This is a genomic window from Maridesulfovibrio sp., assembly GCF_963666665.1.
Taxonomy (GTDB): Bacteria; Desulfobacterota; Desulfovibrionia; order Desulfovibrionales; family Desulfovibrionaceae; genus Maridesulfovibrio.
Genome location: NZ_OY762999.1, coordinates 105,172 through 162,842, shown reverse-complemented (window position 1 = coordinate 162,842; position 57,671 = coordinate 105,172). Strand labels below are relative to the sequence as shown.

Below are 57,671 nucleotides of genomic sequence, written 5' to 3'. Positions count from 1 at the left end.
AATGTATTCGAAACCCACAGCAACACCTGCGGAAACTGAACCGCAAAAGAAAGCTGAAAAGCCCTCTCCTGCCCCCAAACCGGAACCTGAGCCCGAAACTGCGGAAGCTCCTGTTGAAAAAATTCAGGAAAACGAAATTCCGGCAGAAAAACCCAAACCGGGCAAGAAACTCAGCCCGGCAGCTTTTCGTAAAAAATACGGAATCAAGAAAGAAATCGATCTTGCCAGCAATTCCAACCCGCTGGGAGTATCAAAGGCCGTTTCTAACGCCATCGTCAATATGGCCAACAATTGCTCCGCCTTTGAGAACGGTTCTGCGGACAGCCTCAAATTCGGTCTTGCAAAACAGCATGATGTTCCGGAGGAATGTGTACTCATGGCCGGAGGAGCTGTTGAAATTCTTGATCTGACCCTGCGCTTAACCGCCATACCCGGGGTCGACCATGTACTCAGCTATGAATACGGCATGCCCGAATACAGCAGCGTCGCGGCCTTATGCGGTGTCGAACTTCTTCGCCTGCCCAGAGGCCGGAACTATTCACCGCCCTTGGACCATCTGGTGACAACCGCAAACGAAAACACTGCAGCAGTAATCATCACCAACCCGGATGAACCATCCGGTTACGGCCTGCCTGCTGAAGAACTGGCAACCATGGCCAACCTGCTGCCGAAAAGGACCATCCTTATTGTCGATGAAAGGTCGATTGAGTTTTCATGGCCTGAAGACGATTACTCCATGGTCAATTTTCTGGAAAAGGCACCCAATCTGGTTATCCTGCGCAGCTTCTCATGGTCTTTCGGACTCAGGGGAGTACGGCTTGGATACGCTCTCATGAACAGCGAAAGAGCCAGGGAGTTTGAAGAATCCAGACTGCCCACCCCTATCAGTCCTTTGAATATCGGGGCAGGACTGGCAGCACTCAACCATAACGAATTCTATTACTCCACCATAGCCCTGATCATAAGAGGCCGGGAACGCGTAGAGAAAGGTCTGGAAGAACTCGGTTGCACAGTTTACCCCAGCCAGAGTAATTTCATCATGTTCAGTGCTCCAATTGCGACAAAGAAACTATATGCAGAAATGCTGGACCTTGGATTCAAACTCAGGAAACTCGATGACTTCGGACTTCCGGACCTGATGACTGTTTCCATCGGCAACAATTCCCGTAACAGAATGTTTCTCGCAGCCATGAAAAACATTTTATAAACTTGGAGGATTCCATGTTGAATAAAGTTCTTCTGAGCAGCATCTTGCTCCTGTTTCTGGCCGGATGCTCAGGGCACCCCACCAGCATGCAGGATGTTAGCTCATTTTGCAGATCACTCCCCACGGAAGAAATGTGCGACGCTCAGGATTCCATATGTGCCAAGTATTCCGAAATCACACTTGCCCCATACAAATCCGCCAAAGAATGCCGCATGAGCTGTGAAAGTGTACGTATGAAAATAAATTCCAGTCCCGACCGGCAGGAATGCCTGCAGCTGATTCAAAGTGTGGAAGGTAAATGTACCGAGTTCTGCGACTCAAACTACGAATAATATCGTTTCAATTCCAGCGCACCTTGCAAGTCAGAACTCTCTGGCGTAATGACTAGGCAAATATACAGGCAGTGCTTCTATAAAAGAAGCACTGCCTATGATTAATTGCTAAACAAACAAAAGGATTTTTTGCGTCATGCTGAAAAGGTTTACTGTCGGACAAAAAATATTCTGTAGCTTTATTGTTGTTTTCGTCCTTTTTGGAATTGTGAGCATGGAATCTATGCTGGCACTGCAAAAATCCTCTTCCGGTTTTACTGACTACCGATTCTTTGCCAAGGATTCCAACCTGATCGGCAAGATTCAGGCCAACATACTGCAAGGTCAAACTCAGGTTAAGGATTACATCATTACCGGCGACAAGAAATACAGTCGCAAATATTTTGAAAATGCAAAAACAATCTTCCCCCTGCTTGAGCAGGCTGAAAATGAGCTCGCCTCAGACAGCAGGGTAAGAATCATAAAAGAGATTAAAACACTTCTGGCAGATTATGACGCAAGCTTTGCTGAAGTGGCAAAAGCCCAGATAGAAAGAGACAATCAGGCATACTCCATACTGGTTCCGGCAGGAGACATCATGGAGCAGAATTTTGCTCGCATAATCAACAATCTAGGGAAATCCCAAAGTAGTTCCGCTGCCCTTTACCACTGCGCCAAGGGCGTTCGCCACTTAGTTCTTGTACGACTATATACTACTAAATTCATTGAAAAAAGTTCTGATTCTCATCAAAAAAGAGCCTTAGCTGAAATGAACTCGGTCAATGAAGAACTGATCCAGCTCAAATCTATTTTAAAAGGACAGAACCAACTGCTGCTTAATGAAATAGAAGAAGCAAAAGACGCTTATGCCAAAAGTCTCAACGAACTTTTTTCTCAGACTGCCACCCGTGACAAGCTGCTTAACACCGAACTGGATGTCATCGGTCCCAAGATGACCACCCTGATCGAACAGGCTAAATCTTCTGTCATTTCGGATCAGGAAAAACTAGGTCCTTCCTTGCAGGCACGCAACAACAGGGCCATAATGAACACTTGGATATTCGGAATTATTGCCTTTGTCCTTGGCGTTACTGCTGTTGTAATTGTAGGACGTAATATCACCCTTCCCTTACGCAAAGTTGTTGAAGCAGCCTACCGCATTGCCGAAGGCGATATGAGCATAGGGATTAAAGGAACTGACCGTCATGACGAACTCGGTTCACTGGCTCGCGCTTTCAACAAAATGACTGAATCGCTCAATAATATGGCTGAAGCCATGGAAAGAGTCGCCAACTCCGATCTAACCGTGGATGCAAAACCCCGTTCCGAAAATGACACCATCGGAAAAGCCCTTGCGACCATGGTTGAAACCCTCAAAGACGATAACCAACGTATTCATGAAACCGTGCGCACCCTTTCTTCATCGTTGAGCCAGATTTCAGCTGCTTCAGCAGAATTAACAGCTAGTGCAGCGGAAACAGCAAGTGCTGTAGCTGAAACCAATGCCACAGTTGAAGAAGTAAAACAGACCGCCCATCTCTCCAACGAAAAATCAAGACAGGTGGCCGATGTAGCCCGTAAAGCAGTTCTCACTTCACAGCAAGGCAAGAAGGCAGCGGAAGAAGCATCCTCTGGCATGAAAGATATCCGCACCCAGATGGATACCATTGCTCAGTCTATCGTAAAACTTTCCGAGCAGTCCCAGCATATCGGCGACATTATTTATGTAGTGAACGATCTTGCGGATCAGTCCAATATTCTGGCGGTAAACGCTTCGATTGAAGCATCCAAGGCCGGGGAAGAAGGACGTGGATTCACTGTGGTAGCCCGGGAAATCAGGAACCTTTCTGATCAGTCCAAACAATCCGTGGCTCAGATCCAATCAATCCTTGCCGACATCCAGAAAGCCACAAGCTCTGCGGTAATGATCACCGAGCAAGGCGGAAAGGCGGTTGAAACAGGTGCAGCTCTTTCTTCTCAGACCGGAGAGGCAATCCTTAACCTGAGCACCGTAATCAACCAGTCAGCCCAGTCCTCTGCCCAGATCGCAGCCTCCAGTCAGGAACAATTGGCCGGACTGGATCAGGTGGCAGTGGCCCTAGGCTCTATAAAACAGGCAGGAGAGCAGAACCTTGACAGTTCACGCCAACTTGAAGAAGCAGTCAAAGATCTCGACCAGCAGGCTCGTTCTCTCAAAGATATGATGGACAGATTTAAGCTTTAAAACTTCAACTACATACAACCGTAAGGCCCCTTAATGCTTAGCATTAAGGGGCCTTACTTTTTTCGAAGAGCATTGACTGCGTAATCATTCAAAAACTGTCAAACAGTCAAGGAACCATAACTACCTATATTAAAACAACTAAAACAACAAAAACATTTTTATTATGTTTTAAAAAAGACCTTCCTTCATAACAAATCTTTCAACTGAACTTCTCTCCAAATACTAATTTTCATTTTTCCAAAATTTATCCCTATATTTTTTTTGAAATAACAAAATGAATTCTAAAATTTCTATTTTTTACAATTTTATACCGAACAATGATACAACCGAGACAACAAGGACATTTCTTCAAACACTCACTCTTCAATACTTTACACTTAATTTACTGATTTATATGTATTTATTTTAATTCAACACGCATTTCGTATTATTTAATATCTAAATCGTATAGAATATCACAAAGAAAGACCATTGTACAATACACTGAAATAAAAGAATATTAGTCGAAACACATGCTTTTTTGCAAAAATGTCTTTTTAAAATCTTCCATTTGCGATATTTTTTTTTCACTTAACGACAAATTCAGAATTCTCAATGAACACTTCAGGAGGTAAAGAATGAAAAAATTGATTATCAGGTCGCTTCTGGCTTTCATGGTACTCGGACTGGCTATGATTGTTGTCAGCGGCTGTTCAAAAAAGGACGAAAAAATCAAGATCGGCTTCAACATTCCGCTCACCGGGGATATCCCCAAAGTTGGCGAGGCTTCCAAGAACGCAGCAGAAATGCTTCTTGCTGACATAAACGGACAAGGCGGCCTTGAAGTCGGCGGCAAAAGAATCCCTCTCGAATTCTTTTATGAAGACAACGAATCCAAAGCAGAATCAGCAGTAAACGTTGCCCTGAAACTTATCGAACAGGATGGCGTAGTTGCAATCATCGGCCCCAACTCCTCCAAACAGGCTGTCCCCGCAGGTGGAACCTGTAACGACAACCGCACCCCCATGGTATCTCCGTGGTCCACCAACCCGGACACCACTAAAAACCGCCCCTGGGTTTTCCGTGCAGCATTCCTCGATCCTTTCCAGGGTCCTGTTGCAGTAAACTTCGCCACCAAACAGTTTAAAGCAAAAACAGCTGCTGTACTCTTTGACATTTCAAACGACTACTCCAAGGGACTCGCTGAAATTTTCAAGGAAGTATTTGAAAAGAAAAACGGAACTAATGGCATTGTAGCTTTTGAATCACACGGAACCAAAGATCAGGATTTCTCAGCCCAGCTGACCAAAATCATCAACTCCAATCCTGATTTCATCTTTGTTCCCGATAACTACAACCAGGTTGCACTTATTGTTAAACAGGCCCGCGACCTCGGCTACAAAGGCCCCTTCATGGGTTCTGATGCATGGGGTTCCGCTGAGCTGATGAAGCTTTGCGGTGACGACTGCAAAGGCCAGTTCTTCTCAACCCACTACGCTGCAGCCGGTGCTAAAGGTGCAACCAAGGAATTCATTGACCGCTACGAAGCAAAATTCGGCGAAACCCCTGACGATGTAGCCGCCCTCACTTGGGATGCCGCCCGCCTCGTGCTTCAGGCTATTCAGGACGCCGGTTCTTATAGTTCCGACCTGAAAACCGAACGTAAAGCTATCCGTGATGCCCTGAGCTCCATCAAGGAATTCGCAGGTATCACCGGTTCCATGAAATTCGACAGCCAGGGAGACCCCATCAAATGCGCCGTTGTTGTACGCATTGACGAAAACGGTAATTTTGTATTCGCCGAATCCGTCTGCCCCTAGTTCATTGAAATAATCTCAGGCGGCGGACCTAATCCGCCGCCTGATAATCCCCCACAACAGCCCAAAACAGAAAAGAGGAAAGACGGAAAGTGGATATCCTCATCCAGAACCTGCTCAATGCCCTGCAGTGGGGCAGCTTTTATGCTCTCATTGCGCTGGGCTACACCCTTGTTTACGGTGTTCTGCTCCTGATCAACTTTGCCCACGGCGATATTTTCATGGTCGGAGCCTACATCGCTTTTTTCGTTGCCACCGCCCTGCTCGGCTTTCTGGACTTTGCCCCGTGGATGGTGCTGGCTTTAACCGTTCCACTGACCATGATCCTCACCGCCGGAGTAGGGGTAACCATCGAACGCATCGCCTACCGCCCCCTGAGACGAAAAGGTGCGCATCGGCTTTACGTGGTTATTACTGCCCTTATGTGCGGCTTGATCCTTGAAAACGGCAACCTCGCCCTGCTTGGCGCCAGCCGTAAAAAATTTCCGGAACTGCTCGACAAGGTGGTCTACACCTTCGGCAATGTCTCGGTGACCAACCTGAAGATAATTGTTATCTTCGCAGCTATTGCCGTCTTCCTGCTCCTGCAGTTTATTGTCACCAAGACAAAAATCGGCATGGCCATGCGCGGCATTTCCTACGATAAATTTGCCATTCCGCTCATGGGTATCCCCATCGATAATGTAATCGTATTCACCTTTGTGCTCGGTTCCGGCATGGCCGGTCTTGCAGGGCTGCTCTTTGCAATGTCCTACCCTATCCTTGAACCGTACATGGGTGCCCTCATCGGCTGGAAAGCCTTTATCGCTGCGGTTGTAGGCGGTATCGGAGATATTCGCGGGGCTTTTATCGGCGGATTTCTGCTCGGCTTCATCGAAGTCGGAGTTGTCGCTGTATTCCCCTCAACTTTCCGGGACCTGTTCGCCTTTTCCATCCTGCTTATCATCCTCTGGATGAAGCCCACCGGAATATTCGGCGTTGCCAAGACAACCAAGATTTAAGGCGGACACAGAATGCAGAAGTACAGTTTTAATATCGGACTCTGGGCCATGGCCGCCATTGTTGTTGCCCTCTCCCAGTTCGGCGCGCTCGACCTCTATATCCAGTCGGTAATCATGTTCATCGGCATCAACATCATCCTTTCCTCAAGCTTGAATGTTGTGAATGGATACATGGGTGAATTCTCATGCGGTCATGCAGGTTTCATGTGTATCGGAGCCTACGTATCCTCTGTCTTGAGCGTAATGTTATTCACTCAGGACAAGATTTTCGGCACTCCAATCCTGCCCCCGGAACTTGCTCCGCTGGGATTTCCAATTGTGGTAATTATCTCAGGACTTGTTTCCGCAGTGGCCGGACTGATCGTGGCTGTCCCTTCCTTCAAGACAAGGGGTGACTATCTGGCCATCATCACCATTGCCGCTAACTACATGGTCATATCCGCCATTGAAAACATGGACATCATTGGAGGACCTCGCGGTTTCATGGGCATGAAACGGGTAGTCAACGCCATGGAAGATGTGATCGACATACCGTGGATGATGATCTGGGTAATCCTCGGCACTTTCATGAGCATCTGGATGATCCGTCGCTTTGTGTCATCCACCTACGGCAAAGGTATCATGTCCATTTGTCAGGATGAAGTTGCCGCCGAGATCATGAGTGTTGATACCAACAAAATGAAAATGGCTGCCTTCATGCTTTCCTCCGGCCTTGCCGGGGTAGCAGGCGCACTCTTTGCCCATGTACTCGGTTATGTAAACCCGCAATCCTTCAACATCATGAAATCCACCGAATGCCTTGTAATGGTTTATCTCGGCGGCATGGGATCACTTGGAGGATCAATACTTTCGGCCATATTCTTCACGGTAATGCTCGAGTTGCTGCGTTTCATCATCCCGGCCCTCGATACCGGAATGCATTTCCTGAACCTGCTTCCGGACACTTACCATCTCAGTCAGGTCTGGAAATGGGTACTTATCCCGTTGACCCTGATTCTGCTCATGCAGTTTAGACCCGAAGGAATCATGGGTAACAAGGAACTGCCCGGCCTGTTCCCGCGGCTCAAGAAATTCTACAAATTCAAGTAGGCAACACCGCGAGAAAAGGAGATAAAATGTCACTATTAAGTATAGACGGACTTACACAGAGATTCGGAGGGCTGCAGGCCGTATCCGATTTTAATATCGAACTTGAGGAAGGTTCCCTTACCGGGCTGATCGGCCCTAACGGAGCAGGTAAAACCACTATCTTCAACCTTATATCCGGATTCTACCAGCCCACAGAAGGAACCATAACCCTCGCAGGAAAGACCACACGCGGACTCAAACCGCACCAGGTGACAGCGCAGGGCGTGGCGCGCACGTTCCAGAACATCCGGCTCTGGCACGACATGACCGTCATGGACAACATCCGCATTGCCCAACATTACCGCATGGGCTACGGCTTTTTCGATGCCATCATGCGTACGAAGAATTACTACCTGCGGGAAAAGGAAATTGAGCGTATATCCACCGAACTGCTGGAATTCATGGATCTTAAGCAATACGCCGAGGAGCTGCCCACAAACCTGCCCTACGGATTACAGCGACGGGTTGAAATCGCCCGGGCCATGTCCATCCAGCCCAAGCTGCTGCTCCTTGATGAACCTGCAGCAGGTCTCAACTCTTCGGACGTTGAAGGTCTGATCAAGCTCATCAAGTGGATTCACGATGAATTCGACATTACCATCCTCATGATTGAACATCAGATGAAGGTGGTTATGACTCTCTGCAAATGGATTAAATGCATTGATTTCGGCGCAACCATCGCCGAAGGAACCCCTGAAGATATCCAGTCCAGCGAGACTGTTATCAAAGCTTATCTGGGAGATGATTCAATCTGATGACTACTCTACTTGAAATCAAAGATCTCCGCGTGAAATACGGTAATATTGAAGCCCTGCACGGCATCTCGTTCAATGTTAATGAAGGGGAAATCGTTACCCTGATCGGAGCCAACGGTGCGGGCAAAACCACCACCCTGCTTTCCATCAGCCGCCTTCCCCCGCCGGAAGCTCCCAAGGTCATCTCAGGCGAAATCTCATGGAAAGGAGATTCCATCCTCGACATGCCGCCGCACAAGGTCATTTCCGACCTGCATCTGGCTCTAGTACCTGAAGGAAGGCATATTTTCGGCAACCTCACCGTCGAGGAAAACCTCAAGTTGGCAACATACGCCCGCAAAGATTCCATCAAGGAAGTTCATGGTGATTACGACCGCGTCTTCGCACTCTTCCCGCGCCTTGCGGAACGCCGCAAGCAGCGCAGTGAATCCCTTTCCGGCGGTGAACAGCAGATGCTTGCCGTGGGCCGTGCGCTCATGTCCAAATGCAATTTCATCATGCTCGACGAGCCTTCGATGGGCCTTGCGCCACTGCTCATGTACGACATGTTTCGGACCCTCAAGGAATTGAACGAACAGGGACTCACAATTCTCTTAATTGAGCAGAACGCAAATCTTGCACTCAAGTTCGCCCATCGCGGATACGTGCTTGATACCGGAGAAATTGTCGCCCAAGGTTCGTCTGCAGAACTTATAAATGATCCTGAAGTGAAGAAAGCATATTTGGGAGGCTAATGCCTCCGACTGCTTAAACCCTTTCTGTAAAAAGAGTTTAAGAATCCCAAAAACTTTTATTAAGCTTCGCTGCGTCGTTTATAAATAGTGCTCTAAAAAAAAGGGCTGGTTTGACTTTTGGTCAAACCAGCCCTTTTGAGTATTTTTATGTAATGCAAAAAATTACTTCACACGCCCTTTTGCCGTGGCATGTTCAATATTGATTTTGAGCACCCGCGTCTTGTCCATATCATTATTAATGTACTTTTCTCCTGCGGGGATATGATCCGGGGAGAGCCTGTGCACCAGTGCGAGCAGGGCTTCCTTCTTCTCGCTGCCGGAAACTTCTTCAGCCTTTCCGAAGACAACAACGGACCTGAACGTAATGCTGAATTTTGAAGGCAAGAGCTCTGTATCAACATAAACGCAAAACGAAACTTTGGGATTAAATGCAATGTTATCCAGCTTATGTCCGGTCAATGCACAATGGAAATAGATGGCCCCGTTGTAATACACATAATTTAGCGGGGTGACACATGGATAACCGTCTTCACCGCAAGTAGCCAGGACCCCCTCTTCACCGGCTTCAAGAATTTCTTGAACAGACCCTTCGGGTAATATCTTCTTGGTATTCTGAATTTCTCTAAACATAGTATTTCTCCGGTTTGAACTTACACCCAGACAACTACTTTAGAAGTCAGCCAACATAAAGATACAATTTACATCAATTTAATGGTGTCAGTTAAAAAAGGCCCTGAAAAACTACCTGCTGCGTCCGCCGACTCTTACAAATTCACCGGGAGGGCCAAGACGGATATCAAAAACAACTGCCGCTCCCCGCAGAACCAGAGTAGCCATGAATCCCGAGGCCATGGCAACTTCTGGTTGCACATGTAATGTCATCATGCCCACGTTGACAAACGCTCCGGCAAGGGCAGCCACAGCATAAAGCTCGCCGCAAAGGATCATGGGCCGGTTTCCGGTCAATACATCACGTATCACCCCGCCCCCGGTTGCAGTCATAACTCCCATAAACACAGCAACTGTCCACGGCACCTGCGACTGTAGAAATGCGACAGAACTTCCGGTAACAGCAAATGCACTCAATCCGAGGGCATCAAACCATGCAGTAGCCTTGTAACGGTCCTTGATCTCAAGACGGCAAAAATATGTGAACATAGTTGCCATTATGCACAGATACAACTCTACCGGCTCATGAGTCCACCAGACAGGATGATCCAACAGGACATCGCGCAGAGACCCGCCACCAAGCCCGGTAATGGTTCCGATCAGCACGTAGCCGACAATATCCATCCTGCGCCTTCCAGCAGCCAACGCTCCACTGACCGCGAATACAATATCGCCGAAATACATAAATCCGTTGATTGCGGACTGGACCATTTCACCGTTTAAAACACTCATATCCAACCTCGAAAGCAGATAGACTGCATTTATTTTTTATATGTTCACTTTTCCTAAAAGCGAAAACGAGCCTGAGATAATTTCTGATTCAATAGTTGTAAAGGCGTTTTTTTATAATTTCGAAATTTTTAAATGCATTTTTTAAAAAAACTTAAAATTTCATATATATCACACACGCTACTTTGACTTGCCTGCCATGAGCTGAATTGGTAGAAGAATTCCCTTTTTTTGGAACAAATTTATTTTTATATCGAGTTAAACAATGACATCATCAAGAGAATCAACAGCGTATTTGACTGTATCCTGCAAGGACAGACCCGGAATAGTTTCAGCGGTTTCCGGCTTCCTGTTTTCCAAGAATGCAAATATCATCCATTCCGACCAGCATTCCAGCGACCCCGTTGGCGGACGTTTTTTCCTCAGAATGAAATTTCATATGAACGGAATTGAAGACGGCCTTGAAGAGTTCAGACAAGAATTCGCCGAAAAGGTTGCTGATAAATTCGATATGGAGTGGAACATCAATCCGGCATGGATCAAAAAGAAAACAGCCATCCTTGTCTCGAAGTTCGACCATGCACTCATGGACCTGCTCTGGAGGGCCAAGCGCGACGAACTCCACACCGAGATCACCATGGTCATCAGCAACCATGATGATCTGCGTAAGGCGGTTGAGTCATTCGATGTTCCCTTTCATCACGTTCCAGTCGAAAAAGACAACAAGGAAGCTTCTGAAAAGAAAATCCTTGAGCTTCTGGAAGGCAATGCCGATCTGGTCATCCTCGCCCGCTACATGCAGATTTTGACACCCAAATTGATTGATGCCTATCCCAACCGCATCATCAATATCCACCACTCCTTCCTGCCTGCATTCGTTGGCGCCGACCCCTACCGCAGGGCCGGAGAGCGCGGTGTTAAGCTCATCGGTGCAACCGCCCACTATGTTACTGAAGAACTGGATCAGGGTCCGATCATTGAACAGGACGTCATCCGCGTTTCCCACCGTCACGACTACGAAGAACTCAAAGTCCTCGGCCGGGACATTGAACGTCAGGTACTCAGCAGAGCCGTTAAATGGCACCTCACCGAAAGAGTACTGGTAGACGGCAACAAGACTGTTGTATTTACTTAGTATTTATTGACTTGAGAATAAAAAAACTCTCCTTGCATGCGCAGGGAGAGCTTTTTTATTGCTTGAAATACAATTTTTTACTTTGTGGAAGCCGACAGTTTCTTGGCCAGTTGCTCATCGCTCTGCTCACCGATACCGAAACGCATGAACAAATCATTGAGCTTACCGCGAATATCTTTGGTAGCTTTGGCAACAGCCTGCAAGCTGATGAAGACAAGGAACTCGACCTTGTGATCGCCCTTTTCATAAAGCCTTAGAATTGCAGTAGCAAGTTCTTTCTCAAGTGCCAACAGCTGCATCTCTTTTACCAAATCTTGAGCGGTGTTCTGCTTAAAAAGCAACCAGTTTTGATTTGCAGAATCTTTAAGCCAAAGTCTGGCCATACGGATACGGGTCATCCCAATTTCATTAAGCGCCAACACATCCTTGGTCGCAGCACGCCTGCGTTTGAGTACCCGCAGCTGCATCTTGCTTTCCTCACCCTGTATTTTCCTCTTAAGCAAAGCGGAAAATTTAACTTCAGTAAGGTAAAAGAACAGCTTATCCAAGGCTTCCACGCCGAACATACGCAGAAAAACGGACAGAACCTTTTCATCTCGCTGGGTAAAATTTTTCAGGCCCAGTAAAAATTCACGGACAACAATATCAAGAGTAAGACTGACCCCGACAGCACATGCCCCAATCTGATCCTGCGAGAATTGCATATTACGAGCCATTTCCGCCTCTTTTTCCGCACTATCCGCTGAATAAGCAGACTCACGCAAGGCTTCCATGGCGGCATCGTAATCCTGCTTGAATTTGGTAGTAGCCGGATCAATACAGACAATACGGGCAATACGCTCAACAGTATCATTACTTACCGGATCATCGCCCTGAACCAGAATACCGCTATCCAGCAGAGAGTTATAGGTCATCTTCAGGACTTGCACCGACTCCTCATCTGAGCCAACCTGTTCAAATGCATTTTGAATTCTTGTTTTATCAATAGCAGGGAGATCAGAAGAAAAACGCCCGGTGACATCATCAAAAGGGAAACGCAGTATAACGTAATTCTTATCCCGGGTCAGGGTGTAGCGCTCATTGGTGATTATCTCGTTAAGGGAAGATTCGACTTCCTGAGTAATGAACTGCTCAATCAGGGCATTCCAGAAATTCTTATCCAACTCATACTGCTCAAGCAAAGCATTATACTTCTTGAGCGCGGGTTCGCCCAAATGACGCAGGGTTACTTCCTCAAAATTATCGGAAATAAGACAGGAGGCATAAACCACCCCCTGAACAGTCTTGATCAGCAAAGTTTCAGCATTGATCAGCCGGGAACGAATGGCATCCAAGGCATCCTTATCCTTGCCGTCCTTAAGCTTGCTGAAGCGACCGATCATCAGGATGAATTCACTGAGGATCTTCTTGATATATTCATGAGACGGAAGGTCAATGGAACGGTGACATAAAAGCGCGATAATCCCGCTCTGCTGTTTTTCCAGCAAAGGGAATTCATTAATGCGGTTGTTATTGTACTTGATAAACTCAAGGAAAACCTCACGTTCAAGTACTTCACGCAGGGTACTGCGCTCCTTTAGGCGAGTCAGTACCTTCAAATAAAAATCAATCCGCTTATCTTTATCAGGAACCTGCGCATTTTCCTGGGACACGTCACTCATGAAAACTCCATCAACAATTTCTTAAATTATTTGAATGAAAATGTCTCAATTCAGCTATAATAGTCAAGAAGTTTAGAATTATAAGCCTTAGCTTACACCACTCATGCAAGAAAGATAACTGAGCGACCTCACGAAATGATCGATTATAGAAAAAGAACCAGTTGAAAACAATGGTACTTTTCTTGCTTGAACCAGATAAACAAATAAAATATTGACGATCTCGCATATTTTATTATTTACCAAGACCACCGAACCTTAATACTAGAAACATACCCATGGGGTTACAGCTTAATGATAACCTGCAACAAATGCGGCCAAAAAAACAACAATGCAGCAAAAGTCTGCTCCAAATGCGGACATAAACTGCAATCCGGCAGAAAACGGCTGGAATCTGAATTAGCTCAGCAGGAGCGCCGCAACATGTTTCATCTGAAACTGGAAAAGGACAAACGCTTTTCCAAGCATGGTGAAGCATGGGTCTACGCTCTTTTCCTCCTCGGTGCCGTAATCTTTTTTACCTATAATCAATTATACTGGCCCCTCTACGCCCTGACCCCCGCTATTGCGCTTCTGGCTTGGTTTCGGAAGATTTAGAAGTCTTATTCTGCAACTCCTTAAGTGCATTTTCCTGATCTTCCTTCAACAAGTCAGGTACGGAACGCTGCCAGAATTCTGCTTCCTTATCAGCCTTCAGTTCTTTCTCAGACTTTGGAAAACAACACTTGATCACTGAACGCTTTGTGCAGGAAGCAGGGAAATATTCAATAACTCCGCACTCATTCTCATCAATATAATACTTAACACTGCGCCGGAATTTCTTTTTCCGAGACATTATCGCAATCTCACCATCCTCTATCTTACAGAAGAAATCCGTATACTTAGCACCATAAAAAGAATTATAGATGTAAATATTACCTTGTTTTTTACCAACATAACTAAATTCATGGGGATCCTTGCACTGAGCCCGGGCAAGGGCGCTTCTGGTCAGACACAAGGCCCGCTCTTCCTCCATGCTTCTGGCCTGTGCCGGTGACGAGACATAACAAAGAACTGTTAATATAGAGATGAGCAAAAGGCTTCTCATAATACCTCACGAAAAAGGATCTGTTTCAGATATATAATTTTTCGGCCGGAATGACGTCCGGCTTTAGCCTTAAATAGACATAGCTGCACACAATAATTTTTAATTTCACTACAAAAAATCTTTTCAAATCATACGCTGCCATGCTAAAAGAACTGATCATTTTGTGCAACTGCACAACCTTCCTTACTATTTTCCCATACCTTGTCAAAAACTGACCCCAGACATTAAGAACAAGTTTTTTTTCTAAACTTTGTTTAGAAAAAGTCCTGTTTTTTCGTGCTCTTTGAAGGTTATGAACTTGTGGAAAACTTTTACGGTTTTTCATTATTTAGCAATATTTACTCATAATCGACAGTAATGACAATGTAACAACAATTTTTCTTTCACCCCCCTGTACAAAACTAGACCCCTGAGTTAGTATTCTTTCCGAAGTTGATTCAACCCATAATTCATGGGACCTGAAACAAATCAAGGTCGAAAACTTTCTCTAAAAAACACAAAATTCAATAAATAAATATCATGAACGATCTCTCTTCTGGATGGAATCATCTCCGCGGTATTGAGCCGCTCAGTCTTTGCGACTGGCCCGGCCGGACCAGCTGCGTATTCTTCTTCGGCGGTTGCAACTTAAACTGCCCCACCTGCCATAACTTCGACATGGCGTGGAATATGGAGCGTCTGCCCCTTCTGTCCAGAGAAGACATGAAATCTTTCCTAAGGAACCGAGCAAAATGGCTTGACGGGGTCACTATCACTGGTGGCGAGCCTACAACGGTACCGAACCTTGGTGAAATTCTTTATGAAATCAGGAAAGTATCCAAACTACCCATTAAGATGGACAGTAACGGCATGCTTCCTGATATTCTTGAAGATATTCTCCAGCAGGGATTGGCGGACATGTTCGCCGTTGATGTTAAAGGACCGTATGAGAAGTATCCTGCCCTGACCGGGCAGGCCGTTACCGCTGAAGCGGCACAGAAAAATCTTGAAAAGATTTTCGAGCTTGCCGAAGCCAACCCCAAAGCCTTCTATTTTCGTCTGACCAAGGTGCCTATCCTTACAGATGAAGATGTTGAAACTGCCAAGAGTTATCTTCCGGATGGCTTTGACCTGACCATCCAGAACTACATTCCTCCAAGGAGAGATCATGCCCACGCAGATAATGAAGCGAGACGGCCGGTTGGAGACCTGGTCGACTGAGCGAATTGCACAGGCCATTTTCAAAGCACTGAGCGCCAGCGGTATTAAAGACCCGCTCATGGCCAAACGTATGGCCAGAAAGGTTGAGTACAAGCTCGAAGGAGTCGACATCCCTGAGCAGGAACATGTTCAGAATATGGTCGAAGAAGTGCTTATGGATTCCCGTCTGCACTCCGTTGCCAAAAAGTTCATTCTCTACCGCGACAACCGCCGCAGGCTCAGAAATCAAAAAGACGCCTATCTCGACATCAAGGAAACAATTGACGAATACCTTGAAAAAAGTGATTGGCGCGTGGCTGAAAATGCCAATATGACCCATTCCTTTCAGGGTCTCATGCTTCATCTCTCCGGAACAATTCAGGCTCGTTACGCCCTTGAAAAATACCCAGAGGAAATCAGGCAGGCTCACGAACACGGCTATTTCCACATTCATGATCTTTCCTACGGATTGGCTGGTTATTGCGCCGGATGGTCCCTGCGCGACCTTCTACTCGAAGGTTTCAACCTTGAAGGCCGCTCCTGTGCCGGACCGGCACGTCACTTTGACGCTGTCCTCGGCCAGATGGTCAACTTTCTCGGCACCCTGCAAAACGAATGGGCCGGAGCTCAGGCCTTCAACAACGTTGATACCTACCTCGCCCCGTTCATCCGCCACGACGGCCTCAGCTACGAAGAAGTGCTTCAGGCCATGCAGAAGTTCGTGTTCAACCTGAACACCACCTCCAGATGGGGAGGCCAGAGCCCGTTCACCAACCTTTCTTTCGACCTAGTTCCGCCCAAGCACATCGCCAAGGAAGCGGTAATTATCGGCGGAGAACTTCAAGACAGCACCTACGGTGAATATGCAGAGGAAATGGAGATGATCAACCGCTCCTTCCTTGAAGTCATGGTTCACGGAGATCAGCATAACCGCATATTCTCCTTCCCCATCCCCACATACAACGTAACCGAAGATTTCCCGTGGAATTCCAAAATCGGCCACACCCTGCTCGACCTGACTGCCAAGTACGGCGTGCCCTATTTCCAGAATTTCATTAACTCCGACCTCAACCCCGAAGACGTGCGCTCCATGTGCTGCCGTCTGCAGATGGACCTGCGTGAACTACGCAACAAAGTCGGAGGCCTCTTCGGAGCCGGAGACCTGACCGGGTCCATCGGCGTGGTCACCCTCAACCTGCCTAAGCTGGCTTATCTGGCACAGGGCGAAGAGGATTTCCTCGACCTCATTGAGGAGTATGCCATTCAGGCCAAGAACTCCCTTGAGTTCAAACGCAAACTGATCCAGACCAACCTTGATAACGGCATGTTCCCGTGGTCCCGCCGTTATCTCAAGAACGGCTACAAAGGACACTTTTCCACCATCGGTCTGCTGGGCGGACATGAAGCCTGCCTGAACCTGCTGGGCAAAGGAATCGAGACGCCTTCAGGAATCAGACTCATGACCAGAGTGCTCAACCACCTGCGTGATCTGACCTCCCAATTCCAGGAAGAGACCGGCAGCCTTTACAACCTTGAAGCCACCCCGGCTGAAGGCACAAGCTACCGTCTGGCAAAAATTGACAAGTCCCTTTATGCCGACATTAAGACCTCCGGTAATGGAACTCCGTATTACACAAACTCCACCACCCTTCCGGTAGGAGTTTCCGATGATGTTGTTCTGGCTCTCACCCATCAGAACAAACTACAGCCCCTGTACACCGGGGGCTCGGTATTCCACACCTTCCTCGGAGAATCCACAGCCGATCTTGATGCTCTGAAAAGCTTTATCATCAAAGCTTTTCGCAACACCAAAATCCCGTACCTCTCCATCACTCCGACCTTCTCCATCTGCAAGGAACACGGATATATTCAAGGCGAACACCATACCTGCCCTGAATGCGGTTCTGAATCGGAAGTCTACACCCGAATTGTCGGTTACTATCGTCCGGTTAAACAATGGAATGAAGGCAAGAAGGCAGAATATAAAGACAGACAAGTATACAATACATTCTGCTGCTAACAATCCATACGGCATTTTAGAATGACAAAGGGAGATCTTTAAAAAAGATCTCCCTTTTTTCATTTCACCCCACAAAGGATAACTTTGCGCTCATTTTCATTGCCAAGAAAAATACATTGCATTATGGTTAACAGTGAAAATGATACAAGTCTGAGATTAATTTCATTGGACTTCATTGCTCAAAGAATCAAAGATGATATGAGATGGAGAGTATATGCGAATTCTGGTTGTAGATGATGAGCAGATGGTCAGGGAAAACCTTGTCGATTACCTTGAAGACGAAGGCCTTGATGTCATTTCGGTAGGAAGCGCCGAAGAAGCCCTGAATCTGATGAAAACCGAACATGCCGACATCGCCATTGTAGATATGCGCCTTCCGGTAATGCATGGCAATGATCTCATCATTCACTTAAAAGAACTGCACCCGGATATGGATTTCATCATCCATACCGGATCCGTTGACTATGCTGTTCCGCCGGATGTCCGGGCTTACGGCATTTCCTCTGATAACGTATTGCTTAAGCCTGTTGCGGATATGGATATGTTCATCCAGAAGATCAGAACCTTATTCGGCACAAAATACGATATTTAACGGATATATATCTGAAAAGAATCACCGCCGCTTCTTTAAAAGAAGTTGGCGGTTTTTATTTTATTCCACGCAATTTACGATAAAGAAGTACAGCCCCCATATGTTCGGTGGCAAAACGGTCTGTATGCCCGGCCAGTGTTTCAGTAGATCCGAGCATGAGATATCCTTTATCCGGCAACAAATCGTGAATGCGGTGCACAATATCTACTTTTGTAGCATCATCAAAATAGATCAGAACATTACGGCACATAACAAAATCAAATTGTCCCAAAGACCTAAAAGAATCCAGCAGGTTGAACTTCTTGAAAGCAACAAGAGACTTCACAGAAGGAACTACCTGCCAGTGAATGCCACTCTTCTCAAAATACTTATCATAACCAGCCGGCAATCCCCGCGACTTCTCCAGACTGCTGAAAAGCCCATTTTTGGCCCTTTCAATAACTGCCCCTGAGATATCCGTGGCAAGGATCGAAAAATCAGTAGGTGAGATTCCTCCAACAGTTATGGCCCACTCGTGGATAAGCATGGAAAGAGAATACGGTTCCTGCCCGGTGGATGATGCAGCACACCAGATTTTTATCTTGGCCCCCGGCCTGCGTTTCTTCAAAAGTTCAGGAAGAACCTTGTTCCTGATAGATGTAAAGGGATGATTGTCACGAAAAAAACTGGTCTCATGGGTACTGATAGCTGATACCGCTTCTTCCTTGAAATGGGTATCACCTGACACTAAAAGCTTATAGAACTCACCCCATGAACGACAATTACGGGATTGATACAATGCTTTGAAACGATGTTGGATCAGGTATTCCTTACCCTCGGAAATAGTCAGACCGCACATGCGGTATATCTGCTGACGCAGCAGTTCAAAATCTTTTTTATCCAGTTTAACGTATTCCCTGCTCACGATACTATCTTTACCTGTTCTTGATCAGATTAATTTTCTCGTCCCATCAGGACAACCTCATTGGCCCACTGCATGGCAGCCAGATGACTTCTTGCCACTGCAAGAGAAGAAAGATTATTCCCCATGATCAAACGCCCCAATTCGTCCCATTCTGCTTTCTCAAGACATTTGACCAGATCAAGATATAACGAAACTTTATTTTGCTTACCAACCAAGGCCTGAATGAGTTCTTTTTCAACTGGCAATTCTTCCATCAATTCTTCCATAGGTCTGCCCAGCAGGACATCAAGCAAGGAAAACAGCCCCAACATGAACATTGATTCAGCTGGAAGTGGACAATGTTTAATTTCCAAGCATACCAGTTCTAGGAATTTGGCTCTTTTGATGGACAGGAATGCAAGCTCGTTACCTGCAGGTCCTGAGCTCATATCTGAGAGCAGGATCATACGCAGCCAACCGGCCAGTTTCCTGTATCCGATCAAGGTGATCGCCTGTTTGATGGAATGAATTTCGTTGGGCAATCCAAAGGCAGCAGAATTCATGAACTTTAACAGACGATAACTCACCGAAACATCAGAGTTGATAGCCTCTGTCAGATCATCAACATCAAAATCGTCACCACTGATGGAACTCAGGAGCTGCATGCGGTTGAGATTGCTGGTGGATACTTTCTTTCCGGGTATAATCTCCGGACGACTGAAAAAGAACCCCTGAAAAAGATCAAAGCCGAGTTCCAGACAGCGCTGGAACATGTCATTATCTTCAACCTTTTCAGCCAGAAGCATCACGTCCAACTGTTTAAGATTGCCAACGACATTGGTAAGCTCATCAGGACTCAAATCGAGACAATCAACTTTAACAATATCAGCCAATTCAATAAAAGGCTCGAAACCATCCTGTCCGATATAGTCGTCAAGGGCCAGCACATAGCCACGTTCTTTCAGGTCTTTAAGGGCTTCGAGAACATCCGGTTCAGGTTGAACATGCTCTAGAATCTCAACGACACAAACTTCGGAGGGCAGAAAATCAGCAGCACCCTCCAACAGCATATTGCGGGGAAAGTTGACCAGCAATCTCTGCCCTTCTTCGATATCTTCCTGTATCAATCCGAAACCATCAGCAATAACCTGAGATGTGGCTGCATCCTCATCACCGATATCAGCAACATTACTTCCTTCGGAATTGCGAAAAAGCAATTCATACCCCCAGACCCCTTTATGCACGTCAAATACAGGCTGTCTGGCAACAAAGAAAGAATCTAGAAAAACATCTGAACGTTCCGCCATAACTTCGCATTCCCAAAATAATTTTAAAAAGGATACTGTTTAGTTAGCAAAGCTATACCTCAGCGTTTTCCTAATATCAATCGGGATGGATTATAAAGATTCCTGAATTAAGGCATCATCGGAGCAAGAGACAAGCCCCTGATTTCTTCAAACCCAAGCATCAGGTTGGCATTGGCAACAGCCTGCCCGGAAGCACCGCGGCAGAGGTTATCAATGGCGGCAAGAATGATCAGCCTTCCGGTGCGTTCATCAGGAACAACAGCAACGTCACAGAACATGGTTCCGCGAACCCAGCGTGTTTCCGGCAACTGCCCCTCGGCAAGGAAGCGGATCATCTTTTCATTGCCGTAAGCCTTTTCATAAGCAGCCCGAACATCTGCAGCAGTCACGCCCGGCTTCAACTTGGTATAGATGGTGGAGAGGATACCGCGATCAATGGGCAGCAGGTGAGTGTTAAAAGAGACGGTCATATCTTCTCCGGATGCAACCGCAAGCTCTTGCTCAATCTCCGGGGTATGGCGGTGAGTGGTCAGACCGTAAGCGCGGAAAGAATCCGCCACTTCGCAGAAAAGGGTTCCAACAGCAGCCTTACGCCCTGCTCCGCTGGTACCGGATTTAGAGTCGATGACAATGTCAGAGGTCTCAACCAGACCTTCACGCAAAGCGGGGGTAAGCCCGACAATTACGGAAGTGGGATAACAACCGGGGTTGGCAACCAGCTTGGCATCTTTAACTTGATCACGGTAAAATTCGGGGAGGCCGTAAACCGCTTCGGAAAGCAGGTCTTCGCGGGTGTGGTCCACCTTGTACCATTCTTCGTAAGTCTCACGGTCACGAATCCTGAAGTCGGCACTGAGATCCACAACCTTGATGCCCTTATCGTAAAGCTGCCCGCCGATGTTCATGGCTGTCTTGTGCGGAACGGCAAGAAATACCAGATCACAGGACTCAGCAAGGTCCTCAACATCCGGTGCGGTAATTTCAAGGCTGCCAAGCTCCATGCCGTTAAGGAAAGGATAAATATCAGCCAATTTTTTACCGGCCTCAGCACGGGAAGTAACCCGGACAAGCTTCATCCCGTCATGATTGCTCAAAATACGGGTAAGTTCCATCCCGGTGTATCCGGTTACGCCTACAAGTCCTACTGGTACGGCACTCATAATTATCCATCCTTGCGATAAATATTTTAGAAAAGGGCACGACTGAGCGCGCCCGGAAGATCGGTATGTAAAGAAATGCCCGCACGGGGCACAAAGGAAATGTCGAAAAGTCGGCTATTTCTTGGTCTTCTGCACATATTTCATGCGCAGATTGTAAAGCATCTCACAAAGGAGTCGTTCTTCATCGGCGGTCATGCCGTTCTTGATTTTATCTTCAAGCACAGCAAGAACATCAATGGACTGTTTGGCAAGCACCGGAGAAAACTCAACCTTACCGGTTGAAGGATCAGGAACTTCGCCCAGATGAACCAAAGCGGAAGAACTCATGGACATGACAAATGTTGAGAAATTAACCTCGGGGATAGGCATATCCTTGGCGTATTCGCTGCCGCAACCGCACTTTTTAGCATCAGACATAATTGAACTCCTTAAGTAATCTGCCGGATTCTAAAAATATTCATCGTAAGATTCAAGCATTTTAAAAAAATAAACCTCTCAAAGCTGAGAGGTTTATCAAAAAAGCAAAGTCTAATAGACTGGTTAAACCGTCATAGGCCTTAATGCGCTTGCGCCCAGTTGCGTCCCAAGCCCAGATCAACTTTGAGCGGCACAGCAAGCGTAGCCACAGTCTGCATATCCTTTTGCAGGAGCTTACCGATTTCCTCGATATTCTCCTCAGGGCCTTCAACTAAAAGTTCGTCATGAATCTGCAGGATCAACCTGCCGCCGAGATCCTTTATTTGACTATTATCAGCCACCTTGATCATGGCCATCTTGATAATATCAGCGGCGCTGCCCTGAATAACAGTGTTGATAGCCTGCCTGCGGGCCTGTGAAAGAATCTGCTGATTTGTGGAATGAAGTTCAGGCAACAAGCGACGACGCCCGGAAAGAGTGGTTACATAACCTTTCTCGCGGCCCTGTTCCACTACGGAATCGTAAAAGCCTTTAAGTACATCCAGCTTTTCAAAATACTTGACGATAAATTCCTTAGCCTCGTTGATCTTAATACCCAGCTCACGGGAAAGCTTCTGCGGTCCCATGCCGTAAATCAGGCCGAAGTTAATGGTCTTGGCATTGCGACGCTCATCGGAAGTAACATCCGCCGGATCACGGTCAAAAAGGAGCGCAGCTGTACGGGAGTGAATATCCTCATCATGCTCGAAAGCTGAAACAAGGGCCGGGTCACCGGAAAAATGAGCCAGTACGCGCAGCTCAACCTGAGAATAGTCGGCAGCGGCTAAACGCAAGCCCTCCCCGGCAGTAAAACAGGCCCGCATACGCTTGCCCTGATCACCGCGAATAGGAATGTTCTGCAGGTTGGGGCCGGAACTGGAAAGACGTCCGGTGGCAGTTGCCAGCTGATTGAAATTGGTATGAATACGCCCGTTGGCATTGACCAGCTTGGGCAAAGGTTCGAGATAGGTGGAACGCAGCTTCTCCATCTTCCGGTATTCAAGAATATCGGTGATAATTTCATGCTGCCCGCTAAGCTTTTCCAATACGGAATTGGCAGTGGAAAGCGCTCCTTTAGGAGTCTTGCCGCTCGGTTTGAGACCGAGGGTATCAAAAAGAACAGTCGCCATCTGCTGACTGGAACGGATATTAAACGGCTCACCGGCCCGCTCGTGAATGATCCGGGTAAGTTCATTAATACGTTCATTCACCTCGGACAAAAAATCAGCAAACGCATCCAGATCGATGGTGATTCCGGCTTTCTCCATATCAGCAAGAACAGGGATAAGCGGGATTTCAAGATTTGCTGTCAGCTCATCAAGACCTGCGGATTTGATACGGGGCCCAAGCACATGCATAAGAGCCAGCGCAGCCAGCCCCTGAGCATCGGGATGAACTTCATCTACAGCATCGGGAAGCTCTTCTCCGGCAAATAGCATGGCCCGCAAACGGTCCCAGGCATAATTGCGTTCTTCAGGATTGAGCAGGTAGGCAGCGAGACTTAAGTCGAACCAGCTGGACAGCTGAATCTGCCCCCATGCATCATCTGCACGCAGGAAAGATTTTACATCAGCCACAACAATTGTCTTTGCTGATTGCAGTCCGGCGGCAAGTTCTGCAGCAGTGACCTTGCACATCCATTCATCACCGTCCAGCCCGATGAAAAACATATTGCCCTCACGCACCAAACCGACGTCCTTACCTGTGAAATCAGGAAGTTCAGCAGCAGAGGAAACTTTCTTCAATTCAAGACGGTTTTCAGGAGCAGCAGGAGCCGGAGTAGCTTCGCCGAACAGGGAAAACTGTCCGCCCCCGGCGGCAGATTTATTGGACTTGGCAACATGAGCCGAAGCTTCTTCGCCAAACAGAGAGGCCTGACCGGAAGTTGATTTCTTGGAATTTCCAGCAGGAACTGCAGACCCTGAAACAGCGGAAAACAAAGCTTTTACATCGCGCACAAGTGAACGGAATTCGTAAGTAGTCATGAATTCCGCAGCACGATCTCCATCCACAGAACGAAGCTCGCACTTCTTGAGGTCGCAATCGGTGCAGCTACCCAACCGCATGCGGGTAAGCTCACGATAGACAAAAATATTTTCCAGCTCATCCTTCATCTTCTTCTGTATGGCAGGCTTGAGCTTATCGTAGTTGTCACGGATATCTTCCAGAGTCGGATATTCGGCCATTATCTTGGTGGCAGTCACCTTACCCACTCCCGGCACACCGGGAATGTTATCAGCCGAGTCGCCCACAAGGGCCTGAAAATCAGCCCATTGTTCAGGCTCAAGCTTGGTTTCTTCACGAAAATCAGCGAGAGAAGTGATCTTTTCCTTCTTTCCTGCGGGGTCCCACATGAAGACATTTTCATCAAGGCACTGCTTGAGGTCCTTGTCCGCTCCGAGGATAACCACCGGACGTTCAGACTTATAGCGGGCAGCGAGAGAAGCAATGCAGTCGTCAGCCTCTTCACCTTCGGAAACAATAAGCGGCACACCGATAACACTGAGCGCTTCTTTGAGCGGCTCAATCTGGGAACGCAGGTCATCAGGCATTGGCGGACGCTGGGCCTTGTACTGGTCATAAAGTTCGTGACGGAAGTTCTTACCCTTACCGTCAAGGATGAAAACCAGATATTTCGGTTTCTCCTCTTTGATAACCTTGAGCAATGTCCGCAACACAAAAAACATGGCATTGGTCGGCACACCGTCGGAACGCTTAAGGTCCGGGTAGGCGTGGAAGCCGCGGTAAAAAAAAGCTGAACCGTCAATCAAGTACAGGGGTTCGTCATCAAAATTCAATTTATCTCTGAGTGCCATTATATGCCTTCGGGTTCAAACCCTGCATTTATGTAATTGAGAAAGGATTAGATACGCTTTACGGTCTTTTTTCCCTTGGTCAATTTCTTGAGCACAAAGGATTCCGGGTCGGCACCTTCCAGCGCTTGCAGCTTGATTTCAGCACGCGCAGCAGCTTTATGACCACCGGCAGAACCTATTTCATTAAAAAGCTTGGCTGCCATTTTGCCCATATCCTTGCGCATGCCGTCACCACGGAAAATAACCACAAGGGTATCCTCGTAAATACCGGAAACAACGTCCCACGAAACGCCGTGAATACGCATGAGAAAATCAGCAAGTATAACCAGTGTATCCGGGTTTTCCACCTTGCCGATATGAGAAAAAAGGCCGGGGCCGATGCGACGCAGATTGTAAAAAGCGCGGGAGAAGTAACGCAGCCAGTCAGGATGGATTTCACTGCGTGTGATGCGCTTGATAAGGTCCATATCCGCATATTTTGTCAGATACCTGAAAGCCTTGACGTCATCATCAATGAAGGGACGTTCAAAACTCTGGGTATCGGTCTTGATGCCGTAAAGAAGTGCGGTGGCCAGAAGTTTGGCCGGGCGGATATTCAGGTTGTAGAGATATTCGGTCATCATGGTGCAGTTGGCTGCATACTTGGGCCGGATGTCCACATACTCCGCATGGGGGTATGGGGTTTCCGGCAGGGGATGATGATCGATTATCACGGAAAATCTCAAATCCTCGAAATCAGGATGGTGGTGCGGCTGTGAATCAAGAATCGCAAACTTGTCGTATTGGGCCACAAGAGTTGGAATCATCCTCTTGGCCGGAATGCGCAGGTAATGAATCATGGCAAGGTTATCAAGACGCTTGACCTCGTTGATATGGGCAATACCCACTTCAGCGACCCTGCGCCCGATTATGCGTTTAAACGCCATTGCCGAAGCCAGTGAATCCGGGTCGGCATTAACCACTACCAGCCAACGCTCTTCCTTCTTACAAAGGGCGAGCAAATCCTGAAGCTGATCTTCAAGCTGTTTAAAATAAGCCATAGCTACTTCTTCAGGGTCAGGGGTAACCCTGCGGCCACAAGATAAACTTCATCTGCGATTGCGGCCATTGTACGGTTGAGTGATCCGAGCCTGCGAACAAAACTGCGGACTTCACGTGTCATTGCCAACGGGCCGAGCCCCACCTCACATGACACTAAAACAACATCCGGCCCTTTCCATTCAGATAGAAGCCGGACAACCTCCCCGATTTGCTGCTCACCGTCCGCAACTTCGGAACAGGAAAACAGCCAAAAATCCAAACTGTCCACCAGCAGGTGGTCGTACCCTTCTCTAGCCTTAAGCAGAACCCGACGCAAGTCCGCGCCGGCTTCAAGAACCGGAATGGACGGATCCCGCTCCAGCCTATGGTCCATAATCTGCTGCCGAAAAGCCATATCACGGGCTTTTCCGGTAGCAATGAAACATTTACGGCCGGAATATTCTGCAAACAGGTCGAGGGCGTAGTCTGATTTTCCCGACTTATTGCCCCCCAGCACAAATGTAATCAAGATTTCTCCTAGGTACATGAGTACAAAAGAACGGGAAAACTATCTTTACGTACTCTATTTCCAGCAAAGACTGCAACCACAAGAAAAATTTCACAAGGTACTACTTGATTTTTCTTGCAGTACAATAATCACTCAATAATTGCAGAGAGTTAAAAAAGGATTCCTCCTCAAAGACCTCTACAGTGACCGTGCCGCCCTTGTTTAACTTTTCAAATAAAACATCAAGAGTTTCAAACCCATCACTATTAAGATGGTCCAATCCCAGATGCCGTCCTTTCGGTCCCGGAGCATTAAGATGCAGCATGGCAACCTGCCCATCAAGATCAGGGTCACGCAGAAGGTCATGTTGTGCGTAAGCCAGTATGTGTCCTAGATCAAGGCATATTTTCATCCCGCAATCAGCAATAACCCTGGTAAGACCAAGCAAAGAATTTTCTTTTATATTCTCTAAAAGGATCGTTTCAGGCCTTACCCCGCCACGGGAAACAACGGCTGCAAATTCCCGTATTAAACCTGCTGCTTCAGGACCCATAGACGGAGGATGGACAACATGGGCCGTAGGATTCAAATGCGCAGCTTTTTCATTGAGGGCTATTACTATTTCAGCAACTCTGCCTCCACCTTCTTCCCAGGGCAGATCAAGAGGATGATGAATATGGAAAGCTAGCCCTGTATCAATCAATTCCTCAGGCAGATCAGTTTTTGTGTAAGCAAGGCAGGATTCTGTTTCAAAAAACAGCAATGCGATCTCGTCCACTTTGCCTTCCAGAAAACGACAGTTCTCAAAAATGGTACCGGAAATTACCCATGAGGGCGCAGATAATTGAAAACGAAAATCAGTATTATTCAAAAAAATGGACATTTTTGCCGCGACTCATTCATTAAAACTATAATATATGTTCCACTAATAAACCCAACACACCGGACCACAGATCCTTTTTATATACGGCATAAGTATTGCTTAAAACAAAGTAGATTCAATTATGTCAGGAGAAATAAAAATGAAACGGGTAAGAAATTTTTTTCAACATCACTTCAACCCGTTGCACATTTTCTGCAGGCTCCGGGGAGCAGGGTTGAGCGCTATGGCCGCAAGAAGAATGTCAATGGTTTATGAAAAGGTGGTTTACAAGGTTTTTCTGTTGTAACCCAGAAACCTTCTCCACTCTTATTCATCAGCACGGAACGACAAGAAAAGCCTACATATCCAACAGGCTGATCTTCTTCTCCTTCTGGACCTTTCGTGCAACCATTGCAGACTTCTTCACTGATTCAGGAAGATTCTTCAAAAAACGCGACACAGGCAACATCAGAGTCCGTCCGTACAAAGGTCTCTTGCCCGCATGGGACATGTAAAGATTTTTCTTGGCTCTGGTCATCCCCACATAAAGAAGCCTGCGTTCCTCTTCGGTATTTTCCTGCACCAACGGCGATTCTCCGGAAATCTTTCCGGTCAGAATATCCGGCCCTGCAAAAGGCACAATCCCGTCATCAAGACCAGCCAGAAATACGGCTTCAAACTCCAGCCCCTTTGCGGCATGCATGGACATGATTCGCACTTTCTCCGCTTTATTGCGTACCTGATCCAGATCATTCTGCATATGTATCCAGTTCAACAGACCGGACCACCCGCCATGCTCCTTATAGCCTTTAACCATATCGCGGAAAGGTTTGCTCTCCCAGAAAAGCTGGTCAAAAGGAGGCATATCGCTCAGGTATGCGGAAAGTCCCAAAGGTCCCCGGGCAATAACTTTCTCCGGAACCTCAGGCACTTCATCATCTGCATCCTCAGCAAAACCGAGCATACGGCGTGCAGCAGCAAGAAGCACCTCCACCCGTGGATCATGCCAGAAACTCTCAGTTTCAGGCACACTGCAAGGAATTCCCTGCCGCTTAAGCATGGCCTCAATGGGACCGATCAATCCTTTAAAACGAACAAGAATCGCGATATCTCCGGGGCTCAAAGTGCCCTGTTCGCCAGCATCCACAAGACTGTGGCTGGTGGCTCCTATGAGCAGCTTGATACGCTCCCCGATCCAGGAAGCCTCGCGTCCGCTGTCTGGAGCGGAAAAAAGATGGATATCAGCCTCATAATTTCGATGGGCTTTAAGCTGCGGCGGATTATCCAGTACCGAAGCCGATGCATCCAGAACCCCTTGTGCAGAGCGGTAGTTATCCTCAAGTGTAATCAGAATCAAATTTTCCCAGAAAGCGCGAAAACGGTTCGCCACATTCCCGGCAGCACCGCGGAAACCGTAAATGGACTGGTCAGGGTCGCCGATAGCAAAAAGCCCTTCACCGTCATCCCCGGCCAAACGCTGGACAATTGCCAGCTGCAGGGGAGAAAGATCCTGCACCTCATCCACAAGCACATGGGTGAAGGTCCGCACATACTTGTCGGACTTCAACTCCGAAAGCCAGAATTCCAGTAAGTCAGTGTAATCCACAAGATTATACTGATCTTTCTGACGGGTATAATTGGCTAAAATTTCAGCAGACTTTTCACTCAAAGGCTTCAGGGTCTCGCGGGAAAGATTGATGGAATCCCATGCAGACTTGAGCTTTGCACCGCTAAGCTCAGGATTGGCTCTTCCAAAGACACGGCGTGCGGTCTCTTCATTCAGTATAATAGGATCATGATCAAAGGCCGAAGCCCAGTATTCGAGGGCCAAAGCATGCAGAGTATCAGCACGGGGCAGGACTTCGTCATCTCCGAGCATATTGCGCATGCGGTCATTCATTTCCTCGGCAGCCTTACGGGTAAAGGTCAGGGAAAGAATACGCCGTGCCCGGGTTCCCCTTTCAAGCAGATGCTTGATACGGCCCATGAGAGTCTGTGTTTTACCTGTTCCCGGTCCGGCAATAACCAGCACCGGATCCGGCCCGGCTTCAACGGCTTTTTTCTGGGCCTCATTAAAGCGGACCACCCCGCTTTCCTGTTCCGGATCGGATGTTCTGCGCACCTCAGCCTCAGGCTTAGGGGTATCAAGATCACCTTTGGGTTTGCGAACCACAACAAGTTTCACGCCGTTGATAATTTCATCCCGCTCCTGCGCGGAAAAAACGGAAATTGTTCCGTACTGTCCGTCAAAACCGGGGTTACGGATGACCTGTCCCTCACGCATGCGGCGGATGCCCTCGGCAAGGTGGACATTGTGTCTGCGCAAATCCTCAACAGGAACCTGCTGCAGGATAAAAAATTCAGAACCGAATTCCTTAATCAACGGAGCGTAAACGCCGAGAACCTTCTTGGTTTTGGGTCCGGTGCCCACGATCTCGGAAATAATTTCTTTGAGCGGCACTAGAGAATCGAATCCGGGCTGTCCTTTGGGCTGCTGTGCTTCCTCTCGGTCCGCAAGCTCCATAACCCTTGAATAAACACCCATTGTCAAAGGCTTGCCACAGACCGGACAAATGCCGCCGCGCATCTTTGATTCATGTGGATCAAGCATGATCCCGCACTTGCGGTGCCCGTCCATGTGGTATTTGCCCTCTTCCGGAAAAAATTCAATTGTACCCATGAACTTATGACCCAGCCCTTCACCGCGCAAAGCGCGGTAGATACCTTCATAAGACATGTTGCCGCTGAAAATATTTGCCTCGCGCCCCAAGTTTTCACCGGAATGGGCATCGGAGTTGGAAACCATACGGTACTTATCCAACGCAGAAATGAACCAGTTCATTTCCGGGTCCGAAGAAAGCCCGGTTTCCATGGCGAAAATCTCGGAAGCAAGGTCGCCGTAACATTCTTCCACGGTATCAAAACCGGATTTGGAACCGAAAAGCGAGAACCACGGAGTCCAGATATGGGCAGGAATAAGAAAGGCTTTGTCGTGAGTTTCAAGGACGATTTCAAGAAGATCTTTGCTGTCCAGACCGAGGATTGGCCTGCCGTCAGATTTGAGGTTACCGATGGTATCGAGCTTGGCGTTGAATTTCTTAACCGATTCCAGATCGGGCATGTAGACGAGGTTGTGTACTTTGCGGGTTTTGCCGTATTTTTTATAGATGGAACTTATTTCGGTCTGGAGCATGAAACGGGTCTGTCCGGCAAAAGGACCATCCACCCAGTCGATGGAGTTCTCCAGCCCCTGCGGTTCTCGCAGGGAAAGCAGCCCGGAACCGTCCTCCACCAGTTGCTCTTCTATTTCGGCGACCCATTCAGGATGCGTAAAGTCACCCGTTCCGATGACGTCAATCCCTTTCACCCTTGCCCATGCAGCCAGAAGGCGCGGATTCAAGGCTTTACTGGTGGCGCGTGAAAATCTGGAGTGGATATGCAGGTCGGCTATAAATCTTTCCATGGTCTACCGTTCTTCCCCGTCTTGATCATTTATTGATCAACTTATCTACAAGAGCATCACAACTTCCTGTCATAACTGCACTTTATCATATCATCATCTAATCATCACAACCCTTTCAAGGCTTAAAAGGGACACTACATGCAGCCCCAAAAGATTGCAAGGCACCACCCTCTTTGATAGGGAAATTTTAACATAATGCCTCCGGCGGCCCTTCGGGGACCAAAGAAACTTTTTGGGAAAAGTTTCTCTGGACTCTTCAAACACTTTTATTGGGCTTCGCCGCTTCGTATAAATTAATGGAGCCAAATTGAGAAACGCTACGATTTACGATATTTGTGATGACCCGATTTTAAAATGTGAAAACCCCACTATTCCGGGCGAAAACCTGTGCAAACTCTACAAGAAACTTTTCGGCAATCCGCTTTTCAAACATTTTATCCTGCGCTGGTGCTCGCATCCGGCAATTTTCCAAAGCAAGATAGGTCCTTATCAGGAAATGATGGAAGCAGCCATGCAAGCCAGTTATGAAAATTGGCAGGATAAGCAATGGGTTGAGACAACTTTCGCCCCGCTGGCTAAACTGCTCGACCGTGTTCAAGACCCGCAGTGGCGCATCCGTAAAAAAACAGACTCCCAGCCCCCGCGCATACACGAAAAAGAAGTGAATGAAGTGCTGGACGCGGTACTTTCCGACATCATCCGGGTCTGGAACAAAAACCCGGAAGATCCTTATTTTCCGGTTTCCGCACAAGTAATCATGCCCGGTGACTCAATCTGCAACGGCGAAAACTTCATGAACATCATGACCGGGCTGGGATCATACGAATTTCAAAATATCAACCTGCTTTTCGGGTTGATGCGCTGCTTCCTGCACTCCAACCCGCTGGCCCTGAAAATTTTCCGCCGTCCATGGAAAGGAATCGCCGAACCTCTCTCCATGCGTGTTTCTTGGATCACCCACCGCACCGGATTTTACGACGATATTTTCTGGGAACAAATCTACAACCTTTATATATTGGAAGAACTTCCACAGCCCGAACAGAGCAAGCTGAAAGAAATGCTGGAATCCATGCTCCATTTTTTGATCGTGACCAGCATGGAGTGGCTGCAGGCACCCAGCTCAGGCATCAAGCACCCGGCAATTACCTGTTTGCCCAAAGACGGTAACGGGCAGCCGCTCTGCAATCTCAAACCCCGCGACTGGAAAGCAAAAAAAGAGCTTGGATTTGACGATTACGTTCCCGATGTGGACACAACTTTTCTCGCACTTGCCATGTCCCGCAAATGGCAGGATCTGGTCGAAGAAAAAAATCTGAACGCAAATCAGGAGCTTCTGCGTGCTGCGGAAGTATTCCTTGATTTCCCTTGGGTGGAAATCATCAATGAATACCAGATTGGCGGAGGCAATAAGACAAATCTGCCTACTATCACCATGACCCGTCCGCTGGACTACTACGGTTCCGTACCGCTCTGGTTCGATAAGCCCTTCAAAAGAGACAAAGAAGACGGACGCATTGTGCGCGAAACTCTGGGCAATGAAATCTGCCCCGGTCACAACATGGACATTCTTGAATGCATCCTCGCCAACCGCTACCAGTGGAAAGCGCTGGAGGGAGAGAACCTTGAAACCGTAAAACGGTTCCTTACCTTTCATCACAACGCATTCATCAGCGGTAATTTTAAAGAAGACAGCGCAGTACGTTTCTACCTGCCGGAAATCTACGTCAGTTATGCCGGACGTCTTTACTACACTTGGCTGACCATCCCCGAAGATGAACGGCAACTTATCGATCCTGACGGTAAAGTCGAACAAATCCGGGCCGTGGCAATGGATTACTGCAAATACGATATGCTGGGAGCAACTCTCAATCCCTTTGACGCATCACTGGCAGTGGCGACTCTCTGCCTGCTGCGCTACCCCAGCCGCGGCGACGGACTCATCGAACGGGGCATAAAAGTTTTACACGACCACCTCGGCGAGGGCTGCTTCAGGCATCCCTACAAAGCCTACGAATGGACTATGGTCCGCCATCCAACACGAATTATTGTCGGCAGCGAAGTCACAACATCGCTCTTCGCCATGAATGCCATAGCTTGCTACAAACATTATATGAAATAAAAAAAGGGGTGCTGAGCACCCCTCATTTAATCCACCAGACAACTTAGAAAGTGCTAGATGCAAGGCCCAAGAAAAAGGCAGGAACGAAACGTATGACACATACGTAAGTTTCTGCCTTTTTTGCAGTAACAAAGCAGATAGTGCTTTATAAGTTGCCTGGTTACCATTTGAAGAATGGCGGTCCATCCTTGGTTATATCCATATTGATAACCTTGTAGGCATCACGGGTATCTTCACCCGGCCTCTTAATATTAATGATAACAGGAGATGCCCCCAGCCCCACGGTGGTAAATTCAAACCGCCAACGCCCGAAATCACCCATCAGCCCTGAATCAGGTTTGATTATCTTAAACTTGTCCAAGCTTACCAGCTCGGGATCAAAAGAAACCCCGTCAAATTGATAACCACCGGAACCGGGATTACGCATTTCGAAAGCAAGCTGCTCTCCAGGCATGAGTCCGAGGCTTATCTCATGCTTACCGTCTATATCATATTCGGCAATCGAGTCCGCAAAAGGATTAAGCGAAGAACAGCCGCTAGACATAAACGTTAATAAAAGCAGACAGAACACCCAGCCAAACGAATTATATTTTTTTATTTTCATAAATTCTGCATTTTTATGTGCCTATTTTGACACCTGTGTTAATAAAATATTTTTTACAAAACATTTCAACAAGTTAAGAATTTGAGAAAAAACCAATTCAAGTGTAATAATATTAACCGCATACGGCAAGGGGAAGCCGTAAGCTATGGCTGTTTTAACAGTTATAACACTCATTTCGATGTGCGTCTTCTTCAGGAATGTTCCTGAATTCCCGGGCGCTTGGTGCTTTTATTATTGTATTTACTTTTTTAAGGAGTGTGAGGATGAAACGTTCATTACTGTTTCTTGCGCTAGTTGCTATTCTGACTCTCGGTCTCGCCGGATGCAGCGCAGAAAAAAAAGAAGAGGCCCCTGCCAAAAAGGAAACCACTGAAGCAGCTCCCGCTGCCGCAGCCGGTAAAACCCTGAAGCTGGCCATGGATGCCGACCCTGTCTCCCTTGACCCTCATGTACAGCTTTCCGGTGGTATGCTTCAGTACTCCCACATGGTTTTTGATCCCCTCGTACGCTGGGCTAAAGACGGTTCTTTCGAACCCCGTCTTGCTGAGTCCTGGGAACGTATTGATGACAAAACCATGCGCTTTCACCTGCGTAAAGGTGTAAAATTTCACTCCGGCAACCCCTTCACCGCTGAAGACGTTGTCTGGACCATTGAGCGCCTCAAAAAGAGCGCGGACTTTAAAGGCCTGTTCGAGCCTTTCTCTCCCGCAAAGGTTGTTGATGCCAACACCGTTGATATCATCACCAAAGAGCCCTACGGTCTGCTCCTGAACATGGCTACTTACATTTTCCCCATGGACAAGCAGTTCTACTCCGGCAATGACGAGTCCGGCCAGCCCAAAGACGCTATTGTCAAAACCGGACCCTCCTTTGCCAACGTAAACGAATCCGGTACCGGTAAATACACTGTTGCCGAACGTGAACAGGGCGTACGCGTTGTCTTCAAGGCTTTCCCCGAATACTGGGACAAAGCAGGTAACGTAGACACCATCATCCTGACCCCCATTAAAAACGACGCTACCCGCGTAGCAGCACTGCTTTCCGGCGATGTTGATTTCATCATGCCCGTTCCCCCGCAGGATCTGAAGCGCGTTGAATCCACTGAAGGTCTGCAGCTGGTTACCATGTCCGGTTCCCGCATCATCACCTTCCAGCTGAACCAGAAACGCCAGAAGCCTTTCCAGAACCCCAAAGTTCGTCAGGCTATCGTATATGCTACCGATAACACCGGTATCGTAGAAAAAGTAATGAAAGGCTTCGCTACTGTTGCCAGCCAGCAGGGTCCTGAAGGCTTTGCCGGTTACAATGCAGAACTCAAGCCTCGCTATGACCTTGAGAAAGCAAAGCAGCTCATGAAAGAAGCCGGTTACGAAAATGGTTTTGAGTGCACCATGATCGCACCTAACAACCGTTACGTTAACGACGAAAAAATCGCTGAAGCATTTGTTTCCATGCTCGGCAAAATCGGCATCAAGGTTAACCTGAAAACCATGCCTAAAGCTCAGTACTGGGATCAGTTCGACGCACAGGTTGCCGACATTCAGATGATCGGCTGGCACTCTGACACCGAAGACTCCGCTAACTACACTGAGTTCCTGCTCATGTGCCCCAACAAGGAAACCGGTTACGGCCAGTACAACAGCGGTAACTACTGCAACCCTGAAGTAGATTCCCTGATTATGCAGTCCCAGACCGAAACCGACCTTGCCAAACGTAGTGCAATGCTCCAGAAAGTGGAAAAAATCCTCTACGACGAAGCAGCATTCGTACCCCTTCACTGGCAGAACCTGTCCTGGGCTTCCAAGGACGGTATGAACACCGAAGAAATCGTAAACGTACAGAACTTCCCCTACTTCGGCGACCTCGTCATCAAGTAAGGGTAATTATTGATAAAGTAACTTTAAGCAAAGGGAATCCCATCCGGGGTTCCCTTTGCCATGTTAAACGAAATTTTTATCTAGCAAGCCATACTCCCATTAGGGAGTCCAGAGGGGATTGCCCCCTTTTGCCGCCTAAGGCGAAATTACTCGCCCAAAACGCGCAGCGCCCCAAATTGTTTGTCCGTCTGGAGTTAAATAAAAAATGTTTGCTTTTATAGTCCGAAGGATCGCACAGGCGATCATTGTAATGCTGATCATCAGCTTCATCGGCTTTGCCATCAAGCAGAGCTTCGGTGACCCGGTAAGGGAGATTACGGGGGTTTCCGTATCTGCTGCTGAAAGGGAAAAAATCAGGGACGAACTCGGTCTCAATGATCCTTTCATGGTCCAGTTCGGCCGTTTCATGCAGGGAGCGGTCAAGGGTGATATCGGTAGATCTTTCTTCTACAAAAAGTCCGCTCTTGATGTAATCCTGAGCAAGGCTCCAGCGACTCTGGAACTGGTTATCTGTGCCGCCCTGATCATCGTAATTTTTTCCATACCGCTGGGTATTTATTCGGCCATCCGGCCCAAGGCTATGTTCGCGCGGTTTGTCATGGGCGGATCAATTGTCGGGGTCTCAATCCCGGTATTCCTGACCGCGATTCTCATGATCTATATTTTTTCAGTGGAACTGCACTGGCTGCCATCCTACGGACGAGGCGAGACTGTTGCACTGGGCGGATGGCGCACAGGCTTCCTGACTGCTGACGGCTGGCTGCATCTGATCATGCCTTCCATCGCCCTTTCTTCCATCATGCTCCCGCTCTTCATTCGACTCATTCGTTCCGAAATGATGGAAGTTCTTGAAAACGACTACATTAAATACGCATGGGCCAAAGGTTTGATGCCCAGACGCGTATGGATTGTCCACGCCTTCAAAAACACCCTGCTCCCGGTCATCACCGTGGGCGGTGTTCAGCTGGGAACAATGATAGCCTTCACCATCCTCACTGAGACCGTATTCCAGTGGCAGGGCATGGGCTTCATGTTCATCGAGGCTGTGGAACGCGGCGATGCTCCGCTGATGGTAGCCTATCTCATGGTGGTCGGGCTGATATTTGTAGTTGTTAACACCGTGGTTGACGTCATTTACGGACTGGTCAACCCGCAGGTAAGAATCGCGGGGCAAAAATAAATGAAAACCAGATCACGCTGGCAGAGATTCAAAGAATCATACTTTCTGCACGACTTTCTGCACGACAAAGTTGCCCTCACAAGTTTCGGTATTCTGGTCGTGTTGCTGTTCATGGGCTTTGCGGCTCCACTTGTCGCACCTTTTAATCCCTACGATGCACACAACATCGACATCATGAACGCGGAGATTCCGCCTTCATGGCTTCCCGGCGGAAACAGCAGCTTCCTGCTCGGAACCGATGCACAGGGACGCGACCTTTACTCCACCATGCTTTACGGCATGCGAGTATCACTGATCATCGGTATCGGCGCTGTTGCCCTGCAGGCGTTCCTCGGCATCATGGTCGGGCTGGTAGCAGGCTTCATGGGTAAAAGGGTGGAATCCATCCTCATGCGCGTTGCCGACGTGCAGCTTTCCTTTTCCACCTACATGGTTGCGATTTTTATCTCGGCCATCTTTCAGGCCATGTTCGGCGTTGCCAAATATGAAGAAATAGCTATTCCCTTGCTGATTCTGGTCATAGGCTTTGCTGAATGGCCGCAGTATGCACGTACTGTGCGTGCCTCCGTACTGGCAGAAAAGAAAAAGGAATACGTGGAAGCGGCCAAGGTCATCGGACTTTCCCAGAAAAGGATTATGTGGCGCCACGTGCTGCCCAATACCCTTTCTCCGGTATTCGTTATCTCCACCATTCAGGTTGCAAACGCCATCATGAGTGAGGCCGCCCTTTCCTTTGTCGGCTTGGGCATGCCTGTAACCCAGCCTTCGCTGGGCTCACTCATCAATGTTGGCTTTGAGTACATCTTCAGCGGATCATGGTGGATTACCATGTTCCCCGGCATTGTACTCGTTGTGCTCATTCTGGTCATCAACCTGCTTGGTGACTGGCTGCGCGACTTCCTCAACCCGAAACTGTACAAGGGGTAACCAATGCAACCGCTTCTTGATGTTAAGAACTTAAGTGTCGAGTTCGCATTGCGCCAAGGTTCCCTTGAGGCAGTACGCAATGTTAGCTTCACCCTGAATAAAGGTGAAAGGCTCGGTCTGGTTGGTGAATCCGGGGCCGGTAAATCTGTTACCGGTTTCTCCATCATCAACCTTATCTCCAAGCCCGGATATATCTCCAACGGATCAATCATGTTTGAAGGGCAGGATCTTGCGAAAATGCCTTTTGACAAAATGCGCGGCGTTCGCGGCAACCGCATCTCCATGATCTTTCAGGACCCCATGATGACCCTGAACCCGGTCCTGACCATCGGCACCCAGATGACCGAAACCGTCATGGCCCACATGGATGTAACCCGCAAGGAAGCAGAAGAAATTGCGCTGGAAAAACTGCGCAAGGTCTACATCCCTTCCCCGCGCAAACGTCTGGCCCAGTACCCGCATGAATTCTCAGGCGGCATGCGCCAGCGCATCGTCATCGCAATTTCACTTTTGACTGATCCGTCACTGATCATCGCCGATGAACCGACAACAGCACTGGATGTAACCATTCAGGCAGAGATAATGGATCTGCTGCTGGAACTCTGTGAGACCGACAATATGGGCCTGATCCTGATCACCCATGACCTCGCTGTTGTATCGGAAGTTACCCAGCGCATTGCGGTCATGTATGCGGGCGGAATTGTGGAGACAGGTTCAACCCGTCAGGTAACCGAAACCCCGGGACATCCTTACACTCAGGGACTGATCGCCGCCCTGCCCCAGTCCGGTGCAGCAGGAGACCGCTTGACCCAGATTCCCGGTGCCATGCCTTCACTCATGAATATGCCTGCAGGCTGTCCCTTCAACCCCAGATGCCAGCACTGTACTGACATCTGCAAGCAGGAACGGCCCGAACTTAAAGAAAATAAATCCGGTATTCTGGTGGCTTGCCATCATGCCGACAAAGTATAGAGATTCGTCATGCCAACCGATTCCCTCGTAAAAATCAAAAATCTGGTCAAGCACTTCGACATTTCCGGCGGACTGCTCGACCAGCTGCAAATGGAAAACGGACGCATCACACGCAACCGCACCATCGTCAAAGCGGTCAACAACGTCAGCTTTGAGATTAAAAAAGGTGAAACTTTAAGCGTGGTCGGCGAATCCGGATGTGGTAAATCAACCCTTGCAAGAACCGTAATGGGCCTTTATCCGCCTAACTCCGGTGAAGTATACTACGGCGGAGAACGCATCGACAACCTGCCTCACTCGAAGATGCTTCCCTACCGTACAAAAATGCAAATGGTCTTTCAGGACCCCTATGCCTCTCTGAACCCGCGCATGACCGTGCGCCAGATCATTGAGGAGCCTATCTATTTCCATAACAAGGGCATTTCACGGGGCGACGCAAAAGATAAGCTGCACAAAGTAATGCGCAGTGTGGGTATGGACCCGGAATGGGCCGGAAACTATCCCCATGAGTTCTCCGGTGGACAGCGCCAGCGCATCAGCATTGCCCGCGCTCTGGCTGTTGAACCTGAATTCATTGTAGCAGATGAACCAATCGCCGCATTGGACGTTTCCATTCAGGCCCAGATCCTGAACCTGCTCATGGATGCGCAGGAAGAACGCAACCTGACCTACCTGTTCATCAGCCACGACCTTTCGGTTGTTGAACACATTTCCACCCGCGTGGCGGTCATGTATCTGGGTAGTCTTTGCGAACTGGGCACAGCCAAGGAAATCTTTGCCAGCCCGCAGCACCCGTACACAAGGGCACTGCTTTCGGCCATTCCGACACTTGGCGGGGAAAAGAAGAAGCATATTCATCTTTCCGGTGATGTGCCCACCCCCATCAACCTGCCTACAGGCTGTGTCTTCCATGGTCGCTGTACATTTGCAAACGATCGCTGCCGGGAAGAAGTTCCCCTCGCACGCAATCTGGAAAACGGCACTCTCTGTGCCTGCCACGCTGTTGAAGAAGGAAGGCTTTAGCACTCACTACCTATTCACAGCCAATATCAATTTACAATAGAAAAGCCCGTTAATAAAAGACGGGCTTTTCTATTATGTGCTATACTGCTGTAAAAAAATTGATTCAAATTTTTGCAGGACGACAGTATGACTCAGGAAATGAAAGTGCTGGGAGTATACTCCCAAAATATCAAGACCAGAATCGGAGCAGGTACAACCTCACAAAAATCCGAAAACAAAACCTATCATTACGTCATTCGCGTAGGCTACAGTAAGTACCATGTGCAGCCATTAAATGAACAGGACATTCCGTCCGGGATGATTACCGTTATTTCTGAAAAGGATTTCATAGCCCAGTTCAGCCCTGAATTATACTACTACCAGCGCAAAACCCTGCCAGCCCTGAAGACTCTCCAAGCCAAAATCACCAAGGGAGAAGATGCATTTGAAAAAGGCAATCTGAATGATGCTGAGCATGCCTTTGCCGGGGCATTGCTCTTGGACCCGGAGAACCCCAAAGCGAACCTAGGTATGGGCAGTGTCCAGTGTACGAAAGAAAATTTCGACAAACTCAATGAAATCATCCAAGTACTACTGAATCTAGATGCCGTTTTTCTTGAAGAACAACGTCAGGAATTCAACCTCTTCGCCATAGTGCTGCGCAAAAGCAGGCGATATGATGAAGCGCTGACTTTTTATAAAAAAGCATTGGAGATTTATCCTGACGACGAAAACCTGCATTTCAATATTGCCCGTGCATATTTTGACACTGAAAACAAAGATGAAGCTCTTTCTCATATAAAGAAAGCTCTCGAAATTAATCCTGGGCTGGAATCAGCCACACTTTTCAAAAATTATTTAACCAAAAAGAAAAAAAAGGCCAAAACGCCAACGTCCAAGCAGCAACCGAAGGAACATGACCCAACAAATTAATGCCAGACCGGACACACAAGCATGCAAAGCATCTGTTGGACCAAGTTCTAATCGACATTTTTGAAAAGCCTGCTTATAAACAGCAGGCTTTGCGTTAAACAAAAAGAAAAATATATTTAAATAAAGCACGCAGCTTGCTTGATATATGTCTATGTGGGGAGACGGTTGATGGGAGATATTTTTCAAGTACTTGGTGTTTATTCCAAAAACATCAAAGACTACACTGGTGCCGGGACTACAATGCAGCGGTCCGAGAGCAAGACATACTACTATGTCACACGATCCGATGTGGACAAATTTCAGGTTCAGCCCCTCAATGATCAGAACGTCCCCTCAGGTATGGTGATAACCTTAAACAAAAAAGAATTTATCACCCAGTATGCTCCGGAAATAAAATACTACGAGAAAAAAACCCTCCCGGCCCTGAAGTCCCTCAAAGCAAAAATCGAAAAAGGGGAGCAAAACTTTCTGAACGGCAATCTTGATGAAGCAGAGCAATCCTTTGCCAAGGCCCTGTTTTTGGACCCGGAACACCCTAAAGCCAATCTGGGGATGGGGTCGGTGCTATGCACTAAAAAAAATTTCAAAAAACTTTCCGGGATAATAGACAGACTTTTAAACAAAGACGAAATTTTCATGGAAAGCCAGAGGCAGGAGTTCAACCTCTTTGCCATCAGCTTGCGCAAACAATCGCTTTTTGATGAGGCCATCACATTTTATGACCGGGCCATCCAGATCAATCCTAATGACGAAAATTTGCATTTCAATACGGCCAGAGCTTATTTCGACGCTGGCGATAATGATATGGCGTTAAATCATCTGGACAAAGCACTTGAAATTGCACCTACACTTGAAGTAGCGTCCATGTTCAAGAAGTACATCGTCAAACGGAAAAAGCAATGATCTCGCAAAAGGAAAAACTCAAGGCAGCCTGCACTCCCGGGCTCAAAATAACCATCGAGTTAGGTGGACTCAATGATAAAGCCCCGACCATTGTCGTTGGAGGGGACTTCGTAAAATCACTTATTGTCAAAGAACCGATGGTTCATCATGCGGACAAGTCACTCTGGTCCGAATATATGTACCCCGGTAATGAAGCCACTGTACGTTATATTCATGAGGGCATTGCTTCCGGCTACAAAACCGAAGTAATCAGAATGATCAGCTCACCTGACCGACTACTTTTCCTGAAATACCCGAAGCGAATCGAATCATACAATCTCAGACGACACAAAAGGGTTTCCTGTTTCATGGAAGCGCAAATTGAAATCGGGGACAAAAAAAGCGTAGCCGTGCTGGAAGACCTGAGCACCAGTGGGTGCTGTATCAGCTACATAACCGATAAAAGTCGCCCGGACCCTGAAATAGGTGATAAAATGAAAATCTTCTGTCCCTACTTCACTGAAAACGGGACAACTTTCATTCCCTGCAAAGTACAGCGGTGCACCAAGGATTCACGAAAAACAATTCTGGGAATGACCTTTGAAAAACCATCCCCGGAAATCCTGATAAAAATACAGGATTACGTAGCCACCATACTTTACCACTCCTAAAAATTTCAAAAAAAGGCCCTGCGGAATAACTCCAGCAGGGCCCTTTACTTTGCCTAAAAACAGCTGACTACTTTTTAGTGCGTACAGTCAGCCCCAAATCTTCAAGCATGGTCAGATCATGATCTATACCCTGTCCGGATACGGTCAGAAAATCACCGACCATCAGCCCGTTACAGCCGGCATGGAAAATAAATGATTGCAGGGAACGCAGTGCGGACCTTCCTGCTGCCATACGCACTTCCGCATGAGGGTTAACCAAACGGAACATTGCAATGGTCAGCAGAATTTCCAGAGGCTGCAATGGCTCAACATCTTCGAGAGGGGTTCCAGGAATGGGGATCAGGAAATTAAGTGGAATGGAATCAACTTCCAACTCCGCAAGGGCAAGGGCCAATTCAACCCTCTGTTGATGGCTTTCACCAAGGCCCAAAAGTCCGCCGCAGCAGACCTCAAGACCTGCTTTTTTGGCATCGCGAACAGTGCGCACCCGCTCGTCATAGCTATGGGTGGTGCAAACGTTGGAGAAATAACTCTCTGCCGCCTCAAGGTTATGATGGTAACGAACTACGCCGGATTCGTGCAGCTTTTTCAAAGAGTCAAAATCAAGGCAGCCCAATGAAGCACAATGATTGAAACTTTTCTCACGCATGCCGTCCACAGCCTCACAGACATGTTCAAGCGATTTACCCTTAAGTGCCCTGCCGCTGGTCACGTAACTGAAAAATTCAAGAGGTGATTGCCCTGCTTTTTCTGCACAGTCACGGATTTCATCCACCGACATAAGCGGATAAGTCGGAGCCGGAGTTCCCTTGAAATGGCTGGATTGGGCACAGAAGGAACAATCTTCCGAACAGTTCCCGCTACGTACGTTGGCAATGGAACAAAGACTGACCTCACGGCCGAAGCGGCGCATTGTCATGGTATGCGCGGCATGCAGAATTTCTGCCAGCTCTCCGTGGGAAGCACCGAGTACTGAAACCGCAGTGTGTTCATCAATTGCTCCGCCACCATGGACGGCATTCCACAAAGCCTGTTTCTCGTTTCTATCCAAAATATTACCCCTGAAGGCCTACAACTTCGCAGATAGCGGAAGTCAGAGCCTCAAGTTCTAGATTTGAAATTACATAGGGCGGCATTACATAGACGAGTTTCCCGAAAGGACGAACCCAGACACCGCGTTTTACAAATTCCCGCTGGATGGATTCCATATCCACGGGTTGTTTAAGCTCGACAACCCCGATGGCTCCAAGGCAGCGCACATCCGCCACCGCACTCGATTTAGCACAGGGTGCCAGCCCGGAACAAAGCAACTCGGTAATTTCAGCGACCCGTTCTTTCCAATTACTATTCAACAAAAGATCTATGGAAGCATTCGCTACAGCGCAGGCCAATGGGTTACCCATAAAAGTCGGGCCATGCATGAACACGCCGCCTTTGGAGGAAATGCCCTCGGCGACTTCCTTTGTGGCAAGGGTTGCGGCCAGAGTCATCATGCCTCCGGTAATGGCCTTGCCAACGCACATGATGTCCGGACTGATCCCGGCCATTTCACTGGCGAACATGGCCCCGGCGCGTCCGAATCCGGTAGCAATCTCATCGCAGATGAGCAGCACGCCATGCTCGTCACAAGCCTCGCGGACCCGTTTCAAATATTCAGGGGAATAAAAACGCATTCCCCCGGCACCCTGCACTACCGGTTCAAGGATAACTGCCGCCAATTCATGGGCATGCTTTTCAATTTTCGTCTTGAAATCCGCAAAATCTTCATCCGTGCAGCCTTCATTAAATCTACACTGCGGGGCCTCGGCAAAAACATGCTCCGGCAGCACAGAGGTGAACATGGAATGCATGCCGTTGACCGGATCACAGACCGACATGCAGCCGATGGTATCGCCGTGGTAGCCGTTACGGATGGTCATCAACCTGTTTTTTTCAGGCTTGCCCATAGCGTACCAGTATTGGATAGCCATCTTGATGGCCACCTCAACTGAAACCGAACCTGAATCAGCCAGAAACACCTGCTGCAAAGGTTCCGGAGAAATGGCAACCAGCTTGCGGGCCAATTCCACAGCAGGTTCATGGGTCAGACCGCCGAACATAACATGAGGCATGGTCTCGGCCTGATCGCACAGAGCCTTGACCAGCACCGGATTATTATAGCCATGAATGGCGCACCACCAGGAAGCCATACCGTCAATAAGCTCGGTTCCGTCCTCAAGGAGGATCTTAACGCCCTCAGTACGCTTTACCGGATAAACTGAAAGAGGATTAGTAGCAGATGTATAGGGATGCCAAAGATGATTTTTGTCGAATTCAAGAATGGACATGGTATGCCTCCGGCGACCCTGCCGGATTCTTAAACCCTTTTTGCAAAAAGGGTTTAAGAATCCCAAAAACTTTATTAGGGCTTCGCCGAGTTATTTATAATAAATCAGGAATCAAGTGCCTTATCTACTTGCTCCCAACATTTGGGATCATTGTAGTCCCAATTTTCGATATATGGAATGGAAGCTATCACTTTTACTTCGGAGATTTTTTCGATGAAACGGATATTCTCTTCGGCCATGCCAAACTCTTCCGGCGCGGGCTGATTGGGAGAAGTCATGACCAGCCCGGAAATTTCCAGACCGGACTGCTGCAGTGCCGCAATGGAAAGCAATGCTTCGTTAATGCAGCCAAGCTTGTTTTCAATGACCAGAATTACCGGATAGCCAAGCTCTTTCATAAGATTGAGCATGGAAGAGTCATCACTCAGGGGAACCATGATTCCCCCGGCTCCTTCCACAAGCAGAAAATCGTCTCCCTCAAGCTCACGGACTTTTCGGGCAATCTCGACATAATCAAGCTCCACTCCGGCCAGCCTTGCAGCAAGATGCGGAGAGGTCGGAGGCTCGAAAATATAAGGACATTGCCTGTTGATATCCCAGACCGCCCCGGCAGCACGATAAACATCTCCGTCAGGAGAATCCAGAGATCCGTCAGGCAGGACAATAGCCCCGGACTGGACAGGCTTCACCGGAAGTATGCGCCGCCCTGATTTCATGAAGAAACGGGCAAGCCCTGCGGTAACCACAGTCTTTCCTACATCCGTACCTGTTCCGGTAATAAAAAATCCGGCCGACAATTTAGCTGGCCTCGCCTGATTCGATTACTTCCAGCGGGTCACGGTCACTTGTTTCGGCAAAGAAGAGTTCCTTATCGTAAGGACCGAAATGGCCTTCGTCACCAACGAGGGTGAAAAATTCAATGCGGGAATAGCGACGACAACGCTCTTCGCTGACGCGGTTAGCGATATAGTAGTTGAATTTATCCATGGAATGGGTGGACTGTCCCAGATCAATTACCCGGTCAGCAAATTCGCACCACGCATGGGACACCCACTTATCATCCTTAAAAATCCAACCGTGAACAACTTCAACTTCAGTATTCTCACTGGCAGGTTCAAGGCAATATTCGTATGCGGAAGGTTGGTTTCTACTCATTACAGCTATCCTTTTTCATGGTATCAAGGGCCATTTTAATCGCGCCCAATGCGTTACCGACTTCATGATGGGAGGGGAAAACAGCTTCAGTATGCAGTTTCTCAGCAACTTCAGGCAGCAGCTTCTGAGCGGCAGCGCCGATACCCACGATAGGCAGGTTGAGTGAAGCATCAAAACTTACCAGCGAACTTGCTGCACGCCCGGAAATAAATCCGGCCATGTTGCCGCCGATTTCCTTGCGCACAATGTGTTCGAGCATAGCATTTTCAATCTTGACCCTTGTTTCTGAAAGGACCATTTCCGCAAACCCTGCTCCATCAAGATCAAATTCCTTACCCAGAATACCGGCCGCAGCTTCAGAAACAGACCTGTCGCCGATATCCAGCTGTCCCTGCACGTGCAGTGCGTCAGTGGGAGTGAAACCGACTTCCTCCACCAGCTGTTCGCGTACAAGCTTCTGGACTTTTCCGCCAAGGCCGATCTCACCGAGTCCGGTTCCTTCCATGATCTGCCCGAAAGTGGAGGGGCCATTTTCAAAAAGATATTTCAGAACTGCGTCATCGGAACTTTTATCCGCGGACGGGCCGACCTTAAGCAGATGCGACTCATGCCCTTTGCCGATCCATTTTTCAGGAGCGGGAATATCTCCGGCCATGCACAGGGGGACAACCCTGCCCGGGCCGACTTCAAAATTTCCTGATCTATTAATGCGTGCGAAACTGTCACCACCTACACCCACGGTAAACATTTCCACCGCCTCAACATGGGTTTCCCAGTCGCCGATAATGGAACCGCTTTCCTGAATGGTGGGCTGAGAATTGCGGATCAGGGTAACGTCAGTGGTTGTACCGCCCACGTCTACAATAAGCGCATCTTTTTCCGGGGAATAAATAGAGCCATAATAAGCAGTTGATGCCGGACCGCTGGCAAAGGTTTCAGCCGCGCGCTGCACAGCATCTTCCATGCTCATGGGAGTAGCATTACCACGCACAACAACCACGGAAGAACCGAGTCCGCGTTCATCAAGAGCTTTGCCGACACCAGCGAGAAAATCTTTCATTACCGGCATGAGACGGGCATTGAGCACAGCTGTGGCGGCACGTTCAGCCTGACCTGCACGGGTACTGATTGTGTGGGAGCAAAAAACGGGCTGAGGATCGGTAAGTGAAATAGCTTTTTCTGCGATAAGTTCGTGAGCGGGGTTCTTGATACTCATAGCCGAGCAGACAGCATAAGCGTCCACATGTCCGGCCATATCCTGAATACCGTCCACAAGGGATTCAATATCAAGCGGATCTTCTTCCACCCCGGTAATCTTGTGTCCGCCCTTAACATAACGCAGTGTAACAACAGGCAGTTTCAGCGCTTTAGTGGTACCGATCATAAACAGACCGACCCGTGCGCCTTTATTCTCAACAATGGCGTTGGTCGCCAGAGTGGTGGAAACAGAAACAAGCTGAACCTCATCCGGGCTGATCCCGCTTTCCTTCATGGCTTTATCCAAAGAGGAAGCCAGACCGAGGCTCAGGTCATGATGGGTGGTGGGAGATTTGGCAGTAGCCACCACGCTTGAGTCTTCGCATTTTACAACAACAGTGTCTGTGTAGGTTCCGCCTGTATCAATACCGATCGCATAACCGCTCTCAAAACTCATTGCACATATATCCTTCGCCCGCAGGAGGCATTTTTGTTCAATATCCGACCGCACCATAGCAGGTCTGACCAGTACAAATAATGCCGCTTTTGCCGATTGGCAAGAGCTAGGATTCTATTTCATAAACCAGACGTTATGAGATGATCACTCCTGCATAGGCCACTACCCGTTCGTAGTCACCTGTTGCCTGACCTGAATTTGTGTAATGCACAAGCTTGCCGGAAGTAGCACCAAGCTTCTTGGCGGCAAACATAGCCATGGTCATGGGCAGCACACCGCACATGCTGATCTGATTGGACGAGACAATGGAATACAGATCAGAAGGATCCATGCGAATAATGGCTTCAAGGGCCATGGAATCAAGCTTCTTGGCATGATCAGCAGAGATAAAATGGCTCATATCAGAGCTTACAACCATGGATACAGGCTGCGGATAATCTTCCATTATTTCCGCGATGGCCTCACCAGCCTTACGCAGATTTGAAGGTGAAGCTTCGGAAACGCAGACCGGAACGATCTTCATTGCCGGATTAAGGTAATGCAGAAAAGGAACAATAACTTCAAGGGAGTGTTCGCGCGAGTGGGCCTTTTCATTTGAAACAAATCCCGCGCCGCTTTCAATTAGCTTTGCGGCCAGTTTTTCATCCACATCCAGCTTGCCACCCGGAAACTCCCAGCTTCCTTTATCCCAGACAGAAAGAGGTGAACCGAGTCCGGTATGATTAGGACCAAACAGAAACACTGTCTCAGACAGCTTGCTCTGGGCAAGGGTTTTACCGCAGGGTTCACCGGAAAATATATATCCGGCATGAGGAACCATGACCAGACGGTCAACCGGACGGTCGTCATCCTTATTCAGGGCTCCTGAATACATCTCAATCTCCTTGCGAAGCTGAGCGGGGCTGTCCGGGTAAAAACGTCCGGCAACTACGGGCTGTCTGTTCATATTTACCTGCCTTAAAAATTATTGAAATGACTGGGCCGGCTGGAATTTCAAAGCATCCTGCTCAATCTTGTGGGTCGCCAAAGCTGAAGTTGCAAGACGTCCGTAGAGATCACCCGGCTTTTGCTTGGCAACTTCTTCCATCAGCTTCTTCCACTCGGAAACAGCACCGGCCTTTTCATAAAGCTGGGCCAGACGGAAACGGGAGGAAGCCCATTCCGGATCGGAAAGAGGGATATACTTGTCATATTCCGCAGCCCACTTAAGAGCTTCCCGGTAGCGCCCGGAACTTTCCGCCGCGAAAATTGTCATCAGGATGCAATCCTTGATTTTTTCCCTGTCTCCCCCGGTCTCAAGGAGCATAGCTAAGGCTTCCTGTGCATATACGAATACCTTTTTCAATTCCTTCTTCTTCATAGAGGACTTGGCCATGTAATACATGGCATAAGCACGTGAAGATTCAGGCAGAAGCAGATTTGAAGCAAGTCCTGCCCAGAGAGGGGTACTGCGTTCTGTCTCCCCGAGGTTCTCATAGGCCATGGCCTGAGCATATTCTATATGAACCTTCTGCTTTGGATCAAGTTTCCACTTATCCTTGGCAAGATCGACCAGCTCGGTAACTTTACTCCAAGCCTGTTCATCCACGTAGATACCAAGGGCCATATCAAGAGCCATAGCTGAATACTTTGGAATTTCCTCACCCTGTAAATAACGGTCAATTAATTCCAGAGCCCTCGCAGGCAGCTCTTTCTTCCAGAAGCTGAGAGCCACACCGAGCCTTGTCTCATCATTTACATCTTTGCCTTCGTTATTCTTTTGGGCGTACTTGTTCCAGTAATCGACCACCCGGCCATAGTTTTCGTCCTTGACCAGTTCCGGCACAGCCATATCAAAAACTCTTGTACCAAGTTCACTGGCCCGATCTCTTAACCCGCTACGCGGATACTTATCCAGAAAAGCCTGTACTGCGCCAAGGCAATCCCCGTATTTCTTATTCCAGTAATACCACATACCAAGCTTGAGTTGAGCAAGCGGGGCAAGCTGACTATCCGGGAATTTTTCAATGATATGGGTATAAATTTTCTGCGGCCTGAGGTTGTAAGGACGATCAAAGACCTTGTCCATCTGGCTCATGCTGGGATCATCATAAATGCCTTCTTCTGCAAGCCGCATCATGGAAACCAGTCCACCCTCTTTGTCAGGAAAATCTTTGGCTGCCTTTTCGTAAATTTCCTTGGCTGCGGTTTTCTGGCCTGTCTTGAGATAAATATCACCGATACGGGCCAAAACAATATCCGCTTCCGGAGCTTCCGGTGAAAGGTTGTAGTAAGCCCAGTAGTTTTCACGGGCTTCCTCTATCTTGCCCAACCTGTTCTGGGTATTGGCCGACATAAGCAGAAAGCGCAGGTCTTCTATATAAAAACGAGGCCAGCGTTTATCGATATAGTCAATAATCTGAAAGGCCTGCTCATCATAACCAAGGGCATCAAGGGACTTGGCAAGGCCGAGCGCAGCGTCACGCACAATCTTACTGTCCGGAAACATCTGAACCAGATACTGGAACTGGTCTGCAGCCTTTTCATATTCCTTCATACCAAGGTAGTACTCACCCCAATAGTAACTGATATATGGAATATTGGGATCATTTGGATACTGGGACTTAAGCAGATTAAAATAAGCCTTGGCCTCAGGCATGTTGCCAACCTTAAGGTTAAGCAAGCCCAGATTGAGCAGAGCCATGGGAACATTCGGAGACTTGGTGTCCGCATTCATGGCTTCCATCCACGCACTGGCAATTTTGCCGAAATTCTCAGCCATTGCTGCACGGTGCAGTTCGGTAAGGCCCTCAGCTTTTCCGTAAAGTGCACGCAAACGCATATCCATCGGCAGCTCTTTCATTAAAGAGACTTCAGTAAAACCGGCAATGGCAGCTTCAATCTCTCCTTCATCCAGAGCCCCTTCCGCGGCAAGAAGAACTCCCTTGGCAACCTTGATCCGGTCTTCAGGAGACATCTCCTTTTCACCTTCACCCCCGGCTCCTTCCTCTCCGCCTTCATCAAGCTGCTCAGAATCCCCAACGGGATAGGCATCAGACGCCGATGCATCCTGTTCACCCTCAACAGCTTCATCACGGGCCCCTGTTCTATTGTCTGCCTCAACAGCATTTTCAACAGCACCCTGATCCTCAAGCGGGGTAGAATCTGCACCCTCAAAAGAATCCTCATTATCAGGTGGAGGTGTCACCTGACCAGATACTGCGGAAGCAGGCGGGGAAATCTTGCCGGAGACCTGCCCTGAAACACTTCCGGACACCTGTCCTCCCGTTTGGGAAGGAGGCGGTGCAATCCTGCCGGAGACACTTCCTGAAGCGCTGCCTTCGGATTGCTGCGGCGGGGTAACTGAACCGGACGCACCCTTGCCTTCGGGAAATTTTTCTTCATACGCAACGCCCTCTACAGCTGCACCATCGCCAGATGCTTCATCAACACCTTCGTCTACACCTTCATCAATAGCTTCATCTGCCGGAGGAGGCGCAATGGATCCACCTGCAGATCCGCCGGAACTCTCCGGTTCTATGCGGGCGACAACCTGACCACCGGATTCACCGTCATCAACAACACGACGGGCGCTGCCACCGGCCCGTGCCGGGGGAACAGAAGTATCAACAGGCTTAGCCTGCCCCGGACCGACATTGGCCACAGGCGCACGGTAAGTGTAGGGGACTGAATAAAAAGGACGTTTTACAGGCTGTGGAGGAATCTGTTCTACCGGAGTTTCTTCTGCCGCCTGCTCCAATTCCTGTTTGAGTTGCGGAGATTCTTTATCTTCAGGCAGATCGATTTCATCAATTACCGGAGGCTGTGGAGGCTTAACCTCAGTCTTTGGAGCAGCTTTATTTTCAGAGGCTACACGGAGGGCTTCAGCTTTCGCTTTCGTGTCAGCTGCGCGTTTTGCCTCGGTCTTTTTCTGATCTGCAATTTTCTTTTGAGCCGCTTTTTTACGTTCAGCTTCACGACGAGCCTTTTCTTCCGGAGACCGCCACTTGGCGCCAATGGGATCACGAAAAAACTGAATCATCATCTGGCCGTTACCCGCAGGCATACGGATAAAACCAAAAGCACTGGTCCGGGTTCCGATAGTGATGGAACTCGGACCCATTTTCAGTGAATTAACCAAACGTAGAGATGATAAGGGAGCCGGTGTTGGCTGTTTTTCTCCCTTAAGAGCATTTGCGGGGAAAAAAATCGTGATCTGCTGCCGCCCGGTACGGGCAACTTTTCCAGATAGATTTTTTTGATCGAAGACAAGACGTATGGAATCCATGTCAGCCTTGGTCTCAATAAAGTACTCCAAGGCATAACCAGGATTAGGGCAGGCGAACCAAAAAACGGCCGCCATAAAAAGGATCCGGAAACCTCCGGTAAGTCGGCTAAGCGTCACAATCACTTATCTTTGCAATATTCCTGCCTACCCCTCACAAAATCCACACTTTTTTAAAATTCACTAAACTTCCAGATTCCTCTTCTTGATCTTTTCAATAAGCGTAGTCCGCTTCACTCCGAGCAGTTCTGCGGCCTTATTCTTAACTCCACCGGATTTTTCAAGAGCTTCAATCATAAGACGATCTTCGATCATCTCCAGAAAATCCTTAAGTCCATTGGAGCCCTGCTCTTCCATATCTGTCAGGGTAGGCCAGTTGAATCCAACCGGCTGCAGAAGCTCGGCAACCTTTTTCTTGGGTTCCTTGCCTACATCCTTCCAGATTTTTTCCGGCAGATCATCGGGAACGATTTCATCTTCATCACAAAGAATGCACATGCGTTCCATGAAATTTTCCAGCTCGCGAACATTACCCGGCCAAGTATAGGAAACCAGCATATCAGCGGCATCGGACTGGATTCTTAGCTGCTCCATATCCTTATCTTCGCAGAAACGGCCAAGAAAATGCTTTGCGAGCAGAAGCACGTCCCCACCACGCTCGCGAAGCGGAGGGAGATGCATGGGAATAACATTCAGACGGTAAAAAAGGTCCTCGCGAAATCTTCCTGCGGCGACCTCGACTTCAAGATCACGGTTGGTTGCGGCAACAATGCGTACGTCGACCTTTTTGATGGAAGTTCCACCGACTCGTTCGATCTCTTTTTCCTGAAGGACTCTCAGGATTTTGACCTGCAGGCTCAGATCCATTTCACCGATTTCATCAAGAAAAATTGTTCCTCCGTCAGCCAGTTCAAACCGGCCCGGACGGGAACGCACGGCATGGGTGAAAGCACCCTTCTCATGCCCGAAAAGCTCTGATTCCAGCAACTCCTTAGGAATGGCCCCGCAGTTTACTGGAACAAAAGGCTTTTCTTTTCGTTTACTGTTGTGGTGCAAGGCACGCACGAGCAGTTCTTTACCCGTGCCGGATTCCCCGGTGACCAGCACGGTACTGTCTGTGGGCGCTACCTTTGCGAGAATCGCAAAGACCTCCTTAAGCGCAGGACTGTTTCCAATTATTCCACCTAAATTTAGAGCCATCCGGCCTCCCAAATTATTCTAGTCCGGGGAACTTTTTTTTAATTCTGTTCCGCCTTGTGCGGATTACTCCATCATATAAAATGGCTAACCCTACACATTCACTGTCAATGAAATGACGCAAAGTCAATATGCAATTGAATTTTTCTTGCAAAAATCAAATAAAAAACAGTCGAATATCTCTGTTTCTACCTCAGTAAATTAAAAATCACTCCATATCTTCCAATTCCCTGCCCTTGGTTTCCCGAACCATAAAGAGAACAAAGAAAAATGATACAGCCGCAAAAAAGGCATACATGGAATAAGTAATCCCCAGTCCGACCCAGGTTACAAGTGACGGAAAGGATGCGGAAACCATAAAATTAGCCACCCACTGCGCCCCGGCACCAAGCGCAAGGGCGGAGGCACGGATACGGTTATTGAACATCTCACCGAGCAGCACCCAGACCACAGGCCCCCATGAAAATCCAAAGCAGAAAACATAAAGGTTGGCGGAATAAAGAGCTATTGTGGCAGAGGATCCTTGCAAAGCAGGATGTCCGGATGCATCAAGGGGAGCATTACCGAACAAATATGCCAAAACACCAAGAGTAACCAGCATTCCGGCCGAACCTGCCAAGAGCAACGGTTTCCGGCCCACCCGGTCAATAAGCACAATGGCAACCAGCGTGGTCAAGATATTTACTACCCCGGTGATGACGGTAATCCACAGGGAATTTTCTTCTGAAAACCCCACACTGCGCCAGAGCATGGAACCGTAATAAAAAATGACGTTGATACCCACGAACTGCTGCAGAACGGAAAGTCCCAATCCGATCCAGACTACTGGATGAAGCCCGCCTTCACATCTCAGAACTGCAAACGAGGGAGTACATTCAATTTTAAGACTGCCCTTGATTTCTTCAATTTTTTCGAGAGTCTTTTCGCCAAGGACTTTTACAAGAATACCCTCAGCCTCCTTCACTCTTCTGGATGCAATGAGGTAGCGAGGTGATTCCGGGATCATAAAAGCTGCGAATCCGTACAGAAGAGCCGGCGGGACCTCAGCCCAGAACATCCAGCGCCAGGTTTCAAAGCCGAGCCAGAGTACATTATCCGCCGATCCTCCGGCTATCCCCACCAGCATATAGTTACTGAGCATAGCAACGAAAATACCGACCACAATAGCTAGCTGCTGCAATGAACCGAAACTTCCGCGCAGGTTGGCCGGGGAAATTTCCGCTATGTAGGCCGGAGTAATGGCACTGGCAAGACCAATCCCCACCCCACCGAGAAAACGCCAGAAAATAAAATCCCAGACAGTGACTGGAAGCCCCGAACCAACTCCACTGATGGTAAATAGAAATGCCGAAAGCAGCATAGGCTTGATGCGTCCGTAACGGTCCGAAACCGATCCCGAAAGTAAGGCCCCGATTGCAGAGCCTATCAGCGCGAGAGAAACGGACATACCCACCAGCACCGGGCCGACCTTGAAATAATCACCCAGCGCAACCACCGCACCGTTGATAACCGCAGTATCAAAGCCGAAAAGAAAGCCGCCAAGTGCTGCGGCAGCAGAAATAAGAAGGACAAAAAGAACCGATGCGGATTGTTTGGGATCATGGACCGAATTTACAGACATACTCACCTTCTTAAAGTTGGGTAATTATAGCTGAGAAACAGTAACAAATAATACAAGCCGTTACCATACTCTCCGTAGCAATGTCACCACAACTTCAAAACAACCGGAGTAAAAACAAAAAAGGGAGATACCGACCAAAGTCAGTATCTCCCATTCTTTCATAAAATAAACGCGTAGCGTATCTTTATTTATTAGCCCTTCTGGCAATCTCTTTAGCAGGAAGAATTCCGGTAGCGGCAGCGGAAACAATGTTTCCAGCCACACCCGGACCGTCACCGGCTACGAAGAGACCCTCCAGAGCAGTTTCAAGCTGATCGCTGGTTTCCACCTGAGTGGAGAAGAACTTGATTTCCGGTGCGTAAAGCAGAGTTTCCTCGTTGGCAACACCGGGCACAACATCGTTGAGCTTCTCGAGACCTTCGATGAGGTTACGCACAATACGCTCAGGCAGAGCCATGGCGATATCACCGCAGGTAACATTCTTCATGGTCGGCTCGACAAAGCTGTTGCGTACCCGGTTCCATGTGGAACGACGACCGCGCTTGAGGTCACCGAAACGCTGAAGGATGGGTTTGCCGCCTCCGATGATGGTGGCGAGCTTGCCGATTGATTCACCATAAGCCTGGTTATCGGTAACGGGCTCTTCAAGCACAACCTTGGACAGGAAGGCGAAGTTGGTGTTCTCGGACTTTTTGTCCATGTAGGCATGCCCGTTTACGCAGACAAAATCCTGATAGTTTTCAAGGGCAACAAATCCGCCCTGGTTGGTACAGAAAGTACGGACCTGATCATCGTAGGTGTTGGTGCGGATAAAGAAAGTAGGGTCGTAGATCACGGAACAGAGATCACGCATGATATCGCCATGTACTTCCACACGCACACCGACCTCGATACCGCGCTGGGTGATGGCGAGATCATGTTTCTTGGCGACACTGCCCATCCATTCGGACCCTACACGGCCCGGAGCAAGAATAACGTTCTTGGCTCTGTATTCGCCTTTCTTGGTCACAACACCTGCAAGTTCTCCGTTTTCAATGAGAATGTCTTCAACATGCTCACCGGTACGGAAAGTCACACCCTTGCTCATACAGTAGTCAGCCATTCCGGCAATGTGTCCGGGCAGGTTGTCACTGCCAAGGTGCTTCTGTTTGATCAGCAGGAGATCGATACCATGCTTGAGAGCGTCTTTGCGAATATTCTTGGCTTCATCCATGTTGGTGGGGTAAACCTGACCGTCCATGTTGAAGCGGTTGAAAATTTCTTCGGTTTCATCAATGAGGGTTTTCGCCGCGGAAACCGACATAAACTGGGTAAGGTCGGTCTTGCCAAGCTTGTGAATATAGTTGAGCTTGCCGTCGGAAAAAAGGCCAGCCCCACCCACACCGGAAAGGATGTTGCAGGGTTTGCATTTAATGCATTCCTGATCCCCGGTTATGGGACAATGTCGTTTAAGGGAAGCCTTCCCCTTTTCGATGACCAGAACATCAAGGTCGGTATTCTCGCCAAGGTAATAAGCTGCGAAAAGTCCTGCAGGACCACCGCCGACAATAATTACATCAAACTCTTTCTTCCCGTTATCTTTCGGGCTCATAATATTCTCCAGTATTGGTCTTTTTCGCCTGCTTTGCGCAACCCGCGCAGGCATGCCAATATACGCTTTTATCCATAGAATTTCAAAATAGCAACCTTTAATTATTTTTTTTCAAATTCAATAAAAAACATATTTAATCAAACACTTACAGCACACAAATCAAATAATCGGTTTCAGTTAAAGCGATCCCTCTTGACCCAGAGCAATTACTTTTCTACATGGGTTAGTAAACCAAAAGGAAATTTCATGAGACTGACAACTAGAAGCAGATACGGAACCCGAATGATACTGGACATCGCCACGCACTGCACTGCAGGCCCGGTCCGTATTAGTGACATTGCCAGCCGTCAGGGACTTTCAACAAAATACCTTGAAAAGCTGATCCGCGAATTAAAAAAGGCCGGATTTATTGCCAGCAAGCGCGGGCCCGGCGGTGGACATACATTGGCAATGGCCCCGGAAGATATTACTGTCGGTGCAGTAGTTAGAAGCCTTGAAGGGGATGCCGGGCTTGTTGAATGTCTGGACAATGATGATCTCTGCAAACGCATTGACAACTGTCCTACCCGCGAGGTCTGGATCAAAGCGAGTAAGGCCATGTATGCAGCCTTGGATGAAATATCCATTGCCGACCTGCTTAAAGAAGGTTCTTTCTGCATTAAGACCAACCCGTTCTAGAAACTACTAACTTTAATTTTCCACCCCTGACCCGTCTCCTTCGGTTCAGGGGTATTTTTTTGATAAAAACCTTTCTTTGCATATAGTTGATGAATTTTCCTTGCAGATACGCAAAAAAATATTCTACATTCGAACACATGATTTACAAACTAACCACACTCATTGTCATCATCAGTGTTGCTGCCCTTTTTACCGCTGCCCATTTCTCTTCGCCCCCGGACAATCTGGGAATCAACGGCGGCAAACTTACCCCATGTCCGAGCAGCCCCAACTGCGTTTCCACACAGGAAACAGGCAAAGGACATTCTGCCCAAGCATTCAAAGCCAGCGGCAGCAATGAACAAGTAATGAAAAAATTAAGGTCTTGTATCAAGAAGATGGGCGGCAAAATAACTTCCCGCAGCGGACCATATCTGCATGCTGAGTTCAGGAGCAGATGGTTCCGTTTTGTGGACGACCTTGAATGCATCTACGATGAAGCGGAAGGAAAAATTGATGTCCGCTCCGCAGCACGACTCGGCTATTCCGATTTCGGAGTGAACAAAAAAAGGGTTGATGAATTGCGCAGACTTTTTGAAGAAGAATAAAATTCTGACCTTAGCCACATCCTATAGAGAAGCAGAATACCATTTCAGAACAACTATCAGTTTTAAATATTCGACGAACTCTCCTGCCTGAGCTTAATGGTTGTCTCTAAATCATTATCAGGAGGAGAAACAAATGACTTTTAGCAAGAAAATGATGTTAATGCTCGGATTGGCAGCCCTGCTTCTTTGCGTTGCAGGAAATGCTTTCGCCATGAAGGACAGCTACAATTACATGAGCCCTGCTGCCCTGCAGAATGCAGTCGACACTAAGGCTGATGTTGCCATTGTGGATATTCAGGTGACTGACGAATTTAAATCCCACCACATCAAAGGCGCAATCGAAACCGGCGCTTACCCGGTTAAAACCGTAGCCGACACAGAAAAACTCAATGCTGCCCTGAACGGCCTCAAGAGCTCAACAAAACCCGTAGTTGTCATCTGCCCGCGCGGAAAAGGCGGAGCTGAAAGAACAGTCGACTATCTCGCCAAACAGGGCATAGCTCCCTACCGCTTGTTCATCCTCACCAACGGTCAGGACGGCTGGCCTTATGCTGTTGAATCCAATTAAGAACAGCTCGACATAACAATAAAAAAAACTCCCGCCGGAAAATCCGGCGGGAGTTTTTTTATTCCAAAGTGTCGCCGCAATCGCTCTATCCTTTCGGTAAGCAACTGCGGCTGTCTGCGGAGATCAGGTGAGGAATAATCCCCTCTGCCTCCTCAATATAAT

Annotated in this window: 49 protein-coding genes (1 of these 49 running past the window's edge); 25 read left to right on the top strand and 24 right to left on the bottom strand. The window is 48.1% G+C overall.

The genetic code is table 11. The features are described 5' to 3' along the window. The 8 genes from ACKU40_RS00685 to ACKU40_RS00650 form a co-directional block, all read left to right on the top strand. Positions 1–1,207: the 3' portion of an aminotransferase class I/II-fold pyridoxal phosphate-dependent enzyme gene (locus tag ACKU40_RS00685; RefSeq protein WP_320174623.1), read on the top strand. It extends 371 nt beyond the left edge of the window; 1,207 of the gene's 1,578 nt are visible here — the last part of the coding sequence; the start codon falls outside the window, past its left edge; the stop codon is at positions 1,205–1,207. Between the two features lie 14 nt (positions 1,208–1,221). After that, positions 1,222–1,539 (top strand): hypothetical protein, encoded by a 318-nt coding sequence (locus ACKU40_RS00680; protein WP_320174622.1) that lies wholly within the window; start codon positions 1,222–1,224, stop codon positions 1,537–1,539. Positions 1,540–1,753: 214 nt separating this feature from the next. Next, positions 1,754–3,742, top strand: a complete 1,989-nt coding sequence (locus ACKU40_RS00675; protein WP_320174621.1) for a methyl-accepting chemotaxis protein — start codon at positions 1,754–1,756, stop codon at positions 3,740–3,742. A gap of 617 nt (positions 3,743–4,359) precedes the next feature. Next, positions 4,360–5,541 (top strand): ABC transporter substrate-binding protein, encoded by a 1,182-nt coding sequence (locus ACKU40_RS00670; RefSeq protein ID WP_320174620.1) that lies wholly within the window; start codon positions 4,360–4,362, stop codon positions 5,539–5,541. 89 nt (positions 5,542–5,630) lie between these two features. Further along, positions 5,631–6,539: a branched-chain amino acid ABC transporter permease gene (locus ACKU40_RS00665; protein WP_320174619.1), complete on the top strand. Its 909-nt coding sequence runs from the start codon at positions 5,631–5,633 to the stop codon at positions 6,537–6,539. A gap of 12 nt (positions 6,540–6,551) precedes the next feature. Continuing rightward, a complete protein-coding gene (locus ACKU40_RS00660) occupies positions 6,552–7,628 on the top strand; it encodes a branched-chain amino acid ABC transporter permease (protein ID WP_320174618.1) in 1,077 nt (358 codons plus the stop codon). A 26-nt stretch (positions 7,629–7,654) separates the two neighbouring features. Beyond that, positions 7,655–8,422: an ABC transporter ATP-binding protein gene (locus ACKU40_RS00655; protein WP_320174617.1), complete on the top strand. Its 768-nt coding sequence runs from the start codon at positions 7,655–7,657 to the stop codon at positions 8,420–8,422. After that, entirely contained in the window at positions 8,422–9,156 is a 735-nt protein-coding gene (locus ACKU40_RS00650; protein WP_320174616.1) for an ABC transporter ATP-binding protein, read from the top strand. Before ACKU40_RS00655 ends, ACKU40_RS00650 begins: the two co-directional genes overlap by 1 nt. A gap of 162 nt (positions 9,157–9,318) precedes the next feature. On the opposite strand, the gene ACKU40_RS00645 is transcribed toward ACKU40_RS00650, so the two are convergent. Together ACKU40_RS00645 and ACKU40_RS00640 are read right to left on the bottom strand one after the other, a co-directional pair. After that, the gene (locus tag ACKU40_RS00645; RefSeq protein WP_320174615.1) at positions 9,319–9,786 is read right to left on the bottom strand and encodes a pyridoxamine 5'-phosphate oxidase family protein; all 468 of its coding nucleotides are present in this window, start codon (positions 9,784–9,786) and stop codon (positions 9,319–9,321) included. 111 nt (positions 9,787–9,897) lie between these two features. Beyond that, complete coding sequence (locus ACKU40_RS00640) at positions 9,898–10,557, bottom strand: trimeric intracellular cation channel family protein (RefSeq protein ID WP_320174614.1); 660 nt, start codon at positions 10,555–10,557, stop codon at positions 9,898–9,900. A 262-nt stretch (positions 10,558–10,819) separates the two neighbouring features. Between ACKU40_RS00640 and purU the strand changes: the two genes are divergently transcribed. Then, positions 10,820–11,689, top strand: a complete 870-nt coding sequence (gene purU, locus ACKU40_RS00635) for a formyltetrahydrofolate deformylase (protein ID WP_320174613.1) — start codon at positions 10,820–10,822, stop codon at positions 11,687–11,689. A gap of 77 nt (positions 11,690–11,766) precedes the next feature. Here the strand turns inward: purU and ACKU40_RS00630 are convergent, their stop codons facing one another. Next, a complete protein-coding gene (locus tag ACKU40_RS00630; protein WP_320174612.1) occupies positions 11,767–13,350 on the bottom strand; it encodes a hypothetical protein in 1,584 nt (527 codons plus the stop codon). A 291-nt stretch (positions 13,351–13,641) separates the two neighbouring features. On the opposite strand from ACKU40_RS00630, the gene ACKU40_RS00625 reads away from it, so the two are divergent. After that, the gene (locus tag ACKU40_RS00625) at positions 13,642–13,944 is read left to right on the top strand and encodes a hypothetical protein (protein WP_320174611.1); all 303 of its coding nucleotides are present in this window, start codon (positions 13,642–13,644) and stop codon (positions 13,942–13,944) included. Here the strand turns inward: ACKU40_RS00625 and ACKU40_RS00620 are convergent. Further along, positions 13,910–14,434: a hypothetical protein gene (locus ACKU40_RS00620; protein ID WP_320174610.1), complete on the bottom strand. Its 525-nt coding sequence runs from the start codon at positions 14,432–14,434 to the stop codon at positions 13,910–13,912. The genes ACKU40_RS00625 and ACKU40_RS00620 overlap by 35 nt on opposite strands. A 519-nt stretch (positions 14,435–14,953) precedes the next feature. Here ACKU40_RS00620 and ACKU40_RS00615 point away from each other — a divergent pair. From ACKU40_RS00615 to ACKU40_RS00605, 3 genes are all read left to right on the top strand, one after another. After that, entirely contained in the window at positions 14,954–15,634 is a 681-nt protein-coding gene (locus tag ACKU40_RS00615) for an anaerobic ribonucleoside-triphosphate reductase activating protein (RefSeq protein WP_320174609.1), read from the top strand. Continuing rightward, positions 15,582–17,633 (top strand): ribonucleoside triphosphate reductase, encoded by a 2,052-nt coding sequence (locus ACKU40_RS00610; protein WP_320174608.1) that lies wholly within the window; start codon positions 15,582–15,584, stop codon positions 17,631–17,633. The genes ACKU40_RS00615 and ACKU40_RS00610 overlap by 53 nt, the downstream gene beginning before the upstream one ends. A 214-nt stretch (positions 17,634–17,847) precedes the next feature. After that, positions 17,848–18,225, top strand: a complete 378-nt coding sequence (locus tag ACKU40_RS00605; protein ID WP_015852824.1) for a response regulator — start codon at positions 17,848–17,850, stop codon at positions 18,223–18,225. A 55-nt stretch (positions 18,226–18,280) separates the two neighbouring features. On the opposite strand, the gene ACKU40_RS00600 is transcribed toward ACKU40_RS00605, so the two are convergent. The 9 genes from ACKU40_RS00600 to ACKU40_RS00560 all read right to left on the bottom strand — a co-directional run bounded on the left by ACKU40_RS00600 (position 18,281) and on the right by ACKU40_RS00560 (position 30,700). Then, the gene (locus ACKU40_RS00600) at positions 18,281–19,129 is read right to left on the bottom strand and encodes a protein-glutamate O-methyltransferase CheR (protein WP_320174607.1); all 849 of its coding nucleotides are present in this window, start codon (positions 19,127–19,129) and stop codon (positions 18,281–18,283) included. 29 nt (positions 19,130–19,158) lie between these two features. Continuing rightward, complete coding sequence (locus ACKU40_RS00595) at positions 19,159–20,415, bottom strand: HDOD domain-containing protein (protein ID WP_320174606.1); 1,257 nt, start codon at positions 20,413–20,415, stop codon at positions 19,159–19,161. A 107-nt stretch (positions 20,416–20,522) separates the two neighbouring features. Then, on the bottom strand, positions 20,523–21,575 hold the full coding sequence (gene argC, locus ACKU40_RS00590) for an N-acetyl-gamma-glutamyl-phosphate reductase (RefSeq protein WP_320174605.1): 1,053 nt from the start codon (positions 21,573–21,575) through the stop codon (positions 20,523–20,525). Positions 21,576–21,689: 114 nt separating this feature from the next. After that, positions 21,690–21,992, bottom strand: a complete 303-nt coding sequence (locus ACKU40_RS00585; protein ID WP_320174604.1) for a DUF1844 domain-containing protein — start codon at positions 21,990–21,992, stop codon at positions 21,690–21,692. Between the two features lie 140 nt (positions 21,993–22,132). Then, on the bottom strand, positions 22,133–24,847 hold the full coding sequence (gene polA, locus ACKU40_RS00580) for a DNA polymerase I (RefSeq protein WP_320174603.1): 2,715 nt from the start codon (positions 24,845–24,847) through the stop codon (positions 22,133–22,135). 47 nt (positions 24,848–24,894) lie between these two features. Further along, positions 24,895–25,887, bottom strand: coding sequence for a DHH family phosphoesterase (locus ACKU40_RS00575; RefSeq protein ID WP_320174602.1), 993 nt, complete (start codon positions 25,885–25,887; stop codon positions 24,895–24,897). A gap of 2 nt (positions 25,888–25,889) precedes the next feature. Next, complete coding sequence (locus ACKU40_RS00570; protein WP_320174601.1) at positions 25,890–26,396, bottom strand: bifunctional adenosylcobinamide kinase/adenosylcobinamide-phosphate guanylyltransferase; 507 nt, start codon at positions 26,394–26,396, stop codon at positions 25,890–25,892. A 100-nt stretch (positions 26,397–26,496) separates the two neighbouring features. Next, a complete protein-coding gene (gene cbiR / locus ACKU40_RS00565; protein WP_320174600.1) occupies positions 26,497–27,258 on the bottom strand; it encodes a cobamide remodeling phosphodiesterase CbiR in 762 nt (253 codons plus the stop codon). A gap of 337 nt (positions 27,259–27,595) precedes the next feature. Beyond that, a complete protein-coding gene (locus ACKU40_RS00560) occupies positions 27,596–30,700 on the bottom strand; it encodes a UvrD-helicase domain-containing protein (protein ID WP_320174599.1) in 3,105 nt (1,034 codons plus the stop codon). 307 nt (positions 30,701–31,007) lie between these two features. Here ACKU40_RS00560 and ACKU40_RS00555 point away from each other — a divergent pair, with 307 nt between their 5' ends. Continuing rightward, a complete protein-coding gene (locus ACKU40_RS00555; protein WP_320174598.1) occupies positions 31,008–32,819 on the top strand; it encodes a hypothetical protein in 1,812 nt (603 codons plus the stop codon). A gap of 160 nt (positions 32,820–32,979) precedes the next feature. On the opposite strand, the gene ACKU40_RS00550 is transcribed toward ACKU40_RS00555, so the two are convergent. Next, positions 32,980–33,423, bottom strand: a complete 444-nt coding sequence (locus ACKU40_RS00550) for a hypothetical protein (RefSeq protein ID WP_320174597.1) — start codon at positions 33,421–33,423, stop codon at positions 32,980–32,982. Between the two features lie 263 nt (positions 33,424–33,686). Here ACKU40_RS00550 and ACKU40_RS00545 point away from each other — a divergent pair, with 263 nt between their 5' ends. From ACKU40_RS00545 to ACKU40_RS00510, 8 genes are all read left to right on the top strand, one after another. After that, positions 33,687–35,300, top strand: coding sequence for an ABC transporter substrate-binding protein (locus tag ACKU40_RS00545; protein WP_320174596.1), 1,614 nt, complete (start codon positions 33,687–33,689; stop codon positions 35,298–35,300). Positions 35,301–35,505: 205 nt separating this feature from the next. Beyond that, positions 35,506–36,480, top strand: coding sequence for an ABC transporter permease (locus ACKU40_RS00540; RefSeq protein ID WP_320174595.1), 975 nt, complete (start codon positions 35,506–35,508; stop codon positions 36,478–36,480). Further along, positions 36,481–37,407: an ABC transporter permease gene (locus tag ACKU40_RS00535; RefSeq protein ID WP_320174594.1), complete on the top strand. Its 927-nt coding sequence runs from the start codon at positions 36,481–36,483 to the stop codon at positions 37,405–37,407. A 3-nt stretch (positions 37,408–37,410) separates the two neighbouring features. Next, a complete protein-coding gene (locus ACKU40_RS00530; protein ID WP_320174593.1) occupies positions 37,411–38,379 on the top strand; it encodes an ABC transporter ATP-binding protein in 969 nt (322 codons plus the stop codon). A 9-nt stretch (positions 38,380–38,388) separates the two neighbouring features. Continuing rightward, complete coding sequence (locus tag ACKU40_RS00525; protein WP_320174592.1) at positions 38,389–39,402, top strand: oligopeptide/dipeptide ABC transporter ATP-binding protein; 1,014 nt, start codon at positions 38,389–38,391, stop codon at positions 39,400–39,402. A 126-nt stretch (positions 39,403–39,528) separates the two neighbouring features. Further along, on the top strand, positions 39,529–40,314 hold the full coding sequence (locus ACKU40_RS00520) for a tetratricopeptide repeat protein (protein WP_320174591.1): 786 nt from the start codon (positions 39,529–39,531) through the stop codon (positions 40,312–40,314). A 168-nt stretch (positions 40,315–40,482) separates the two neighbouring features. Further along, positions 40,483–41,217, top strand: a complete 735-nt coding sequence (locus tag ACKU40_RS00515) for a tetratricopeptide repeat protein (RefSeq protein ID WP_320174590.1) — start codon at positions 40,483–40,485, stop codon at positions 41,215–41,217. Then, positions 41,214–41,867: a flagellar brake protein gene (locus tag ACKU40_RS00510; RefSeq protein ID WP_320174589.1), complete on the top strand. Its 654-nt coding sequence runs from the start codon at positions 41,214–41,216 to the stop codon at positions 41,865–41,867. The genes ACKU40_RS00515 and ACKU40_RS00510 overlap by 4 nt, the downstream gene beginning before the upstream one ends. Positions 41,868–41,934: 67 nt before the next feature. Here the strand turns inward: ACKU40_RS00510 and bioB are convergent, their stop codons facing one another. From bioB to ACKU40_RS00460, 10 genes are all read right to left on the bottom strand, one after another. After that, positions 41,935–42,918, bottom strand: a complete 984-nt coding sequence (gene bioB / locus ACKU40_RS00505; RefSeq protein WP_320174588.1) for a biotin synthase BioB — start codon at positions 42,916–42,918, stop codon at positions 41,935–41,937. Positions 42,919–42,922: 4 nt separating this feature from the next. Further along, a complete protein-coding gene (gene bioA, locus ACKU40_RS00500) occupies positions 42,923–44,194 on the bottom strand; it encodes an adenosylmethionine--8-amino-7-oxononanoate transaminase (RefSeq protein ID WP_320174587.1) in 1,272 nt (423 codons plus the stop codon). Between the two features lie 104 nt (positions 44,195–44,298). Further along, on the bottom strand, positions 44,299–44,991 hold the full coding sequence (gene bioD, locus ACKU40_RS00495) for a dethiobiotin synthase (RefSeq protein WP_320174586.1): 693 nt from the start codon (positions 44,989–44,991) through the stop codon (positions 44,299–44,301). 1 nt (position 44,992) lies between these two features. Then, positions 44,993–45,349, bottom strand: a complete 357-nt coding sequence (locus ACKU40_RS00490) for a hypothetical protein (protein ID WP_320174585.1) — start codon at positions 45,347–45,349, stop codon at positions 44,993–44,995. Further along, positions 45,342–47,003, bottom strand: a complete 1,662-nt coding sequence (locus ACKU40_RS00485; RefSeq protein ID WP_320174584.1) for a hydantoinase/oxoprolinase family protein — start codon at positions 47,001–47,003, stop codon at positions 45,342–45,344. Before ACKU40_RS00485 ends, ACKU40_RS00490 begins: the two co-directional genes overlap by 8 nt. 133 nt (positions 47,004–47,136) lie before the next feature. After that, positions 47,137–47,949 (bottom strand): AmmeMemoRadiSam system protein B, encoded by an 813-nt coding sequence (gene amrB, locus ACKU40_RS00480; RefSeq protein ID WP_320174583.1) that lies wholly within the window; start codon positions 47,947–47,949, stop codon positions 47,137–47,139. Between the two features lie 18 nt (positions 47,950–47,967). Further along, positions 47,968–51,345: a tetratricopeptide repeat protein gene (locus ACKU40_RS00475; RefSeq protein WP_320174582.1), complete on the bottom strand. Its 3,378-nt coding sequence runs from the start codon at positions 51,343–51,345 to the stop codon at positions 47,968–47,970. A 105-nt stretch (positions 51,346–51,450) separates the two neighbouring features. Further along, complete coding sequence (locus ACKU40_RS00470; protein ID WP_320174581.1) at positions 51,451–52,467, bottom strand: sigma-54 dependent transcriptional regulator; 1,017 nt, start codon at positions 52,465–52,467, stop codon at positions 51,451–51,453. Between the two features lie 205 nt (positions 52,468–52,672). After that, on the bottom strand, positions 52,673–54,085 hold the full coding sequence (locus tag ACKU40_RS00465) for a sugar porter family MFS transporter (RefSeq protein WP_320174580.1): 1,413 nt from the start codon (positions 54,083–54,085) through the stop codon (positions 52,673–52,675). A gap of 184 nt (positions 54,086–54,269) precedes the next feature. After that, positions 54,270–55,676, bottom strand: a complete 1,407-nt coding sequence (locus ACKU40_RS00460; protein WP_320174579.1) for an FAD-dependent protein — start codon at positions 55,674–55,676, stop codon at positions 54,270–54,272. A gap of 246 nt (positions 55,677–55,922) precedes the next feature. Between ACKU40_RS00460 and ACKU40_RS00455 the strand changes: the two genes are divergently transcribed. The 3 genes from ACKU40_RS00455 (at position 55,923) to ACKU40_RS00445 (ending at position 57,509) form a co-directional block, all read left to right on the top strand. After that, positions 55,923–56,354 carry an Rrf2 family transcriptional regulator gene (locus ACKU40_RS00455; RefSeq protein WP_320174578.1) on the top strand — a complete coding sequence of 144 codons (432 nt, stop codon included), beginning with the start codon at positions 55,923–55,925 and terminating at the stop codon, positions 56,352–56,354. 137 nt (positions 56,355–56,491) lie between these two features. Further along, positions 56,492–56,941 (top strand): DUF1499 domain-containing protein, encoded by a 450-nt coding sequence (locus tag ACKU40_RS00450; RefSeq protein ID WP_320174577.1) that lies wholly within the window; start codon positions 56,492–56,494, stop codon positions 56,939–56,941. Between the two features lie 133 nt (positions 56,942–57,074). Beyond that, positions 57,075–57,509: a rhodanese-like domain-containing protein gene (locus ACKU40_RS00445; protein WP_320174576.1), complete on the top strand. Its 435-nt coding sequence runs from the start codon at positions 57,075–57,077 to the stop codon at positions 57,507–57,509. The last annotated feature ends 162 nt before the right edge of the window (positions 57,510–57,671 follow it).

What these genes read in the sequence shown, in the direction of transcription:
- ACKU40_RS00640 (WP_320174614.1), bottom strand. Translation starts at nt 10,557, where the DNA reads ATGAGTGTTTTAAACGGTGAAATGGTCCAGTCCGCAATCAACGGATTT.
- ACKU40_RS00540 (WP_320174595.1), top strand. Translation starts at nt 35,506, where the DNA reads ATGTTTGCTTTTATAGTCCGAAGGATCGCACAGGCGATCATTGTAATG.
- ACKU40_RS00660 (WP_320174618.1), top strand. Translation starts at nt 6,552, where the DNA reads ATGCAGAAGTACAGTTTTAATATCGGACTCTGGGCCATGGCCGCCATT.
- ACKU40_RS00530 (WP_320174593.1), top strand. Translation starts at nt 37,411, where the DNA reads ATGCAACCGCTTCTTGATGTTAAGAACTTAAGTGTCGAGTTCGCATTG.
- ACKU40_RS00595 (WP_320174606.1), bottom strand. Translation starts at nt 20,415, where the DNA reads ATGGCGGAACGTTCAGATGTTTTTCTAGATTCTTTCTTTGTTGCCAGA.
- ACKU40_RS00470 (WP_320174581.1), bottom strand. Translation starts at nt 52,467, where the DNA reads ATGGCTCTAAATTTAGGTGGAATAATTGGAAACAGTCCTGCGCTTAAG.
- ACKU40_RS00560 (WP_320174599.1), bottom strand. Translation starts at nt 30,700, where the DNA reads ATGGAAAGATTTATAGCCGACCTGCATATCCACTCCAGATTTTCACGC.
- ACKU40_RS00510 (WP_320174589.1), top strand. Translation starts at nt 41,214, where the DNA reads ATGATCTCGCAAAAGGAAAAACTCAAGGCAGCCTGCACTCCCGGGCTC.
- cbiR (WP_320174600.1), bottom strand. Translation starts at nt 27,258, where the DNA reads ATGTCCATTTTTTTGAATAATACTGATTTTCGTTTTCAATTATCTGCG.
- ACKU40_RS00465 (WP_320174580.1), bottom strand. Translation starts at nt 54,085, where the DNA reads ATGTCTGTAAATTCGGTCCATGATCCCAAACAATCCGCATCGGTTCTT.
- argC (WP_320174605.1), bottom strand. Translation starts at nt 21,575, where the DNA reads ATGAGTGCCGTACCAGTAGGACTTGTAGGCGTAACCGGATACACCGGG.
- ACKU40_RS00455 (WP_320174578.1), top strand. Translation starts at nt 55,923, where the DNA reads ATGAGACTGACAACTAGAAGCAGATACGGAACCCGAATGATACTGGAC.
- ACKU40_RS00445 (WP_320174576.1), top strand. Translation starts at nt 57,075, where the DNA reads ATGACTTTTAGCAAGAAAATGATGTTAATGCTCGGATTGGCAGCCCTG.
- ACKU40_RS00545 (WP_320174596.1), top strand. Translation starts at nt 33,687, where the DNA reads ATGAAACGTTCATTACTGTTTCTTGCGCTAGTTGCTATTCTGACTCTC.
- ACKU40_RS00655 (WP_320174617.1), top strand. Translation starts at nt 7,655, where the DNA reads ATGTCACTATTAAGTATAGACGGACTTACACAGAGATTCGGAGGGCTG.
- ACKU40_RS00675 (WP_320174621.1), top strand. Translation starts at nt 1,754, where the DNA reads ATGGAATCTATGCTGGCACTGCAAAAATCCTCTTCCGGTTTTACTGAC.
- ACKU40_RS00515 (WP_320174590.1), top strand. Translation starts at nt 40,483, where the DNA reads ATGGGAGATATTTTTCAAGTACTTGGTGTTTATTCCAAAAACATCAAA.
- ACKU40_RS00520 (WP_320174591.1), top strand. Translation starts at nt 39,529, where the DNA reads ATGACTCAGGAAATGAAAGTGCTGGGAGTATACTCCCAAAATATCAAG.
- ACKU40_RS00630 (WP_320174612.1), bottom strand. Translation starts at nt 13,350, where the DNA reads ATGAGTGACGTGTCCCAGGAAAATGCGCAGGTTCCTGATAAAGATAAG.
- ACKU40_RS00585 (WP_320174604.1), bottom strand. Translation starts at nt 21,992, where the DNA reads ATGTCTGATGCTAAAAAGTGCGGTTGCGGCAGCGAATACGCCAAGGAT.
- purU (WP_320174613.1), top strand. Translation starts at nt 10,820, where the DNA reads ATGACATCATCAAGAGAATCAACAGCGTATTTGACTGTATCCTGCAAG.
- ACKU40_RS00670 (WP_320174620.1), top strand. Translation starts at nt 4,360, where the DNA reads ATGAAAAAATTGATTATCAGGTCGCTTCTGGCTTTCATGGTACTCGGA.
- ACKU40_RS00615 (WP_320174609.1), top strand. Translation starts at nt 14,954, where the DNA reads ATGAACGATCTCTCTTCTGGATGGAATCATCTCCGCGGTATTGAGCCG.
- ACKU40_RS00620 (WP_320174610.1), bottom strand. Translation starts at nt 14,434, where the DNA reads ATGAGAAGCCTTTTGCTCATCTCTATATTAACAGTTCTTTGTTATGTC.
- bioA (WP_320174587.1), bottom strand. Translation starts at nt 44,194, where the DNA reads ATGTCCATTCTTGAATTCGACAAAAATCATCTTTGGCATCCCTATACA.
- amrB (WP_320174583.1), bottom strand. Translation starts at nt 47,949, where the DNA reads ATGAACAGACAGCCCGTAGTTGCCGGACGTTTTTACCCGGACAGCCCC.
- ACKU40_RS00490 (WP_320174585.1), bottom strand. Translation starts at nt 45,349, where the DNA reads ATGAGTAGAAACCAACCTTCCGCATACGAATATTGCCTTGAACCTGCC.
- ACKU40_RS00680 (WP_320174622.1), top strand. Translation starts at nt 1,222, where the DNA reads ATGTTGAATAAAGTTCTTCTGAGCAGCATCTTGCTCCTGTTTCTGGCC.
- ACKU40_RS00610 (WP_320174608.1), top strand. Translation starts at nt 15,582, where the DNA reads ATGCCCACGCAGATAATGAAGCGAGACGGCCGGTTGGAGACCTGGTCG.
- ACKU40_RS00625 (WP_320174611.1), top strand. Translation starts at nt 13,642, where the DNA reads ATGATAACCTGCAACAAATGCGGCCAAAAAAACAACAATGCAGCAAAA.
- ACKU40_RS00650 (WP_320174616.1), top strand. Translation starts at nt 8,422, where the DNA reads ATGACTACTCTACTTGAAATCAAAGATCTCCGCGTGAAATACGGTAAT.
- ACKU40_RS00475 (WP_320174582.1), bottom strand. Translation starts at nt 51,345, where the DNA reads ATGGCGGCCGTTTTTTGGTTCGCCTGCCCTAATCCTGGTTATGCCTTG.
- ACKU40_RS00525 (WP_320174592.1), top strand. Translation starts at nt 38,389, where the DNA reads ATGCCAACCGATTCCCTCGTAAAAATCAAAAATCTGGTCAAGCACTTC.
- ACKU40_RS00450 (WP_320174577.1), top strand. Translation starts at nt 56,492, where the DNA reads ATGATTTACAAACTAACCACACTCATTGTCATCATCAGTGTTGCTGCC.
- ACKU40_RS00645 (WP_320174615.1), bottom strand. Translation starts at nt 9,786, where the DNA reads ATGTTTAGAGAAATTCAGAATACCAAGAAGATATTACCCGAAGGGTCT.
- ACKU40_RS00460 (WP_320174579.1), bottom strand. Translation starts at nt 55,676, where the DNA reads ATGAGCCCGAAAGATAACGGGAAGAAAGAGTTTGATGTAATTATTGTC.
- ACKU40_RS00550 (WP_320174597.1), bottom strand. Translation starts at nt 33,423, where the DNA reads ATGAAAATAAAAAAATATAATTCGTTTGGCTGGGTGTTCTGTCTGCTT.
- ACKU40_RS00575 (WP_320174602.1), bottom strand. Translation starts at nt 25,887, where the DNA reads ATGGCTTATTTTAAACAGCTTGAAGATCAGCTTCAGGATTTGCTCGCC.
- polA (WP_320174603.1), bottom strand. Translation starts at nt 24,847, where the DNA reads ATGGCACTCAGAGATAAATTGAATTTTGATGACGAACCCCTGTACTTG.
- ACKU40_RS00535 (WP_320174594.1), top strand. Translation starts at nt 36,481, where the DNA reads ATGAAAACCAGATCACGCTGGCAGAGATTCAAAGAATCATACTTTCTG.
- ACKU40_RS00605 (WP_015852824.1), top strand. Translation starts at nt 17,848, where the DNA reads ATGCGAATTCTGGTTGTAGATGATGAGCAGATGGTCAGGGAAAACCTT.
- ACKU40_RS00485 (WP_320174584.1), bottom strand. Translation starts at nt 47,003, where the DNA reads ATGAGTTTTGAGAGCGGTTATGCGATCGGTATTGATACAGGCGGAACC.